The 57,671-nt window shown below is 56.2% G+C and carries 53 protein-coding genes, 4 tRNA genes, 2 other RNA genes and 1 pseudogene (1 of these 60 running past the window's edge); 32 read left to right on the top strand and 28 right to left on the bottom strand.

Annotated features, from left to right (window positions below; translation table 11 throughout):
* The 19 genes from G8764_RS06130 to grpE form a co-directional block, all read right to left on the bottom strand.
* A partial coding sequence (locus G8764_RS06130; RefSeq protein WP_166163163.1) for a GTP-binding protein occupies positions 1–619 on the bottom strand: 619 nt, incomplete at its 3' end.
* A 115-nt stretch (positions 620–734) separates the two neighbouring features.
* Positions 735–810 (bottom strand) — tRNA-Thr (locus G8764_RS06135).
* Between the two features lie 48 nt (positions 811–858).
* A tRNA-Gly gene (locus G8764_RS06140) sits at positions 859–932 on the bottom strand.
* A gap of 142 nt (positions 933–1,074) precedes the next feature.
* Positions 1,075–1,202: non-coding RNA, RtT sRNA (locus G8764_RS06145), on the bottom strand.
* 47 nt (positions 1,203–1,249) lie between these two features.
* Positions 1,250–1,333 (bottom strand) — tRNA-Tyr (locus G8764_RS06150).
* 94 nt (positions 1,334–1,427) lie between these two features.
* Positions 1,428–1,503: transfer RNA gene (locus tag G8764_RS06155), tRNA-Thr, on the bottom strand.
* Positions 1,504–1,573: 70 nt separating this feature from the next.
* Complete coding sequence (locus G8764_RS06160) at positions 1,574–2,263, bottom strand: SPOR domain-containing protein (protein WP_166163166.1); 690 nt, start codon at positions 2,261–2,263, stop codon at positions 1,574–1,576.
* Positions 2,264–2,274: 11 nt separating this feature from the next.
* The gene (locus tag G8764_RS06165) at positions 2,275–3,117 is read right to left on the bottom strand and encodes a type III pantothenate kinase (protein WP_166163169.1); all 843 of its coding nucleotides are present in this window, start codon (positions 3,115–3,117) and stop codon (positions 2,275–2,277) included.
* Positions 3,118–3,147: 30 nt separating this feature from the next.
* Positions 3,148–4,143, bottom strand: coding sequence for a bifunctional biotin--[acetyl-CoA-carboxylase] ligase/biotin operon repressor BirA (birA, locus tag G8764_RS06170; RefSeq protein WP_341806316.1), 996 nt, complete (start codon positions 4,141–4,143; stop codon positions 3,148–3,150).
* Positions 4,144–4,174: 31 nt separating this feature from the next.
* A complete protein-coding gene (locus G8764_RS22725) occupies positions 4,175–4,642 on the bottom strand; it encodes a transcriptional regulator, SarA/Rot family (RefSeq protein WP_166163172.1) in 468 nt (155 codons plus the stop codon).
* Positions 4,643–4,652: 10 nt separating this feature from the next.
* Positions 4,653–5,129: a glutathione peroxidase gene (locus G8764_RS06180; RefSeq protein WP_166163175.1), complete on the bottom strand. Its 477-nt coding sequence runs from the start codon at positions 5,127–5,129 to the stop codon at positions 4,653–4,655.
* A 592-nt stretch (positions 5,130–5,721) separates the two neighbouring features.
* On the bottom strand, positions 5,722–6,198 hold the full coding sequence (greA, locus tag G8764_RS06185) for a transcription elongation factor GreA (RefSeq protein WP_166163178.1): 477 nt from the start codon (positions 6,196–6,198) through the stop codon (positions 5,722–5,724).
* A complete protein-coding gene (gene carB / locus G8764_RS06190) occupies positions 6,195–9,434 on the bottom strand; it encodes a carbamoyl-phosphate synthase large subunit (protein WP_166163181.1) in 3,240 nt (1,079 codons plus the stop codon). The genes greA and carB overlap by 4 nt, the downstream gene beginning before the upstream one ends.
* A 74-nt stretch (positions 9,435–9,508) precedes the next feature.
* Positions 9,509–10,645 carry a glutamine-hydrolyzing carbamoyl-phosphate synthase small subunit gene (gene carA / locus G8764_RS06195; RefSeq protein WP_166163184.1) on the bottom strand — a complete coding sequence of 379 codons (1,137 nt, stop codon included), beginning with the start codon at positions 10,643–10,645 and terminating at the stop codon, positions 9,509–9,511.
* Between the two features lie 351 nt (positions 10,646–10,996).
* Positions 10,997–12,544, bottom strand: coding sequence for a methyl-accepting chemotaxis protein (locus G8764_RS06200; RefSeq protein ID WP_166163187.1), 1,548 nt, complete (start codon positions 12,542–12,544; stop codon positions 10,997–10,999).
* A 515-nt stretch (positions 12,545–13,059) separates the two neighbouring features.
* A complete protein-coding gene (gene dapB / locus G8764_RS06205; RefSeq protein ID WP_166163190.1) occupies positions 13,060–13,860 on the bottom strand; it encodes a 4-hydroxy-tetrahydrodipicolinate reductase in 801 nt (266 codons plus the stop codon).
* 164 nt (positions 13,861–14,024) lie between these two features.
* Complete coding sequence (gene dnaJ, locus G8764_RS06210; RefSeq protein WP_166163193.1) at positions 14,025–15,158, bottom strand: molecular chaperone DnaJ; 1,134 nt, start codon at positions 15,156–15,158, stop codon at positions 14,025–14,027.
* Positions 15,159–15,285: 127 nt separating this feature from the next.
* Positions 15,286–17,217, bottom strand: a complete 1,932-nt coding sequence (gene dnaK, locus G8764_RS06215; protein WP_166163196.1) for a molecular chaperone DnaK — start codon at positions 17,215–17,217, stop codon at positions 15,286–15,288.
* Between the two features lie 206 nt (positions 17,218–17,423).
* Entirely contained in the window at positions 17,424–18,005 is a 582-nt protein-coding gene (gene grpE, locus G8764_RS06220) for a nucleotide exchange factor GrpE (RefSeq protein WP_166163199.1), read from the bottom strand.
* Between the two features lie 238 nt (positions 18,006–18,243).
* On the opposite strand from grpE, the gene recN reads away from it, so the two are divergent.
* Positions 18,244–19,908: a DNA repair protein RecN gene (gene recN / locus G8764_RS06225; RefSeq protein WP_166163201.1), complete on the top strand. Its 1,665-nt coding sequence runs from the start codon at positions 18,244–18,246 to the stop codon at positions 19,906–19,908.
* 38 nt (positions 19,909–19,946) lie between these two features.
* Here recN and G8764_RS06230 read toward each other — a convergent pair whose 3' ends face one another.
* Together G8764_RS06230 and fur are read right to left on the bottom strand one after the other, a co-directional pair.
* The gene (locus tag G8764_RS06230) at positions 19,947–20,492 is read right to left on the bottom strand and encodes a hypothetical protein (protein WP_166163204.1); all 546 of its coding nucleotides are present in this window, start codon (positions 20,490–20,492) and stop codon (positions 19,947–19,949) included.
* A gap of 107 nt (positions 20,493–20,599) precedes the next feature.
* Positions 20,600–21,019, bottom strand: a complete 420-nt coding sequence (gene fur, locus G8764_RS06235; RefSeq protein ID WP_166163207.1) for a ferric iron uptake transcriptional regulator — start codon at positions 21,017–21,019, stop codon at positions 20,600–20,602.
* A 159-nt stretch (positions 21,020–21,178) separates the two neighbouring features.
* On the opposite strand from fur, the gene G8764_RS06240 reads away from it, so the two are divergent.
* Complete coding sequence (locus G8764_RS06240) at positions 21,179–21,538, top strand: outer membrane protein assembly factor BamE (protein WP_166163210.1); 360 nt, start codon at positions 21,179–21,181, stop codon at positions 21,536–21,538.
* Here G8764_RS06240 and G8764_RS06245 read toward each other — a convergent pair.
* Together G8764_RS06245 and G8764_RS06250 are read right to left on the bottom strand one after the other, a co-directional pair.
* Positions 21,535–21,858: an RnfH family protein gene (locus tag G8764_RS06245; RefSeq protein ID WP_166163213.1), complete on the bottom strand. Its 324-nt coding sequence runs from the start codon at positions 21,856–21,858 to the stop codon at positions 21,535–21,537. The genes G8764_RS06240 and G8764_RS06245 overlap by 4 nt on opposite strands.
* Before the next feature lie 19 nt (positions 21,859–21,877).
* A complete protein-coding gene (locus G8764_RS06250; protein ID WP_341806317.1) occupies positions 21,878–22,312 on the bottom strand; it encodes a type II toxin-antitoxin system RatA family toxin in 435 nt (144 codons plus the stop codon).
* Positions 22,313–22,462: 150 nt separating this feature from the next.
* Here G8764_RS06250 and G8764_RS06255 point away from each other — a divergent pair, with 150 nt between their 5' ends.
* Complete coding sequence (locus G8764_RS06255; RefSeq protein WP_166163216.1) at positions 22,463–23,881, top strand: sodium-dependent transporter; 1,419 nt, start codon at positions 22,463–22,465, stop codon at positions 23,879–23,881.
* 173 nt (positions 23,882–24,054) lie between these two features.
* The gene (gene smpB / locus G8764_RS06260; RefSeq protein ID WP_166163219.1) at positions 24,055–24,537 is read left to right on the top strand and encodes an SsrA-binding protein SmpB; all 483 of its coding nucleotides are present in this window, start codon (positions 24,055–24,057) and stop codon (positions 24,535–24,537) included.
* A gap of 133 nt (positions 24,538–24,670) precedes the next feature.
* On the opposite strand, the gene G8764_RS06265 is transcribed toward smpB, so the two are convergent.
* The gene (locus G8764_RS06265) at positions 24,671–25,282 is read right to left on the bottom strand and encodes a LysE family translocator (protein ID WP_166163222.1); all 612 of its coding nucleotides are present in this window, start codon (positions 25,280–25,282) and stop codon (positions 24,671–24,673) included.
* Between the two features lie 50 nt (positions 25,283–25,332).
* Positions 25,333–27,951: a TonB-dependent receptor plug domain-containing protein gene (locus tag G8764_RS06270; RefSeq protein ID WP_243748646.1), complete on the bottom strand. Its 2,619-nt coding sequence runs from the start codon at positions 27,949–27,951 to the stop codon at positions 25,333–25,335.
* 220 nt (positions 27,952–28,171) lie between these two features.
* Between G8764_RS06270 and G8764_RS06275 the strand changes: the two genes are divergently transcribed.
* The 28 genes and pseudogenes from G8764_RS06275 (at position 28,172) to G8764_RS06410 (ending at position 53,848) form a co-directional block, all read left to right on the top strand.
* Positions 28,172–29,518 carry a sodium-dependent transporter gene (locus G8764_RS06275; protein WP_166163225.1) on the top strand — a complete coding sequence of 449 codons (1,347 nt, stop codon included), beginning with the start codon at positions 28,172–28,174 and terminating at the stop codon, positions 29,516–29,518.
* Positions 29,519–29,595: 77 nt separating this feature from the next.
* Positions 29,596–29,985, top strand: a transfer-messenger RNA (tmRNA) gene (gene ssrA / locus G8764_RS06280).
* 164 nt (positions 29,986–30,149) lie between these two features.
* Complete coding sequence (locus G8764_RS06285; protein ID WP_166163228.1) at positions 30,150–31,394, top strand: integrase domain-containing protein; 1,245 nt, start codon at positions 30,150–30,152, stop codon at positions 31,392–31,394.
* An 83-nt stretch (positions 31,395–31,477) separates the two neighbouring features.
* Positions 31,478–32,344 (top strand): hypothetical protein, encoded by an 867-nt coding sequence (locus G8764_RS06290; RefSeq protein WP_166163230.1) that lies wholly within the window; start codon positions 31,478–31,480, stop codon positions 32,342–32,344.
* Between the two features lie 109 nt (positions 32,345–32,453).
* Positions 32,454–32,768 carry a helix-turn-helix transcriptional regulator gene (locus tag G8764_RS06295; RefSeq protein ID WP_207951734.1) on the top strand — a complete coding sequence of 105 codons (315 nt, stop codon included), beginning with the start codon at positions 32,454–32,456 and terminating at the stop codon, positions 32,766–32,768.
* A complete protein-coding gene (locus tag G8764_RS06300) occupies positions 32,765–33,418 on the top strand; it encodes a Rha family transcriptional regulator (RefSeq protein ID WP_166163233.1) in 654 nt (217 codons plus the stop codon). The genes G8764_RS06295 and G8764_RS06300 overlap by 4 nt, the downstream gene beginning before the upstream one ends.
* Complete coding sequence (locus G8764_RS06305; RefSeq protein ID WP_166163236.1) at positions 33,415–33,582, top strand: hypothetical protein; 168 nt, start codon at positions 33,415–33,417, stop codon at positions 33,580–33,582. The genes G8764_RS06300 and G8764_RS06305 overlap by 4 nt, the downstream gene beginning before the upstream one ends.
* A 3-nt stretch (positions 33,583–33,585) precedes the next feature.
* The gene (locus tag G8764_RS06310; protein WP_166163239.1) at positions 33,586–34,122 is read left to right on the top strand and encodes a hypothetical protein; all 537 of its coding nucleotides are present in this window, start codon (positions 33,586–33,588) and stop codon (positions 34,120–34,122) included.
* Positions 34,123–34,656: 534 nt separating this feature from the next.
* On the top strand, positions 34,657–34,974 hold the full coding sequence (locus tag G8764_RS06315) for a hypothetical protein (protein WP_166163242.1): 318 nt from the start codon (positions 34,657–34,659) through the stop codon (positions 34,972–34,974).
* 130 nt (positions 34,975–35,104) lie between these two features.
* Positions 35,105–37,531: an EcoAI/FtnUII family type I restriction enzme subunit R gene (gene hsdR, locus G8764_RS06320; RefSeq protein WP_166163245.1), complete on the top strand. Its 2,427-nt coding sequence runs from the start codon at positions 35,105–35,107 to the stop codon at positions 37,529–37,531.
* Positions 37,532–37,609: 78 nt separating this feature from the next.
* Positions 37,610–39,163 (top strand): N-6 DNA methylase, encoded by a 1,554-nt coding sequence (locus G8764_RS06325; RefSeq protein WP_166163248.1) that lies wholly within the window; start codon positions 37,610–37,612, stop codon positions 39,161–39,163.
* The gene (locus G8764_RS06330; RefSeq protein WP_166163251.1) at positions 39,160–40,965 is read left to right on the top strand and encodes a restriction endonuclease subunit S; all 1,806 of its coding nucleotides are present in this window, start codon (positions 39,160–39,162) and stop codon (positions 40,963–40,965) included. Before G8764_RS06325 ends, G8764_RS06330 begins: the two co-directional genes overlap by 4 nt.
* Before the next feature lie 204 nt (positions 40,966–41,169).
* Positions 41,170–41,454, top strand: coding sequence for a type II toxin-antitoxin system HigB family toxin (locus tag G8764_RS06335; RefSeq protein WP_166163254.1), 285 nt, complete (start codon positions 41,170–41,172; stop codon positions 41,452–41,454).
* A gap of 14 nt (positions 41,455–41,468) precedes the next feature.
* Entirely contained in the window at positions 41,469–42,686 is a 1,218-nt protein-coding gene (locus tag G8764_RS06340; RefSeq protein ID WP_481859743.1) for an ImmA/IrrE family metallo-endopeptidase, read from the top strand.
* Positions 42,687–42,914: 228 nt separating this feature from the next.
* Positions 42,915–44,027, top strand: a complete 1,113-nt coding sequence (locus tag G8764_RS06345; protein ID WP_166163259.1) for a PH domain-containing protein — start codon at positions 42,915–42,917, stop codon at positions 44,025–44,027.
* Between the two features lie 2 nt (positions 44,028–44,029).
* On the top strand, positions 44,030–44,545 hold the full coding sequence (locus G8764_RS06350; protein WP_166163262.1) for a hypothetical protein: 516 nt from the start codon (positions 44,030–44,032) through the stop codon (positions 44,543–44,545).
* A gap of 777 nt (positions 44,546–45,322) precedes the next feature.
* Positions 45,323–45,553 (top strand): hypothetical protein, encoded by a 231-nt coding sequence (locus G8764_RS06355; protein WP_166163265.1) that lies wholly within the window; start codon positions 45,323–45,325, stop codon positions 45,551–45,553.
* A gap of 3 nt (positions 45,554–45,556) precedes the next feature.
* A complete protein-coding gene (locus G8764_RS06360) occupies positions 45,557–45,940 on the top strand; it encodes a type II toxin-antitoxin system death-on-curing family toxin (RefSeq protein WP_166163268.1) in 384 nt (127 codons plus the stop codon).
* Between the two features lie 14 nt (positions 45,941–45,954).
* Positions 45,955–46,095, top strand: a pseudogene (gene rhuM, locus G8764_RS22460) (RhuM family protein); the annotation flags it as partial.
* A gap of 345 nt (positions 46,096–46,440) precedes the next feature.
* On the top strand, positions 46,441–48,036 hold the full coding sequence (locus tag G8764_RS06370; RefSeq protein ID WP_166163271.1) for a GMC family oxidoreductase: 1,596 nt from the start codon (positions 46,441–46,443) through the stop codon (positions 48,034–48,036).
* A gap of 115 nt (positions 48,037–48,151) precedes the next feature.
* Positions 48,152–48,538 carry an Hg(II)-responsive transcriptional regulator gene (gene merR, locus G8764_RS06375; protein ID WP_166163274.1) on the top strand — a complete coding sequence of 129 codons (387 nt, stop codon included), beginning with the start codon at positions 48,152–48,154 and terminating at the stop codon, positions 48,536–48,538.
* A gap of 78 nt (positions 48,539–48,616) precedes the next feature.
* On the top strand, positions 48,617–48,967 hold the full coding sequence (locus tag G8764_RS06380) for a mercuric transporter MerT family protein (protein ID WP_166163277.1): 351 nt from the start codon (positions 48,617–48,619) through the stop codon (positions 48,965–48,967).
* A gap of 26 nt (positions 48,968–48,993) precedes the next feature.
* A complete protein-coding gene (gene merP / locus G8764_RS06385) occupies positions 48,994–49,284 on the top strand; it encodes a mercury resistance system periplasmic binding protein MerP (RefSeq protein ID WP_166163280.1) in 291 nt (96 codons plus the stop codon).
* Positions 49,277–49,492 carry a GDCCVxC domain-containing (seleno)protein gene (locus tag G8764_RS22730; protein WP_166163283.1) on the top strand — a complete coding sequence of 72 codons (216 nt, stop codon included), beginning with the start codon at positions 49,277–49,279 and terminating at the stop codon, positions 49,490–49,492. Before merP ends, G8764_RS22730 begins: the two co-directional genes overlap by 8 nt.
* A gap of 293 nt (positions 49,493–49,785) precedes the next feature.
* Positions 49,786–50,289: a hypothetical protein gene (locus G8764_RS06395; protein WP_166163286.1), complete on the top strand. Its 504-nt coding sequence runs from the start codon at positions 49,786–49,788 to the stop codon at positions 50,287–50,289.
* A 61-nt stretch (positions 50,290–50,350) separates the two neighbouring features.
* A complete protein-coding gene (locus G8764_RS06400; RefSeq protein WP_166163289.1) occupies positions 50,351–51,058 on the top strand; it encodes a hypothetical protein in 708 nt (235 codons plus the stop codon).
* A 112-nt stretch (positions 51,059–51,170) separates the two neighbouring features.
* Complete coding sequence (locus G8764_RS06405) at positions 51,171–52,160, top strand: NAD(P)/FAD-dependent oxidoreductase (protein ID WP_166163292.1); 990 nt, start codon at positions 51,171–51,173, stop codon at positions 52,158–52,160.
* Positions 52,161–52,285: 125 nt separating this feature from the next.
* Positions 52,286–53,848: a cryptochrome/photolyase family protein gene (locus G8764_RS06410; RefSeq protein WP_166163295.1), complete on the top strand. Its 1,563-nt coding sequence runs from the start codon at positions 52,286–52,288 to the stop codon at positions 53,846–53,848.
* 42 nt (positions 53,849–53,890) lie between these two features.
* Here G8764_RS06410 and G8764_RS06415 read toward each other — a convergent pair whose 3' ends face one another.
* The 3 genes in view from G8764_RS06415 to G8764_RS06425 are tightly spaced (at most 4 nt apart) and all read right to left on the bottom strand, a layout consistent with a single transcriptional unit that may run on beyond the window.
* Positions 53,891–54,226 (bottom strand): DUF2149 domain-containing protein, encoded by a 336-nt coding sequence (locus tag G8764_RS06415; protein WP_166163298.1) that lies wholly within the window; start codon positions 54,224–54,226, stop codon positions 53,891–53,893.
* The gene (locus G8764_RS06420; RefSeq protein ID WP_166163301.1) at positions 54,213–54,680 is read right to left on the bottom strand and encodes a MotA/TolQ/ExbB proton channel family protein; all 468 of its coding nucleotides are present in this window, start codon (positions 54,678–54,680) and stop codon (positions 54,213–54,215) included. Before G8764_RS06420 ends, G8764_RS06415 begins: the two co-directional genes overlap by 14 nt.
* Before the next feature lie 4 nt (positions 54,681–54,684).
* Positions 54,685–57,671, bottom strand: the 3' portion of a protein-coding gene (locus tag G8764_RS06425) for a cobaltochelatase subunit CobN (protein WP_243748647.1). The gene runs 1,309 nt beyond the window's last position; the window shows 2,987 of its 4,296 coding nt (coding positions 1,310–4,296); its start codon lies beyond the right edge, outside the window — the gene reads right to left on this strand; the stop codon is at positions 54,685–54,687.

Consider the following 57,671-nt stretch of genomic DNA (forward strand, 5'->3'; position numbering starts at 1 on the left):
CTACCAGAGTCTTCACAGCGGTAGTACCCAGGCCGTTCTCATCTTCACCGTTGAGGGCCATCAGGGCAGAACCGGCAATGATCGGAGTGTCGTCACCCGGGAACTCGTACTGCTCCAGCAGTTCGCGCAGTTCCATTTCAACCAGTTCCAGCATCTCGGCGTATTCCTCGGAATCCACGCCGCCGCAATCTTCTGCCAGCAGGTCAGCCTTGTTCAGGAATACCACGATGTAAGGTACACCGACCTGGCGGGACAGCAGGATGTGCTCACGGGTTTGCGGCATAGGACCGTCGGTCGCGCCACACACCAGGATCGCACCGTCCATCTGGGCAGCACCGGTGATCATGTTTTTGACGTAGTCGGCGTGGCCGGGGCAGTCAACGTGGGCATAGTGACGAATCGGTGAATCGTACTCCACGTGTGAGGTGGCGATGGTAATACCACGCTCACGCTCTTCCGGCGCATTGTCGATACCGTCGAAAGCAACGGCTTCGCCGCCCCATACTTCCGCACAGACGCGCGTCAGCGCTGCAGTCAAAGTTGTTTTACCATGGTCAACGTGACCAATGGTGCCCACGTTAACGTGCGGTTTTTTACGCTCAAAAGTTGCTTTTGCCATTACGAGGGCCTCCTCAGGTTGACACTTTCCAAACTGACGACCAGATACAGCCGCCTTTACAAACACACAAAAACGCCGCTAGAACGCATACTTATGCTTTCTACGACGTGATTACTGGAGCTCTTGAGCGGATTTGAACCGCTGACCTCACCCTTACCAAGGGTGTGCTCTACCAACTGAGCTACAAGAGCTTTTTCTTGCACTTTTACTTGCACAACCCGGTTGTACAACGCAGAACCTGGAGCGGGTAGCGGGAATCGAACCCGCATCATCAGCTTGGAAGGCTGAGGTTCTACCACTGAACTATACCCGCCAAACCTATTTAGCGGCGCCAAACCACTTTACAGCTGCCAGCGATCCAACTACTCTTACTATTAATCAGAGGCTGCTACTGGCCTCTCGATTCTGGCTAACCAGCCCACCTGCCGAGCTTGCCAGCAGACTCTTAATTCTAATGGTGCAGGGGGGTGGATTATTCGGGCCCTTGGCCCTCACCCTTCGGGTCACCGCTTCGCGGTGCTCTCCTGCGCTACGCTTGTAGTCGAACCCGGGTGCTTCTCACCCACCCCGCAGGGCTTGGCTCTTTTTTCAAGCATTCTGCCGAACTTGCCAGCAGACTCTTAATTCTAATGGTGCAGGGGGGTGGATTCGAACCACCGAAGCTTGCGCGTCAGATTTACAGTCTGATCCCTTTGGCCACTCGGGAACCCCTGCGAAAAAGAGGCGCTATTTTCCGCCTCAACCTCACCACTGTCAACCGATAATTTCTCGGAATTTCACACAGTTACAATAGAAAGGTGAATAAATATGGAGCTGGCGAGAGGAGTCGAACCCCCGACCGGCTGATTACAAGTCAGCTGCTCTACCAACTGAGCTACGCCAGCTCTATTCACTTCCAAAAGCGCAGAATGGACCTGCTCTGCTCTTAGTGAGGGCGGGATTCTAGAGAAACTTTTACTCGGACGCAACAGCTGGGCAAAAATTTTGTCTCATCTCCAGCCCTTCCTCCCGATTGAGCAGCTCGAGCCACATAGCCTCGGCGACTTTTTCGGCTTCCGCCGCGGGCAGGGAGACCCAGATTTCCTCAGCGCTGCGCTCAACCTTCTTGATGGTCGCCTCGTAGCCGTATTCGATCACTTGCGCCAGGCGCTGGTGCGCGCCCTTTTCCTGGGTGAACAGGCCAAAGGAAATGCCGTTCTCCAACTCCCCTTTGGGAATAACAAAACTGTCGATGCCCTTGGCTTGCAACTCCTGCAATCGTCGTAAAGCGGCCTTGCGCGACGGCTGCGGCGACTGGTACACCCAGTAACCCGGCTCCCCGGGCACCTCCAGCTGCCTGATAGTGGCGCGAATGGCCAACGCCTGCAGATGCTCCTGGAAATACTCCGCCCGTAACAGCGCGGGAAAAGGGCCAACCAGGGTACACAACTCACTCCCGGCGGTGCGCACAACCGGCCCCTGCAGTGACGACTTGTCCGCCGCACTCTGGCCGCCAGTCACCGGTAACTCGCTCAACAGCACCAGAGACGCGCCCTCGGCCACAGCCTGTTGTTGCAGTGGCTGCGAATCGCCCGCTCCGCCCTGCCACAGATAAGCAAACAGTGCGATATTGGCCACCAGCAGTGACATAAAAATCCAGCGCATATTCGTCCTTTTTAACCACCGTCCCGCGCAGCAGGCTCACCACCTGCAACACCCTGCCACGGCCGTTTCGCCGACCACTGCAGGCCGTCGAGCACCAAATCTTCAACCAGCTCCAGGTTATAGATATCGACGTCCCCCGCCACCTGTAATTGCCGCTGCAGCAATGTGCCGTCGCCGCCCGTCAGCAGTACCCCGGCACGATAACCCGGCTGCCACCAACCCGCGGCGGCCTGGCGGGCCAGCACCTCACGTACGAACCCCGTCACCATCAACGGCAGGCCGCCGTTAACCGCAGCTTCGGTATTGCGACCCGGTGCGCCATCGGTAGGCTGCCAGGCCGCCACTTTGACCCGGGCCGTATCCTTGAACAGGGCCGCCCTCATCAACTGCAAACCGGGCACAATATAGCCCCCCTGATGAATGTTACCCTGCAGAATATCGACAGTGATGGCGCTGCCACAGTCGACCACGACCACACCATCCAGCTCCCGGCGCGCCGCGGCCAGCACCGCCAGCCAGCGATCCACCCCCAGTCGCGCCGGGTCGTCGTAGCCGACCCGGACCCCGCCAGCACTGGCGCTAACCCGGGCGAACTCGGCGCAGACTGCAAACTCCTGCTCGGCCCAGGCCGCCAGGGCAGTACTGACCTCCTCGGCCGCCACCGACGCCACCCATACCTGCTGCAGTCTCCCGCCCCGCAGCAGCGGCAGTAGCGCTGCCTGCAAGGTCGCCAGCAGCGCGGCCGGGGAGGCGTGTTGGCGACGCACCAGAGCGCCTCGCCCCAGCACCTGCCCGCCGCTGCGCAAGCGCCACTTCAGGCGCGTATTGCCAACATCGATTTCCAGCAGTGTCACATCAATGCACTCCGCCTTGGCGCAACGCGGCTATGCCGGCGCGGCACCCGACTCACCCGCGAGCGCACGCAGCGACACTTCGCCACCGTTATACTCTTCTATCTTGCCGTTAACCTCCACCCGCAGCGCACCGGCCGCGGACACCCCCCGGGCGATGCCGTCGACGCGATTATTGCCCAGCAACATCGACACCGGGCGATCGTGGTACAAATGCAACGCCTCCCACTCTTCCTGAAAGGCGCCAAAACCGCCGCCCTGGAAACGTTGCAGGGCCGGCAGCAAGTGGTTTAACAGGGCCACCACCAGCTGATTGCGGGACAGGTCCGGCAGCAGCTCTCGCAACTGCGCCCAGGGCTGGTCAATCTCCGCAGAGGCCAGCGTCGACACCGACACGTTCAAACCGACCCCGACCACCACCTGGCACATACCCGCCGGGTCGCCGGTCATCTCCAGCAGGATACCTGCCAGCTTGCGTCCATCCCAGAGCAGATCGTTGGGCCATTTCAAACCAACCCCCTCGGCCCCCAGTTCCTGCAGCGCATTGACCAGCGCCACCCCAACCGCCAGGCTGAGCCCTTCCAGCGCAGCGGCACCACCGCTGAACTCCACCACCGCAGAGAGGTAGAGGCTCTGGCCGAACGGGCTAACCCACTTGCGGCCGCGACGCCCGCGACCACTGGACTGGTGCTCAGCCAGGCAAATATAGCCATTGCCATTGCCGCGGCTGGCTCGTGCCATGGCGATACTGTTGGTGCTATCCACAGACTGCAGCACCTCCAGCTCGGTCAACAGTGCCCGCGCCTGGGCATTGAGACCGGCCTCGATCAGGGCCCGATCCAACAGCTCAAGGCCGCCGGGCACACGGTAGCCCTTGCCTCGCACCGATTCCAGCGCAATACCAAAACTCTCCAGCTTCTGCAGGTGCTTCCACACCGCTGTGCGGCTGACTCCCAGCACCTCACCGAGGGCCTCCCCTGAATGGAATTGACCATCGGCCATTCGTTCCAACAATACGTGCAGATTCACTTCGACTCCAAAGTATTAGTGGCGCACCCGCTTACCGGGCCGCCGTCAATGCCGCCAGCAACCGACTCAATTCCGTGCGCAGAGACCCGGCATCGACGCCGCCAAAAGCCTCGCGCCACTGGCACAGATAATCAATCGCCTGGGATTCCAGCCCGAGCCCCCGGGCGGTCGCCTCGATCAGCACCAGGCGCTCATCAGCGCTGCTGCGCCGGCGCGTTATCATACCGCTTTTTTCCAGCCGCTTGAGCAGCGGGGTCAGGGTACCGGAATCCAGGTACAGGCGCTCACCCAATGCCTTGACCGTCGGCTCGGCAGGTGCATGCGCCGCCCACTCCCACAATACCATCATCACCAGGTACTGCGTATAGGTCAGCCCCAGCGCTTTCAGCAGTGGCTGGTAGGCCTTGGCCAGCGACCTGGTACAGGCGTGTAACACAAAGCACAACTGGTTATCGAGACGCACCAGCGACTGGTTTTGGGAGGGTACCGAGGCAGTCACAGGCAACCGCTCAAAGCAACTGCTGGAGGGTTTTTTCAATGGCCGCGGGAGTATCCGTCGGTGCGAAACGCTTGATCACCTTGCCGTCGCGCCCCACCAGGAACTTGGTAAAGTTCCACTTTATTTTCTTCGAGCCGAGCAGGCCCGGCGCCTCATCCTTCAAGTAGTTAAACAGTGGGTGGGCATTGCTGCCGTTCACATCCACTTTGGCAAACAGCGGAAAAGTGACGCCGAAATTGCGCTCGCAAAATTCGCCGATCTCCTCGGCGTCGCCGGGCTCCTGGCCACCAAACTGGTTGCAGGGAAACCCCAGGATCACCAGCCCTTTATCCTTGTACTGTTGATACAGGCTTTCCAGCCCCTTGTACTGCGGAGTAAAGCCACACTTGCTGGCGGTATTTACCACCAGTATGACCTTGCCTGCAAATTCGTTTAACGCCACCTTTTCACCACCGAGGGCCTCGGCTGTCATTTCGTAAATACCCATTCCTGCCTCCACATAATATTTTGCAAAATTCAATTTTGCACAACTTAATATTGCCGTCGTCACCCTACTCCAGGCGCACTTGCATTACCAGTTTGATATCGTCCAGCTGGCACTAAAGCAGGCCTGGCTTCGGGGGATTGCTTTCAAGACCCTCGACAGCATGGATGCTGTCGTGGAGCCCCCACGGATGGGTATACGGCGAGTCTTGAAAGCAAGCCCCCGGAGCCAGGCCGGGGAAAGAACTGAGACCCAAGCACTAAGCTACCGGCTCCCCCTCATCCAGCTAGCGTACAAACATCATCCAGCTGGCGCGATAGTAGGTCTGGCTTCGGGGGTTTGCTTTCAAGACCCTCGACAGCATGGATGCTGTCGTGGAGCCCCCAGGGATGGGTGCACGGCGAGTCTTGAAAGCAAGCCCCCGGAGCCAGGCCGGAAAAAGAACTGACACCCCAAAAACCAGCAGGCACAGGCTCAACTAATGCCAATTACTGGCAAATTCAAAGAGGAGGAAAGAAAAACCTGCCGCGGGAACCGGCAGCAAGGAAAGTGAGAGCAGTGCAGCCCTGCGGGTCGCGCCGCCCTCACAAGACAATCAGAGATGGCGCACGTCGTCGATCTCGTACTCCACTTCGCCACCGGGAGTGCGAACCACCACCACATCCCCGATTTCCTTGCCAATCAAACCCCGGGCAATGGGCGAATTGATCGAGATCTTGTTGGACTTCACATTGGCCTCATCATCACCGACGATTTTGTAGGTGACGCGCTGGTCATTGTCCAGGTTGATGATATCCACCGTGGTGCCAAAAATAACCTTGTCGGCCGGCGGAATCTGCTTGATATCGATAATCTGGGCACTGGCGAGCTTGCCCTCGATCTCCTGGATTCGCCCCTCGCAAAAGCCCTGCTGCTCGCGCGCGGCGTGATACTCGGCATTTTCCTTCAAATCACCGTGCTCGCGCGCCTCGGCGATAGCCTGCACAATGCGCGGACGGTCGACCTTTTTGAGCTGATCCAGCTCCGCCCGGAGCGCTTCTGCACCCTCAATTGTCATCGGAACCTTGTTCATTGCTCTCCCTCCGCAGTGCGATTCACCCGTGTGTGCAACTCCTGCAAACTGCGCACCTGTTGATTCTTGCCAAATTTCAGCGCCACGCAAACCGCCTCGGCGCCCGCCAGGGTGGTGGTGTAGTACACCCGACGATTTTCGGCGCTGCGGCGAATGGAAGCGGAATCCTTGATCGCCTGTTTGCCTTCGGTGGTATTAAAGACCAGCGAGATCTCCCCGTTCTTGATCATATCGACAATATGCGGGCGCCCCTCCATAACCTTGTTGACCACCTGCACCTGCAAACCGTTATCGGTCAACAGTTTGGCGGTACCGCGGGTGGCCACCAGTTCAAAGCCGAGGCTGGCAAATTCACTGGCCACCGGCACCAGGCCGCTTTTATCAAAGTCGCGGACACTGATAAACACCTTGCCAGACGACGGAATCTCATCACCGGCGCCCAGCTGGGCCTTGAAATAGGCTTCGGCGAAAGTGTCGCCAATGCCCATTACCTCACCGGTGGATTTCATCTCCGGGCCGAGGATCGGGTCCACCGCCGGGAACTTGTTAAACGGGAACACCGCCTCCTTGACGCTGAAATACTCCGGCACCACTTCGCGGGTGAAACCCTGCTCGGCCAGGCTCTTGCCGGCCTGCACCCGGGCCGCCACCTTGGCCAGGGAAATTCCGATACACTTGGATACAAACGGCACCGTGCGCGAACCGCGCGGGTTGACCTCGATCACGTAGATCTCGCCGTCCTGGTAGGCCAGCTGCACGTTCATCAGGCCAATAACGCCCAACTCCACCGCCATCTTGCGCACCTGCTCACGCATCTCATCCTGGACACTGGCCGGCAGCGAATAGGGCGGCAGCGAGCAAGCGGAGTCACCGGAGTGAACGCCACACTGCTCGATGTGCTGCATAATGCCGCCAATCACCACATCGGTGCCATCGCAAACGGCGTCGATATCCACTTCGATAGCGGAGTTGAGGAAGCGATCCAGCAGTACCGGCGCGTCGTCGGACACCTGCACCGCCTCACGCATATAGGTGCGCAGCTCTTCTTCCTTATAGACGATCTCCATGGCCCGACCGCCGAGCACATAGGAGGGTCGCACCACCAACGGGTAGCCGACATCGGAAGCCTTGCGCACCGCCTCTTCAGTGGAGCGTACAATGGCGTTGGAGGGCTGCTTCAAATCCAGCCGCATCAACATTTGCTGGAAGCGCTCGCGATCTTCCGCCCGATCGATAGCCTCGGGGCTGGTGCCTATAATCGGCACGCCTTCGGCCTCCAGGGCGCGGGCGATTTTCAGTGGCGTCTGGCCACCGAACTGCACGATAACCCCCTTGGGCTTCTCCTTGCGCACGATTTCCAGCACATCCTCCAGGGTGACCGGCTCAAAGAACAAACGATCGGAGGTGTCGTAATCGGTGGACACAGTTTCCGGGTTGCAGTTGACCATAATGGTCTCAAAGCCGTCATCCCGGCAGGCCAGGGCCGCGTGTACACAGCAGTAATCAAACTCAATACCCTGGCCGATGCGGTTGGGGCCGCCACCGAGCACCATGATCTTGTCACGGCTGGAGGGGTTGGCCTCACACTCTTCCTCGTAGGTCGAGTACATATAGGCAGTGGAGGTGGCAAATTCTGCGGCGCAGGTATCCACCCGCTTGTAGACCGGGTGTACGTCCAGCTTGTAGCGGTGCGAGCGCAGTGTCTTCTCGCTCACTCCCAACAGGGTACCCAGGCGCTTGTCGGAAAAGCCCTTGCGCTTCATGCCGTACATCAGTTGCTGGTCAATTTCGCCCAACGGCATGGAGGCCAACCTTGCTTCACTTTTGATCAGGTCCTCGATTTGCGCGAGGAACCAGCGGTCGATGGCCGAGATTTCATACACTTCCTCGATGCTCATGCCAGCCCGGAAGGCGTCGCCCACGTACCAGATGCGCTCGGCACCGGGAGTGCCCAGCTCACGCCGGATCCGGGTCATGGCTTCATCCGAACTCAGGTCTACCTTGGGCTCAAATCCGGCCGAGCCCACTTCCAGACCGCGCAGGGCTTTCTGGACTGACTCCTGGAAGGTGCGGCCGATGGCCATCACCTCTCCCACCGACTTCATCTGGGTAGTAAGGCGAGCATCGGCGGCGCCGAACTTCTCAAAGGTGAAACGCGGTATCTTGGTCACCACATAATCGATGGAGGGCTCGAATGAGGCCGGAGTAGCCCCCCCGGTGATGTCATTTTGCAGTTCATCGAGGGTATAGCCCACCGCCAGCTTGGCTGCGACCTTGGCAATGGGGAAGCCGGTGGCCTTGGAGGCCAGCGCCGACGAGCGCGACACCCGCGGGTTCATTTCAATGACCACCAGGCGCCCGTTCTCCGGATGCATGGCAAACTGCACATTGGAACCGCCGGTTTCCACGCCGATCTCGCGCAATACCGCCAGCGAGGCGTTGCGCATAATCTGCAGCTCTTTGTCGGTCAGGGTCTGGGCCGGGGCTACGGTGATCGAGTCACCGGTGTGCACACCCATGGGGTCAAAGTTCTCAATGGAGCAGACGATAATGCAGTTGTCATTTTTATCGCGCACCACCTCCATTTCGAACTCTTTCCAGCCCAGCAGGGACTCATCGATCAGCAGCTCATTGGTGGGCGAGAGGTCCAGCCCCCGGGCGCAGATTTCTTCAAACTCTTCCCAGTTATAAGCCACCCCGCCACCGGAGCCACCCATAGTGAAAGACGGCCGGATAATCACCGGAAAGCCGAATTTCTTCGGCACTTCCCGCGCCTCATCCATGGTGTGGACGATATCAGCCCGGGCGCACTCGAGACCAATTTTCTTCATCGCCTTGTCGAAGGCGTCGCGGTCTTCGGCTTTGTAAATTGCCTCCTGGTTGGCACCAATCAGCTCTACGCCGTACTTCTCCAGTACGCCGTTATCGTGCAGGGCCAGGGCGCAATTGAGGGCCGTCTGCCCGCCCATGGTAGGCAGGACCGCGTCGGGGCGCTCTTTGTCAATAATCTGTGCCACGGTGCGCCACTCGACCGGCTCGATATAGGTCGCGTCGGCCATGGCCGGGTCGGTCATGATGGTGGCCGGATTGGAGTTCACCAGGATAACCCGATAACCCTCCTCGCGCAGCGCCTTACAGGCCTGTGCCCCGGAGTAATCAAATTCGCAAGCCTGGCCAATCACGATCGGGCCCGCACCGAGGATAAGAATGCTTTTGATGTCGGTTCTTTTCGGCATATTGTGCTCTATTAATTGGGTACTTTAAGGGTGCTTTCGCGAGGTGGCCGCGCTGCGGCCCCTCGCCCGGGGGGCTATCTGCCAGCTGCCATCAGCTCGATAAAGTGGTCGAACAGCGGGGCGCAATCGTGCGGCCCGGGGCTGGCTTCGGGATGCCCCTGGAAGCTGAAAGCGGGCTTGTCGGTGCGGTGTATGCCCTGCAGGGTGCCATCAAACAGCGACTTGTGGGTGACCCGCAGGTTAGCCGGCAGACCATCCATATCCGCAGCAAAGCCATGGTTTTGGCTGCTGATCATCACCGTGCCGGTTTCCAGGTTCTGCACCGGATGGTTGCCGCCGTGATGTCCGTGCCCCATTTTTACGGTTTTGCCGCCCGATGCCAGGGCCAGCAACTGGTGCCCCAGGCAAATACCAAAAATAGGTATCTCGGTTTCCAGCAGCTCCTGAATCGCGGTAATGGCGTAATCACAGGGCTCCGGGTCGCCTGGCCCATTGGAGAGAAAAACCCCGTCCGGCTTCAGCGCCAGCACGTCTGCGGCGGAGGTTTGCGCCGGCACTACCGTCAGGTTGCAGCCGCGATCCACCAGCATGCGCAGGATATTGCGCTTGACCCCGTAATCGTAGGCCACCACGTTGAATTTGAACTCAGTGGGCCGGGTGAAGCCTTTACCCAGCTGCCAGCTGCCTTCCTGCCAGGTGTAGGACTCTTTGGTCGACACTACCTTGGCCAGGTCCAGCCCTTTGAGGCCGCCAAAGTCACGGGCCGCCTGCAGCGCCTGCGCTTCATCCACCTCACCAGCCATGATACAGCCCCTCTGGGAGCCCTTATCCCGCAGGATTCGGGTCAGGCGGCGGGTGTCTATTTCGGCAATGCCGAGAATTTTGCGGGAGCGCAGGTAGTCATCGAGGGATTGCTGGCTGCGGAAGTTGCTCGCCAGCAGCGGCAAATCCCGTATCACCAGCCCCGTGGCCCAGATTTGGCCACACTCTTCATCCTCGTCATTGGTGCCAACGTTACCAATATGGGGGTAGGTCAGGGTGACAATTTGCTGGGCGTAGGACGGGTCCGTCAGGATTTCCTGGTAGCCCGTCATGGATGTGTTAAACACTACTTCGCCAGTGGCAATACCTTCCGCACCTATGGCTTTGCCACGGAAAACACTACCGTCCTCTAGCACGAGTATTGCGGGTCGATGGTAGTCTGTGTTCAAGTCGGCCTCCTAAACTGTGGTTGCAGTACATTCACCTGCCGTCACCCGCGGTGCGGGAGCTCTGGCCGGCGGATTCGCGCAACCTGTACTTGTATTTTCGCCAGACCGAGTGCGGCCGCGGCGCTTCAGCACTATTGGTATGAGTCATTTAATTAAAGAAAGGGCAATCAAGTTGCAAAAAAGCGAGATGAAACCACACGCTTCATCTCGCTTCTTATTTTCGCTTCCTGAATCAATCGAGCCTGCTGTATTTCGCGGCAACGGTCCAGATCAATCTAAAACGCAATTGTACTGGAATGGCTTGGCCCTTGTCCAATCACAGAGCCCCCGGTTGGCGCCGAGTCACTGGCCCTAGAGCTTGAACTGCTTGACCGTAGCCTCCATCTTGTCGGCCAGGCGAGCCAACTCGACGGTATTTGCAGCAATCTCCACCGAGCCCTCCGAAGTCCGGCGGGCAACGTCGGCGATATTATTCATATTGCGCTCCATCTCCCGGGTTGCAGCACTCTGCTCTTCCGAGGCGCTGGCCATTTGGTTGGCCTTGTCTTTAATCGAGCTGACCCCCTCGGTGATGGCGTTCAGCGAGCGGCTGGCCGCCTCCGCCTGGCTCACTGACTCCTCTGCCTGCACTGTTCCCTTACCCATCATCTGTACCGCGTCGCGGGCCCCGGACTGCAAGCGCTCGATCATCTGCTGAATCTCCTGGGTGGAACTCTGGGTGCGCGACGCCAGGGTGCGAACCTCGTCCGCCACCACTGCGAACCCGCGGCCCTGCTCCCCGGCACGAGCCGCCTCAATAGCTGCATTCAGCGCCAGTAAATTAGTCTGCTCGGCAATTCCCCGGATCACATCCAGCACCGACCCTATATTGTCCGTCTCCTGCTGCAGCCGGTCGATCACTTCCGAAGCCTTGTGGATATCCTGTGCCAGGCTCTCGATTTGCCCCATGGTAGCCTTGACCACCCGGTTGCCTTCCACCGCCTCGCCGTCCGCCACCTCGGCATTCTCCGCCGTGCGGGTAACATTGCGCGCCACATCTTCCACCACTGAGGCCATCTCCCGCACCGCGGCGACCACCTGCTGGATCTCGGTCTGCTGGCTCACCACCCCGCGCTCGGTCTCGCGCGCCGTGGCCGAGAGACGATTGGCATTTTGGTTCAATTCAGAAGCAGTCACGGAAAATTCGGAAATAATCTGGTGCACCCGGCCGATAAAGGTATTAAACCAGTGCGCCAGCATGCCCACCTCGTCGCTGGAGCCCACCTCCAGCCGGCGCGTGAGGTCGCCCTCACCCTCGGCCATATCCTTGAGGGCATGCACCACATTATTGATCGGGCCGGTGATACTGGCCTGCACCAGAAATGAAATGGCCGCCGCCAGCAAGCTGATGACCGCGCCAGTTGCTATGGCACTCCAAACCGCTTGGCTGACCGCCTCTTCCATCTCGCCGAGGCCAACGCGCATATAAATCGAGCCAGCCTCTTCGCCATCGACATAGATCGGCTCGAACAGCGACAAGCTGGTGTCACCAAACTCCACCTTGTTGCCTTCTGGCCGGTTGGGCAAGCCGGCGGGCAGGCGCCCCTTGCTGCGTCCGTCGCCTTTGACGTACCAGGCAAACGGCTCGCCAGTAGCGCGATAAATTACCGCAGCCTGCACGCGGGCACTGTTATCCAGCGTCATCAGTGTGCTGCGCGCCGATTCGGTATCATCAAAGGCGACGGCACCGGCACTGCTGCCGCCAACAATTCTCGCCAGGGTAACACTGTCCTTGCGAATAGCATCGTGCAGACGACCCACCTCACCCTGCACCAGCACCACGCTGGAAATAATCACCCCGACAATGCTGGTTATCGTCACCCCCAGCAATACTTTGTACTTCAACGACAAGCTACCCATAACACCATCTCATTTACACGACTGCCACGGACCGATGCACCATTCGGCCGGCGGCAGCCAGCGACTTTAATTAACTCTCACTATTACTATCGCGGATTTCGGAAAATTCTTTAACTGCGCTCCGAGCAATACCCATCACTTAGCTTAGACGCTATCGGCGAGTTAACAACCAATGGCAGGACAGATAGTGGCTGATACGACAGGCTGCAACTTATAAAGCAGATAATCAGCTGCGCCACCGCCTACAGGGCACACGGGCAATATCATCCGCAGAGAAAACGCAGCTGAGGGGCGCTAGCGAGAGGGCTGGTAGTAGTAGCAAAATTGGTAGTAGCAAAATGGGTAGTAGCGAGAACGATATAAGCGGAGGGGTAAAGACCGCGGGCGCGGGGCGACAGGTTGACTAAACCCTCCGCAGCGGTTAAAAAACGGCTCTCAAGGTTGCCCGGAAGGTGTTGCCCAGGAAGGCTAATCGTGGCTTGCTCGGCACCTGCGCGCAGATGCCGATGGGTCAATCAGAGACCCAGCACATCCTGCATCGAGTAGACGCCGGCATCCTGCTGCGCCAACCACACCGCAGCGCGCACCGCGCCGCGGGCAAACGCCATGCGACTGGACGCCTTGTGGGTAATTTCTACCCGCTCACCATCGGCCATAAACATCACCGTGTGGTCGCCGACCACGTCGCCACCGCGCACCGTGGCAAAGCCAATGGTCTCCCGCTTGCGCGCTCCGGTTTGCCCTTCGCGGCCATAGACCGCCACTTCGCGCAAATTGCGATTTACCCCCCGCGCCACAGCCTCGCCCATGGCCAGCGCCGTGCCCGAGGGGGCATCCACTTTGTGGCGATGATGGGCCTCGTAGATTTCGATATCGTAATCGTCACCCAGGGTGGCCGCGGCCTGCTCCAACAATTTCAGGGCGACGTTGACGCCGGTGCTGAAATTGGCCGCCTTACAGAGAGCAATTTGGTCCCCGCAAGCCAGCAGCTGCTGCTCTTGCTGCGGAGTAAACCCGGTGGTGCCAACCACCATTTTGCGACCGACTCCGGCGCAGGCCGCGGCGTTGGCCAGCGTGGCGGCTGGCGCGGTGAAATCGATCAACACATCGAACTGCTCCAGCGTTGCCTCGACTTGCGCCGCGATCACTATGCCGTTCTTGCCCAGCCCCGCCAGCTCGCCGCTGTCAGCACCGATCAACGAGCTGCCCGGGCGCTCGAAGGCCGCCGTCAACACCGCGCCTTCGGTACTGGCAATGGTCTCTATCAACATTCTGCCCATTCGACCGGCCGCACCGGTCACCGCCATTCTGACCATGACTCTTCTCTTCTATTGATCTAATCGTGTTGCGTCTAATGCCAATGCGCCTGATCCGCACGCCCGGGGGCTGCCGCGTGCGCGCCACACGCTGTGCCCGGGTTTGATGCAGGACAGCCGGGCAGCCGCCGACAGCTAAAGTCTGGCGCCAGCGGCAATGGCTGTCAAAGCTTCATATCGCCGAAAAAGTTTTTCATGCCTTCAAACCAGGAGTCCTGCTTGGGTGAATTCTTGTCGCCCTTCATGGACTCCTTGAAGTCCTTGAGCAGCTCTTTCTGCTTGTGACTCAGGTTCACCGGCGTCTCCACCACTACCCGGCACATCAGGTCGCCGGCCGCACCGCCGCGCACCGGGGTCACCCCCTTGCCACGCAGTCGGAACATCTTGCCGGTCTGGGTTTCCGCCGGCACCTTCAACTTGACCCGGCCCTCGAGGGTCGGCACGTCCAGCTCGCCACCCAGGGCCGCGTCGACGATACTCACCGGCACCTCACAGTAGAGATTCTTGCCGTCGCGCTCGAATATCTCGTGTGGCTTGACCGATACCTGTACGTACAGGTCGCCGGCAGGCCCGCCTTCCGGCCCGGCCTCGCCCTCGCCGCCGAGACGGATGCGATCGCCGGTGTCCACTCCGGGCGGCACTTTTACCGACAGGGTCTTGGTCTCTTCGACTCGGCCCTGGCCGTGACAGGTATTACAAGGATCCGTAATTACCGAGCCGCGACCACGACAGCGTGGGCAGGTCTGCTGCACCGAGAAAAAGCCCTGCTGCATGCGCACCTGGCCGGCACCACCACAGGTGGTACAGGAGGTAGGCTTGCTGCCGGACTTGGCGCCAGTACCATCGCACGGCTCACAACTGACCAGGGTCGGCACACGAATCTTGACCGTGGTTCCCTTGACCGCATCCTCGAGGTCGAGCTCGAGGGTGTAGCGCAAGTCCGAACCCCGCATTGGGCCGCGGCCGCGGCCACCGCCGCCACCGCCAAAAATATCGCCAAACACATCACCGAAGATGTCGCTGAAACTGCCGCCGCCACTAAAGCCGCCACCGCCGAAGCCACCGCCCTGGGGATCAACTCCCGCGTGCCCGAACTGATCGTAGGCCGAGCGCTTCTCCGGATTGGAAAGAATTTCGTAGGCCTCGCTGGCCTCCTTGAATTTTTCTTCCGACTCCTTGTCATCGGGGTTGCGGTCCGGGTGGTGTTTCATCGCCACCCGGCGGTAGGCTTTCTTCAGGTCTTTCTCGGTCACATCGCGACTGACGCCGAGGACTTCATAATAATCACGCTTGGACATAGGAATTCAGCTTAAATTTTCTTCATGAAACGGCAAACGCGGGCCAGGCCCGCGCAAACTTATCAACTATACGCGCCGTCCCTGGCGCGAACCTCACGAGCAACAATAAGGCTGTTGCACCGACAGATTATTTTTTGTCGTCCTTGACCTCTTCGAATTCAGCGTCGACAACACCGTCATCTGCGGCCGCATTGGCCTTGCTTTCGGCGCCCGCACCAGCGGCTGCTTCGGCCTGGGCCGCCTGTTCGGCATACATTTTCTGTGCCAGCGAACCAGAGGCTTCGGTCAACTTGGTGGTCGCTGCTTCCATCGCCGCCTTGTCGCCGCCCTTGACGGCCTCGTCCGCTTCCTTCAGGGCCGCTTCGATGGCTGACTTCTCTTCCTCAGAGGCCTTGTCGCCGGCTTCTTCCAGAGTCTTGCGGGTGGCGCTGATCAAGCCATCGAGAGTATTGCGGGCAGTGACCAGCTCTTCGAACTTCTTGTCCGCCTCGGCATTGGCCTCGGCATCCTGCACCATTTTCTCAATTTCATCGTCAGACAGGCCAGAAGCCGCCTTGATAACAATGGACTGCTCTTTGCCGGTGGCCTTGTCTTTGGCGCCGACATTGAGAATACCGTTGGCATCGATATCGAAGGTAACCTCGATTTGTGGCATGCCACGGGGTGCCGGCGGAATGTCCGCCAGATCAAAGCGACCCAGCGACTTGTTCTGGCTGGCCTGCTTGCGCTCACCCTGGACCACGTGAATAGTCACTGCAGTCTGGCTGTCTTCGGCAGTGGAGAATATTTGCGACTTCTTGGTCGGGATGGTGGTGTTCTTCTCGATCAACGGAGTCGCCACTCCACCCATGGTTTCAATACCGAGGGTCAGCGGAGTTACATCCAGCAGCAATACGTCTTTCACATCACCGGCCAGTACCGCACCCTGAATGGCAGCACCCATGGCCACGGCTTCATCGGGGTTGACGTCGCGACGCGCTTCCTTGCCGAAGAACTCAGCCACTTTCTGCTGCACCATGGGCATGCGGGTTTGTCCGCCCACCAGGATCACATCGTCAATTTCGCTGACTGACAGACCGGCGTCGGCGAGAGCGATCTTGACCGGCTCCATGGAGCGCTTGACCAGCTCTTCCACCAGCGACTCCAGCTTGGCGCGAGTCAGCTTGACCACCAGGTGCTTGGGACCAGTGGCATCGGCAGTGATGTAGGGCAGGTTGACTTCAGTCTGCTGTGAGGAAGACAGCTCGATCTTGGCTTTTTCAGCGGCTTCTTTCAGGCGCTGCAACGCCAGTGGATCATTGTGCAAATCGATACCGTTGGACTTCTTGAACTCGCCCGCAAGGTACTCGATCAGGCGCATATCAAAGTCTTCACCACCGAGGAAGGTGTCACCGTTGGTGGACAGCACTTCAAACTGGTGCTCGCCATCGACGTCGGCGATTTCAATGATGGAGATGTCGAAAGTACCACCACCCAGGTCGAATACCGCAATGGTGTGGTCGCCCTTGGCCTTGTCCATACCGTAGGCCAGAGCCGCAGCGGTGGGCTCGTTGATGATACGCTTGACTTCCAGACCGGCGATCTTGCCGGCGTCTTTGGTCGCCTGGCGCTGGGAATCGTTAAAGTAGGCCGGTACGGTAATTACCGCTTCGGTCACTTTTTCACCAAGGTAGTCCTCGGCGGTCTTTTTCATCTTTTTCAGGACTTCAGCAGAAATCTGCGGCGGCGCCTTCTTGTCGCCCTTGACTTCAACCCAGGCATCACCGTTGTCGGCCTGGATAATCTTGTAGGGGACCATGGAGATGTCTTTCTGGACCACGTCGTCCTTGAACTTGCGACCGATCAAACGCTTGACCGCAAACAGGGTGTTGTTGGGGTTGGTAACTGACTGGCGCTTGGCGCTCTGGCCTACCAGGATCTCGGCATCGTCAGTAAATGCAACGATAGACGGGGTGGTGCGATCACCCTCGGCGTTTTCGATTACCTTGGGCTTGCCGCCCTCCAATACTGCTACGCAGGAGTTGGTGGTCCCCAGGTCTATACCTATAATTTTACCCATTTCAATCCTCTCCAATTCGTCTGGAATTTCTGCTTGATCACGTTTCAAATTTGCCTGGCCAGAACCAACCGCGCCGGGCGTTGAATTTCGATAAGGTCAATATTGGACCGATTGCCCACTTTTCAACCCCGCCGACACCATTTATTGCTTAAATACTGCCTGACTTGCTGCGCAACTGCTCGCTCCAGGCAGTTTCACCCCGGCTACTACTCCGGAGCCTTGGCCACCACCACCATCGCCGGACGCACCAGGCGACCGTGCAGCGTATAGCCTTTCTGGAAAACATTGATAACCGTATTGGGCTCCACGTCGGGACTGGCGACCATGGTCATGGCCTGGTGTTTCTGCGGATCGAAAGGCTCGCCGACAGGATCCACCGCCTCCACCTTGTGCCGTGCCAGGGTGTCGTGAAATGATTTCAGGGTGAGCTGCACCCCCTCCAGCACAGGCTTCAGCGCCTCGCTGTCGACATCCATGGCCTCCAGTGCCCGCTCCAGGTTATCCACCACGGGCAACAGATCGTTGACCAGCTTCTCCTGGCCAAATTTATGGGCCTTTTCCACATCCTGCTCAGCGCGGCGGCGGATATTCTGCACATCGGCCTGGGCCCGCAGCACCTGTTCTTTGGCCTCGTGCAACTGGGCATTGAGGCTCTCGATTTCCGCCTGCACGGCATCAACCGTGGGCGGCACGTCCTGCTCCGCGCCCGCACCTGCCTGGGCTTCTTCGGCGGCCGCAGTGGCTTCCACTTTATCGTCTTCGGGCGGTGTCTGATTTTCTGCTGTCACTCTACACTCCGTAAATTCTCGCTGGCTGGTTTGATCTGCAAGGTCACTGGCGGGCAAAGCTGTTGACGCCCAACACGATTACCCAGTGGTGCCACTGCAATATGGGGCCGCAGATACGACTTTCAAGGGGCGTAAAAAGCCCGATCACAGACAGTTGCTGAAATCCAAAAAGAACTGTATAAATAACCATGTATATTCTTACACCCCTAAACCCTGAATTGCCGGCAGGAGGCGCAACATGCTGACCCATCTCAGCGTGCAAAATTTTACCCTGGTGGACTCCCTCGAACTCGAATTCAAATCCGGGATGACGGTCATCACCGGCGAAACCGGGGCGGGTAAATCCATTATGCTCGACGCCCTCGGCCTCGCTCTGGGCGACCGGGCCGATTCCGACAAGGTGAAGCGGGGTTGTGACAAGGCCGACATCTGCGCCACCTTTGACCTGCAAGCCATTCCCCAAGCCCGCCAGTGGCTGCAGGAGCGCGACCTGGAACAGGGCAAGGAATGCCTGCTGCGCCGCGTGGTCACCAGTGATGGTCGCTCCCGCGGCTACATCAACGGCCACCCGGCACCACTGGCACAGATGAGAGAGATGGGTGAGATGCTGATCGACCTGCACAGCCAGCACGCCCACCAATCACTGCTGAAAAAAGACACCCACCGCAGCCTGCTGGACGACTTTGGCGGCCAGCAGGAATTAGTTGAGCAGTGCCGGGAACTCTACCGCGCCTGGCACGGCGCCGAGCGCAAGTTCATCCAGCACCGCGACAATGCCGAAGAGATCACCGCCCGCCTGCAATTGCTGCGCTACCAGGTGCAGGAGCTGGACGCCCTCGGTCTCGAAGCCGGGGCCATAGAGCAGCTGGAGGCCGAGCAACAGGAGCTGGCCAATGCCGAGTCCAGCCTGCAGCTGAGCCAGCAACTGGCGCAGATGTGCGAGGACGACGAGGCCGGCCTGCTGAACTCCCTGAGCCGGGCGCTGAGTATTCTGGATAAATACGGCGACAAACCGGAGCGCCTCAGCAGCGCCCAGGAACTGTTTATCAACGCCCAGATCCAGCTGCAGGAAGCGCACTCGGAGCTGAGCCACTACATCGACAACTTTGAGCTCGATCCGCTGCGCTTGCGGCAAGTGGAGGAGCGCCTCTCCAGCTGCTACGACATCGCCCGCAAACACCGGGTCAAACCGGAAGCCCTGATCGAGCTACACCACGACCTGAGCGCCGAACTGGCGGGGCTGGACGGCAGTGAAGACGCCCTCGACGAGCTCGAGCAGCAGGCCCAGCGCAGCCATAAAAAGTACCTGGATTGCGCCGAAAAGCTCTCCGCCCGGCGCCAGCGCGCCGCCACCAAGCTGCAACAGGCGGTTAATGAGCAGCTGCAGGCCCTGTCCATGAAAAACGCCCGCTTTGAGATTCACCTGCAGCGGCAGGAAGAGCAGGCCAGCGCCCACGGCATCGATGAGATAGAGTTCCTGATCAGCACCAACCCGGGCCAGCCGCCCAAGGCGCTGGCCAAAGTTGCCTCCGGCGGCGAGCTCTCCCGGGTCAGCCTCGCCATTCAGGTGGTCACTGCCCAGAGCTCTACCACCCCCACACTGGTATTTGACGAGGTGGATGTGGGCATCGGCGGCGCCACCGCAGACGTGGTGGGCCGGTTGCTGCGCACCCTGGGCCAGCAGGGGCAAATCATCTGTGTCACCCACTTGCCCCAGGTGGCCAGCAAGGGCCAGCAGCACCTGCGGGTGCACAAGGAGAGCGACCACAGCTCAGCCCAGTCCGTGCTGAGCGAGCTGCAGGGTGAAGACAAGATTATGGAGATTGCCCGTATGATGGGCGGTACCGAGCTGACCCGCCAGACCATCGCTCACGCCAAGGAGATGCTGGCCATGGCTGAGTAACGGGCCTCTGGGCTTTTAGTCTTTAGACTTCAGGGCCTTTAGGCTTCAGGCGATACCTGCTCAGCATCCTTGCGCTTGTACTGGTCCGGATCGACAAACATCAAGCGAAACACCACCCCGCCTTTTTTGGTTTTCGGCGGTTCAATGGCCAGCAACAGCACATTGATTTGCTCACCCAGCTGAATCACCCCGGGCTGATGAATCAACATACCGCCGGTCTGTTGGTTGGTGAGGATGTTCAGGTCTTTCTTCGCCCGCATCGCCAGCGCGATCTTGTCCAGCATGGCATTGAGTGCAGCCCGGTACACCGGAAAGCTGAAGCCGGGGCCGCGAAATTCACTGTAATCCAGCTCCAGCGCCAGCGGCACCTTGCCCGCCTCCGGCGCATCTGCCGCCGCCCCCTTGGGCCGCAGGGTCATCTCCCCCAGCGACAGGGTACTGCCGTTCTTCAGGTCTTTGAGCGCCGCCTTGGCCCGACTCTCGGGCAACTTGAAAAACAGCTGGCGCAGAATGCCACAGCCAAGATCCAGCACCTGCACCAGGTCCAGGTTGATATTTGTCTTGCCCGAGCGGTCATCACTCATTGCGGCCTTATCCTCTGTGCTTTAGCTATTATTAGCGATTATTGTAGTCCCCGACCGGATTGACGCCGGGTTATTTGTTCATATATTTACCCGTTGAGCTGGCCAGCTCAGGACTTTTTATCCTTCAGCGGCCGCACGTACAGCACCAGGCTGTGGCCGATAATCTCGTAGCCGTGCTGCTGGGCAATCTCTTCCTGCAGGGATTCGATTTCATCGTTGTGGAACTCCACCACTTCGCCGGTCTCGGTGCACACCATATGGTCGTGGTGGTCACCGCGCTCCAGCTCGAACACCGAGTGGCCGCCATCGAAGTTATGCCGCTCCACCAGCCCGGCCGCTTCAAACTGGGTCAGCACCCGGTAGACAGTGGCCAGCCCCACATCTTCCCCGGCCTCCATCAACTGCTTGTACACTTCCTCCGCACTCAGGTGTTTCTGCTCAGAAGCTTCCAGCATTTGCAGGATTTTTACTCGCGGCAGGGTGACTTTCAGACCCGCTTTGCGCAGCTCCTGGTTTTCATCAGACATAATTTACCTCGGGTGCGGGCCCCACCTGTTCGATCAAGCCCTGAATTTCTTGCATGACGAGCATGAGGAAGCGAACAGTAAAAAAACTACAGGGCGCTTCTCACAGCCGTTAGAGATCGGGTATTATCCCTTTTCGCTTTACCTTGTGGAACCCCTGATATGCAAAAACCTGTACATCGCCTGCTTCTTATTCTGTCTCTGCTTGCCCTGTCAGGTTGCCAGTATTTTAAATTTCCCGGCGTCTACAAGATCAATATCCAGCAAGGCAATATTGTGACCCAGGAGATGGTGGACCAACTCAAGCCCGGCATGACCCAGCGCCAGGTGCGCTACATCATGGGCAATCCACTGGTGCAGGATACCTTTAACCCAAATCGCTGGGACTATATATATACCCTGATTCCCGCCAAGGGCGAACCCACCAAAGAGCGAATCACCATTTTCTTTGTAGACGACAAGCTCAGCCACTTCAGCGGCGATTTTGTGCCCGACGCCACTCGGGCCGAAAGCAGCAACTAGTCCGCCTCAGCCCGGGACTTCTGAGCCCGCTTGCGCCGCACCTCTTTGGGGTCGGAAGTAAGCGGGCGGTAAATCTCCACCCGGTCGCCCTCCTGCAAGACGTGTTCAGCCGGCTTCTTAAGGCCCTTGGTGCCCAGCGCCTGGCCAAAGATGCCCATCCTGGCGCTGTCATAGTCCAGCCCCGGAAACTCCTTCTCCAGCCCGGAACGGCGCGCCGCCTGCAAAGCGGTGGTGCCCGGCGGCACCAGCAGGGCAACAATCTTTTGCTTGTCGGGTAGCGCGTAGGCCACCTCCACGGTGATATCCTGGATATCTGACATAGTTTTCTCCCACCCCGTCCTAACTGCCATACAATTGGTTGGCGCGACGGCAGACCCCGCTCACCAATTCGTTGGCAATTGACTCAAACCACTTGCTGGCCGCTTTGGCAACCAACACATTACTGAACTCAAACTCCAGACTCAAAGAGACCTTGCAGGCATCCGGCGCCAGCGGTTCAAACAACCACAAACCGCTGAAGCTGGTAAAGGGGCCCTCCACCAACTGCATATCCATGGCCTTGCCGTACTGCAACTGGTTGCGGGTCACAAAGCTGTAGCTCATACCCAACTTGGCGAGATCCAGCCTGGCGACGATACAGTCCTGGTGCACTTCCAGCACCTCGGCGCCCACGCAGCCATTCATATACTGGGGGTAGGCCTCGATGTCGTTGACCAGATCAAACATCTGCTTATTGGAAAAAGCCACCAGGGCACTGCGCTCTATTTGTTTCACATACTCACCCAACGACCGGTTCGCTCTTGTAGAGCCGCAGGATTGTAGAGACTCCAGGTGCAGATGCCAATATTTGTGCTATTGCTAAAAGGACAAGGCCTAGTAAAGTTGCTAGTATCCCGACAACCGGTTTTGAGTATTGAGGCGACAATGACAGCTCCGCGTGAACAGTTTGGATCCCGCCTGGGTTTTATCCTCGCCGCCGCCGGCTCGGCGGTAGGCATCGGCAACCTGGTGGGCTTTCCAGTCAATGCGGCCAAGAACGGCGGTGCCGCCTTTCTGTTTATCTACGCCCTGTTTGTTTTCCTCATCTGCCTGCCGGTGATGATGGCCGAGCTCGCCGCCGGCCGCAACAGCCAGAAGAACCCCCTCGGCACCTATCGCTTTTTTGCCAACGGCCACAAGTTGTGGCCCATCGCCGGCTGGCTGGCCCTGATCACCCCCTTTATGATCGCAGTTTTCTACGGAGTCATCACCCTCTGGGTGCTGGGCTACCTGTTTGCTATTCTTGGCGGCAACCTGCAAGAGCTGGCCGACCCCGACTACTTTGGCGAGTTTATCAACAGCGGCCAGGTGTACGCCCTGCTCGCCCTGATCGCAGCCATCGTCGGCGTCATTCTCAAGTTCGGGGTCAAGGACGGCATCGAGCGGGCCGCCAAGATCATGATGCCCTCGCTGTTTGTCCTGCTGCTGGGGCTGGTGATATTTGTCCTGACCCTGGACAACGCGGTGGCCGGCCTCAGGTTCTACCTGATCCCCGACTTCAGCAAGATCGACGCCTCGGTCATCAACGGCGCCATGGGCCAGGCCTTCTTTTCCCTCTCGCTGGGCATGGGCATTCTCATCACCTACGGCTCCTACATGAACCGCGGCGCCAGCATCTCCGGCTCCGCCAAGCTGGTCGCCCTCACCGATACCGCGGTGGCGTTTACCGCCGGCCTGATGATACTGCCGGCAATCTTTGCCTTTAATCCCGACATCGATACCGAAGAGCTGTCCAGCTCATCGGTGGCCCTGATCTTCACCTTCCTGCCGAAAATCTTTCTCGCCATGGAAGGAGTGGCCGGCTACACCGGCGCTAGCGCAGTAGCCGCCATTTTCTTTTTGCTGGTGTTTTTTGCCGCCCTCACCTCGCTGGTCTCCATTATCGAAGTGCCAGTATCCGGGGTCATGGACCAGATGTGCTACTCCCGCAAAAAGGCGCTATTAATAGTCGGGCTGGGCATCGCGCTGTTCGCTCTGGTCTGTGCCTTGTCTTTCGGGATCGTGGAATTCTTTACCCACTTTCTCCATTACGGTGGCGCCGACAAATCCGTTTTTGACCTGGTAGTGGACGTGTTCTACGACACCATCCTGCCACTGAACGGCTTCCTTATTTGCATCATGGTGAGTTACCGCTGGAAGAAATCCAACTTCGACCGGGAGCTGGAGCAGGGCGCGCCGGACTACAAGGGCTCGCTGCTGGAGCGCTACACCAACCTGGCCCTCGGCACTTTTATCCCGGTGATTCTGCTGCTGGTATTTATCAATACCGTGCTGACCAAGTTTTTTGGCGTCAACCTGATTTAAGCCGCGCAGCCAATACCTCACAACCAGAGCCTCGCATCCGTTACCTGGCAACCAGGGCTCCACAACCAGGGTCCCGCCATTGAGAATGCGCCTGGCTTAAAAGGCGCTTCCCATCACCGCAACGGCGCTTAAACTGTATCTTCACCCGCGCCATACCGCTATAATCCGCCGCCATGAGCAAACAGAAATCCAAAAAATCGTCCTCCGGCGGCACCATCGCGCAAAACAAAAAGGCGCGTTTTGACTACCACCTGACGGACAAGTTCGAAGCCGGTATCGCCCTCAATGGCTGGGAAGTCAAAAGCCTGCGCGAGGGCAAGGTGCAGATTGTCGACAGCTATGTCTTCTTCAAGAATGGGGAGGCCTGGCTGCTCAACGCCCAGATCACACCGTTGTCCACTGTCTCCACCCACTTCGTAGTGGAGCCCACTCGGCAGCGCAAATTGCTGCTGCACAGCAAGGAAATTGCCAAGCTGCAGCAGGCGGTGGAGCAGAAAGACTACACCTGCGTGTGCACGGCGCTGTACTGGAAGGGCCACCTGGTAAAATGTGAAATTGCCCTAGCCAAGGGCAAGAAGATGCACGACAAGCGCGAAACTGAAAAGCAGCGCGACTGGAACCGGGAAAAACAGCGCCTGTTCCAGAAGCCGGCCTGACCGGGCGCGTACCGGTACTGGCGACTGAAACTCCGCCCCTGCAAGCCCGGGCTGGTCACACTCCCGGGCTTATCAAACTCCCCAGCTGCCAGCCAAATCCAACTGCATTACTCTTATAGCGTCCAACACCCGCTCAATTCGCCAGCACCTGCAGCGCGACCACCACCAGCAACACCGCAAAACCCAGCTGCAAGTTGCGCTGCTGCCGGCGCAGGCCGCGGATCACTCGCGGGTGCGTAACCATCAGCGCCACCACCAGGTACCAGAGTGCGTCCACCCCCGCCGACACCGCCGCCATACCCAGCTTTTGTGACAGCGGCGTCAGGGCCGAGACAAACTGGCTGTACACCGCGAGAAAGAACAGCGCCAGCTTGGGATTGAGGAACGCGGTCAGAAAGCCGGTGGCTATGGCCTTGCCGAAACCGGCCGCGGCTTTACTTTGCGGGTCGAACACACCGACCCCGGCCAGTGCCGAGCGGTAGGCCATAAATGCCAGCCACAATAAAAACACGGCCCCGGCCCAGCGCAGGCCGGTAAATACCACCGGCACATTGGCCACCAGGGCGGCCAATCCGAGCGCAGCCAGCAGAGCGTAACAGCCCACCCCGGCACCGTGGGCGAGGGCGGCAACAACGCCCTGCAAGCGACCACCGCGCAATGCCTGGGCGACGATCACCGCCACACTTGGCCCCGGGCTGGCAGCCCCCAGCAGACACAGGCCCGCCAGGGTAAGCCAGTCAAACATTGACACCGGGCCGCCTCCTTGCGTGTTTACTCATGGTGGTTAAAGCTCTCCTAGAAACTGGCTGACAATCGCAAGTACCAGAAGGCACCGTTGAAACCGAACGGCGAGGTCACCGAATATTGCTGGCCGAGAAACTGCAGCGTGCCGTCGGCCTCATCATCCGGGTACACGTCAAAGACGTTCTCTCCCCCAATAGCAACAGAGTATTTATCGTCAAAGTTAAAACGGGCTTCCAGATCCACCAGGATTTCGCCATCGTAGTTGGCGGCGTCCGACGCGTCACCGGGACCGAACAACCCGCCGGTGGACGACCAGTCGTCATAGCGGTTAAACCGCACCATGCCTTCGAAGATATCCTGGTTATAGGTGAAGGTCAGCACTGAACTGTGCTCCGGAATTTGATTTTCCAGGTCGTAGATCCGGTCCGGCCCAATGGTACTGCCCTTCACATCCGACACTTCCTGCTGGTTGTAGTTGTGGCGGAAATCCACGTCCAGCGAGCCCTTGCTCAACTCGTGAGTGGTGTGGATATTGAGGTCGATACCGGACACCTCGGACTGGAAGCCATTGACGAAGAAGTTGCCGTTGCTGCCACTCAACAAATTGGCGTTCGGCACCCCGGCGGCATTGAGCAACGCCAACTCGGCCGCGCCGATGGTGAAGCTCTGCAGGGCGATACGGTCCTTGATCTCGATGTCGTAGTAATCCATGGTCACAGTGACATTATTGGCCGGCGTGTAGACCACCCCCAGGGTAAAGCTGGTGGATTCCTCCGGGTCCAGCGGTTCGGAGCCCAGCGCCACTGCCACAGGGTGGGCCACCGGATAGGTTCCGCTGGGAATCAGGTTGCCGCTGGAGTCGGCCGTGGTGGTAGTGTTGAGGGTATTGACCTGGCCGGGTGTCGGTACGCGAAAGCCGGTATTGGCCGTGGCTCGCACCGCCACTTCCTCGGTGATTTCAAAACGCCCGGACAGCTTCCAGTCCAGGGTGGAGCCGAACTCATCAAAGTCTTCGTAGCGCAGCGCCAATGCGCCGGACAAGCGCTCGGTCAAGTCGACCTCCACATCCACGTAGGCGGCATAGCTTTCACTCTCGAAGGAGCCTGACGATTCCACCGGGAAGCCCTGAAAGCCGTCGGAACCAACGCCAAATTGGGCAAAGGTGGGGCCCACGGCGATAGAAGCCTCATCCCCGGCGCCGATCTTGTAGGTCTCGTCCCGCCACTCAAAGCCAAAGCCCAGGTTCCAGCCCCTCGCCTCCCAGCTTTTCACAAAGTCGGCATTAAAACTGGTCTCTTCCTGGGTCAGTGTACCGGGGTTAAAGGTGGTCGGTGACAAGCCGCCAAGGCTGGGGTTGATGCTGTCCTCCAGCACATACACCACTTCGTTCTCGGCTACCCGCGCCCGCACATCCCAACTGAAGCCCTCATTGTTGTCACCGCGCAGGCCGACGATAACCGCGTAATCGGTGATATCCGCGCCGAACAGTGGGCTGTAACCACCGGGGAACAACGTGTGAATCGGGTTCAGCAGGGAGTAACCACTGGGACTGGTGCCATCGGCAGTCAAATAATCAGCCGGGTCGAGCCCTTGCATCTGGATGTCGTTCACCAACGCGATATCGGCAGGATCGGCAATACCGTCCTCATTGGCATCGGTCATCAAGGTGGTGCGCGGCGGATTGGCGATATTGTCCGCCGCGGTGGGCAGCACCGGGCCGCGATAGAAAAAGCCCGACAGGGTTTCGTTATCCATATAGCTGGCATTGCCGTACACCTCGAGCTTGTCACTCAAGTCATACCCGACGTTGACAAAGTACTTGGTCGCCTCCACGTCCGGATCGCCCCAGCGCTGGCCAAAACCATTGTAGGGAACCTGGTCAGCACCGACGATATCGGCAACTGCGGCGGCGTCCGGGCGGGCATTGCCGCGGGACGTGATATCGGAGGTGGAATGCTCGATGGTCAAATTGACAAAGCCGTTATCCCCCAGCGGCAGGCCGCCGTTGGCACTGATGGTAAAGCGATCGCCGTCTCCTTCGGAATACTCGCCGTACTGGGTGGAGAGATTAAAGCCCTCTTTGGCGTCATTGAGAATGACATTGACCACCCCGGCGATGGCATCGGAGCCGTACTGGGCCGAAGCGCCATCACGCAGCACTTCGACGCGCTTGATCGCGGCGGAGGGGAAGGCGGAGAAGTCTACCCCCTGGGAGCCTTGATTCACCGTACCCAGCGGTGCCAGCTGCAAATTCACCAACGCGGAGCGATGGCGGCGGGTGCCATTCACCAGCACCAGGGTATGGTCCGGCGACAGGTTCCTGAGAGTCACCGGGCGCACAAAGGCAGTGCCGTCGGCGATGGGAAAACGCTGGGTATTCAGTGACGGGGATATCTTGCTGAGGGAATCAGTGAGATTAAAAGACGCTTGATTGCTGATCGAGCCGCCGCCAATCACATCAATGGGCGACAGGGTTTCCTCCGGAGACAGGCCAGCCTTGCGGGTACCGGTGACCACCACCTCCTCCATAACCTTACCGCCATCTTTGGCGCCGTCCTTACCGTTTGCCGCATTCGCCAGCGCACCGCTGAGCGCCAGTACGCTGGCACAGACGGGTAGCAAGCCGCGCATGACACAAGATGTTATCTCTCTATGGGAATTATTAGACATAGCTTAAGCCCTTATTATGATTTACCCGATGAATTCAGGTGTTATTGTTATTTTAAAAAATCAAATCCAGCTGCTTCGAACGCACGTGGCGCCATGCTGGATGACGTTCACTCCTTTTTGATTATTCCACAATTTTTCCAACAATACTTGAACAACAAACCACCCGCAACGCACAATGCGGCAACAACAATATTAGCCACCCGCAGCAAAGGCGCAACCCATGGCATCCAGAGAACAATTCTCCTCCCGACTCGGCTTTGTCATGGCGGCGGCCGGCTCTGCGGTCGGGCTCGGCAATATCTGGGGCTTTCCCACCCAAACCGCCAGCAACGGCGGCGCCGCCTTTGTGCTGGTCTACTTCATCATGGCGTTCTGCCTGGCCTACCCCGCCCTTATGGCCGAACTGATAATCGGCCGCCACGCGCGCGCCAATATCGTCACCGCCCTGCGCGGCATCGCCCCCAACAAACCCCTGCGCCTGGCCGGCACCGCGGTGGGCCTCTACGGCACCCTGGTGGCCAGCCTGATTCTCAGCTTCTACGGCATAGTGGCCGGCTGGATGCTGGCCTACCTGCTGGAGTCCATCACTGCCATGTTCGGCTGGACCGGCTTCAGCGAATGGCTATTAAGCTTTGGCCTGACCCGCAACCTGCTCTTTATGGGCCTGTTTATGCTGCTCACCATGGGCATTATTGCCAGCGGTATTGCCGCCGGTATCGAGCGCTGGTCGACCCGGTTAATGCCCCTGCTGCTGGTCATTATGGTCTCCCTGATTGTCTATGTGATGACGCAAAAAGGCGCGCTGGAAGGCCTCAAGGTCTACCTGCTGCCGGACCTCGAACAAATTCACCCGCAGCTGATCCTCGACGCCATGGGCCAGGCCTTTTTCTCCCTCTCCCTGGGCGTCGGCACCATGCTGGTCTACGGCTCCTACCTCAGTAACGAGGCCAGCCTGCCGCGACTGGGCGCCGCCGTCACCCTGGTGGACGCCGGCATCGCCTTTATCGCCGGCCTGCTGATCATCCCCGCCATCTACGTGGCCAAGGAACACGGGGCCAATATCTTCGACGCCAGCGGCGAATTGATCGCCGGGCCGGACCTGATTTTCCAGGTGCTGCCCGCCCTGTTTGATTCCATGGGCCAGGTGGGCCTGCTGGTGGCCTTCGCCTTCTTTACCCTGATGTCCATCGCCGCTCTCACCTCCTCCATCTCCATGCTGGAAGTGCCAGTAGCCCTGGCCACCGAGGAAACCCCGGCCAGCCGTCGCCAGGCCACCCTGGTCATCGGCGGCCTGGTGTTTGCCTGCTCCAGCCTGATCCTGCTCAACTTCGACACCCTGTTCGGCTTCATCATCACCCTCACCACCGTCTACAGCCAACCGCTGCTGGGCCTGATGCTGTGCGTCTTCGCCGGCTGGGTCTGGCACCGCAACAGCCTGCTGCAGGCGATACAGGCCGGCCATCCGAATATCGAGAACACTTTATTTTGGAAAATATGGCCCCATTATGTGAAGTATCTCTGCCCGGTTTTGATTTTGACCACACTCGTGCGGAGCCTCACCAGCTAGTGCCGCTCGCACGAACATACGTACAAACATAGTTGTGCAGAGCGACCCGCTTCTGGTGTACAATAGCGACTGTTTACGGGGCCGATTTGGATTCGACGCCGGTAACAAAACCTTGGGTGCATGTCGTGATGTCAGCGAATCACGTAAAATCAAAGCTGAACTTTATTAGTTGCCAACGATGACAACTATGGTGCACAACTGGCTGCGTAAGTAGTCTTTTGTTACACCTCTAGCGATACGTTCGCTAGCGGTCCTTAGCAAGGTGCCAGTACCGCGCTACTGACTGTCATACAGAACTGGATCGCCGTGAAGCCTGCCTGGGGTGGATCAGCTAAAACCTTATCAGGATCGTGTCTTACGTCTTGGCCGCTGGGCTGTAGGGCATTAAATCAAATAGCGGAACTAAGCATGTAGAGCCTCAGGCGGAGTGCTGACGGACGGGGGTTCAAATCCCCCCGGCTCCACCAAACACACCATCACCAACCTTCGTTAAAGTCCACTAAGCCCGCGCCAGTCGCGGGTTTAGCTTTATATATAGGCCATTAAAGCTCGTTTAGGGTTTTTAACATTCGCATTTTTTAGTACCCTAGTAGCACCCCAGCAATCTGGAACCCCTACTTGGGGTACTAAAATGCCCAGAACCACCAAACCCTTGACCAACACCGAGGTCAAACAAGCCAAACCTAAAGGCAAGGAGTACAGCCTCCATGATGGCGGCGGCCTACACCTGCGCATCAGACCCAGCGGCGCAAAACAGTGGGCGTTCAGCTATTACACCCCCTACACCAGGAAGCGCGTCAAAATTCAACTGGGCGTCTACCCCGCCAAAACCCTAGCCCAAGCCCGGGAAGACGCCGAAACGGCCCGCAAACTGCTCGCTCAGGATATCGACCCCAAAGAGCGTCAGGCGGAGCTGCGCACAGAACAGGAAGAAGCCCACACCAACACTTTCGAGCACGTGGCAGGTAAGTGGTTTGAGGTCAAGAAATCCAAGATCACTGTCGACTACGCCGACGACATTTGGCGATCATTCAATCTTCACCTATTCCCCGACCTGAGAAAGGTCCCTATTCACAAAATCAAAGCGCCGCAAACCATCAGAATCCTGGAACCGATTGCCGCCAAAGGCTCACTGGAAACTGTGAAGCGCCTTTGCCAACGAATCAACGAAGTTATGACCTACGCCGTCAACACCGGCATTATCGACAGCAACCCTCTAGCAGGTATCGGCAAAGCCTTTCAGGCACCCCAAAAGCGGCACATGCCCACTCTCAAGCCCGAGCAACTGCCGGAGCTTATGAAGGCTCTCACAACCGCCAGCATCAAGTTAACCACGCGATGCCTGATCGAATGGCAACTACATACCATGACACGGCCCTCTGAAGCCGCTGGTGCGCGCTGGGACGAAATCGACACACAAACTATGACCTGGAACATTCCAGCCACCAGAATGAAAAAAAAACGCCCTCACAGCGTCCCCTTATCGCCCCAAGCCATGGCCCTCTTACAAGTCATTAAGCCCCTCAGCGGTAAGAGTGAATATATATTCCCTGCGGATAGAAACTGGCGCAATCACACCCACCCCCAAACCGCGAACATGGCATTAAAGCGCATGGGGTATGGGGGTGAACTTGTTTCGCATGGTTTACGCGCATTGGCCAGCACCACGCTCAACGAACAAGGTTTTGATCCGGATATTACTGAAGCAGCCCTTGCTCACGTTGACAGCAACGAAGTCAGGGCCGCATACAACCGCGCCGATTACTTACGGCGCCGTCGCGTAATGATGGAATGGTGGAGTAATCACATTGACGAAGCAGCCATCGGCAACATGAGCCTGAGCACAAGTAGGGCGGGGCTCAGAACTGCAGTTTAACCATTAATTAGCCTGGTCGACGAAAAAGCAGCTATGTACTGCTTTGACTTGAGGCCTATTAGATATGAGAAAGCTACTGCCCCATGAATGACAATAATATTACAGACAAACCAATTGATACTAAAGCTACCTTAATAGTACAGAAGAAAAAAAACTCAGAAGATATCGAGAGATTAGATTTTGAATGGGTGGCAAAAGTTAACCAAACCCGAGTCGCCGCTCAAAAAAGAGCTGCCCGCAGTGGAGCGAGACACCACCTCAAAAAGGAAGATAATGAACCACTTTCCATCATGGCAGTACCGCTTCCTCCAGAACCACATATTGACGAAAGTGATTGGGAACAAACACAAAAAGAGCTAAATCACTACTTTATCAGGCTATTTACACGCCTTGAATGCCTGAGGAGTAGCAAGGGTAGCCTGGGCGAAGGACAGTGGAGTGACCTCCAAGAGTGCTCACCAATAGAAATCCACAGAGCAATCAAACTTATTGAGGCAGCTATCGAAAGCCCAACAACGAGGCATGAACTTTTAAAGGCACGAGTTGATGGCCGCCCCCCTCAGCAGCTTAGCTCCAACACTCACAGTCAGCATACTCAAATCGACCTTTCGGGCCAAAATGAAGTAACTGCAAACATTAATATCACCTCAAAGCCCAATCGAGAAAAACTTGCGAGCCAAAACGAGAAAGCGCAGAAACTCAACGTCTTTCATACTGTAGTAGACAAATTTATAAAATCCTATCTCATCAAAAATTCAAACCTGCCACATATGACATCCGCCCTCAAGCACCTGAGGAGCATATCAAAAGCAGAATATGGTGAATCGGACGTCATACACGAAGTTACTGACAATCACATCATCTGGATATCGCATACAGGGGAAACTCACATAGTAAAGATATCCAGCTTCAAATCGCTGTTCAGCAAATTGAAAAGGCCATACAAATAGCGATTAATTATCTGTATCGTTATCTGGGGATAAAATAATTATATAAATAACGATACAGATAATTTGACATGATCTCCTAAGCGCTCATTCCGGCAATGAGACACAGAAAATGACGCGTTTTCCCGACAATACCACTTCCATTAGTGACTTCGCCCTTCCACCAAAGCCATACATTCTTGACCGAGAGCCAGAAGTGCTCGGTCAGACAGCATGGGGAAGTACAACTCACCACGAAAAAATCAAAAATGGATTGTTTCCGCCCGGGCTACATATTGGCCCGAGAGCCAAAGCATGGCCTCGCCATGAGACCCAGGCAATCATCGCCGCGATCATCGCCGGGAAGTCAGACGATCAAATCCGCACGCTGGTCCGCTATCTGGTCGACCAACGCAAGAAATTGGCACTTATGGGGGTGATTGCATGAACAATGCCATAGAAGTCACCATAAAAAACAGTGAGCCGCGAGTAAGCAGTCGCTTAATTGCTAACGGATTAGGTATTCAGCACAAAAACTTATTGGAGCTACTAGAAACCTACCAGACAGATTTTAAAGAATTCGGAACTTTCGCGTTTGAAACGCGGAAGTCAAAAGGTAGACCACAACGCTTTGCCTGCCTCAATGAGGACCAAGCGTATCTACTGTTAACGTACTCAAAAAATACTCCTCGCGCCAGAGCCATCAAAAAAAGTTTGATTAAAGCTTTTAGAGAAGCTCGCGAAACGCTAGTTAGCAAAACTGATTACCTACCTTGTTATCACGAGTGTCATGATGCTATATCAACTCTGGTTAGAAAAAGTGGCAGCTCAACACCAGAACCAATTCACCACATGAATGTTGAAAAGATGATCAACAAAGCTTTCGGCATTCCCGTTGGAATACGGAGCAAGTTGCCGCCTTCGCTTCGCGCCGCTATCTCAATGGCTGAACGCATAGCTGGAGTTCACTATCAAAGAGCTATGGATACCGGGGACGATCACAAAACAGCTTATAAAGCAGCCAAGGCCGCTATAGAGCGGTGCGCCAATACTGTTCGTGACTCACTGCCGCTATTGAATGGCGAGGCGGCAGAATGAATAGCTACCAAGTAGAAGTTCGCCAGGAAATCATAACCCCGCCCTTAATCGAGGCTAAAGGCCCACAGGAGGCCAGCGAAGCCGCCAGAGTGAATCAAGGTGTCGCTGGTAACTCTTACCCCGGAGGCGTTGAAATCATTTCTGAAAAGCTACTAAGAGGGTAATTCATGGCCAAGTCGCATGGCAAAAACAAGGGGCGTACCGACGCCCCTGGAGGCTTCGCGGGCATACCCCGTATAGTATTGAAGCACCCTGACTACCAGGGTCTATCAGGCGGCGCGGTAAAGCTGCTGATCGAGCTGGCGAGCCAATTCAAAGGCAACAATAACGGTAATTTGACGGTAGCATTTTCGATATTGAAAAAGCGTGGCTTCAATTCCAAAAGTACCATTGCCCGGTCTGTGAAAGAGCTGCTATCTGCAAACATTATCATTCAAACCCGAGAAGGCAGGTTCACTAATCCCGGAGGTGTGTGCAACCTGTATGCTCTTAGCTGGCTTGCGATTGATGAGTGCCCAGGTAAATCTCTCACGGCATCACCGACCGTAACACCCCCACGCAAATTCAGCCTAGAATTTAACAAAACGCCCGGACCAGAAACTGGTCCAGGCTCGGTCCAGAAACAGGGGCGATGTCAAAGAAGAGATGGTAGAGGACAATACTCATCGGTCCAAAAACAGGGCCGATTAACCGTAGTCACCTAGTCCAGAACATGGACACCTTTATATATACCATAGGGGTTCGCTTATTCATGACTTACAACAACGCAGTGATTCAATGTATAGGCACAATGCAAATGCGGCGCCGCCCATAAAATCATAAATCAAGACCTGGTATTTACAAGGAAGACGAGCCCTCATTGCAGACCTGCTAAAAACCCTGAAAACTAGACAATAGTACAGTTATCGCAGCCTTATACGCAAAATGAGCACATTTGAAACAAAAACACACTTATTCTGAATATGGGGGGGGCACGCACACACTGGCACCGCAAGAAAGAGATGCTCATCATGTAAGTGAGCATATTGAATATCAACGTTATTAGGCCTTCTCACGGCCATGCTTTGCCGGCGTGGGCCAATAAGCGATATTTCTCAATACCGATTACTGCCCCGCCTCAACCGCACCACCAATAGACCCACAGATAGCTTGTTATTACTGGCCTCCATTTATTCCTTGGTCTATGCTCGAAGTTTTCGCCAAAGCCATCACTTTCAGGAAAATTCAGGCGCGACGCCATGGAAAACAAAGCCACTTTTATAGATGCCGTCAAACACCAGCTGGTTGATTTTTATACAACCCTGTCTGAGACCAAAAAAATCGACAATGTCCGCAAGGCCTACATTGAAGGCTTTATGTTTGCTGGGGTGGTCCTGCAATTGGTCGACAATGATAAGCTAAAGCAGGTTATGGAAGAAGCCCATTGCGCTGTCTTTAACATGACACAGGCCGAGCGCCGCATGGGCACTGCCTTTAACACCAATACTGAGAAAGCCTGGGCAGTTTATGACGACCCCGCTTGGAAACGTAACGCGCGCGGTAAAAGTCCAGAATAACCAAGGCCGGCGCAGCCATGAGGCCAATCTGCCATCTGATCATACTGGGTGCTATAGTACTCCAACGGTGAGTTGCATCTAATTGCCGCGATGACACAGTCAGCAGGGATACAGGGGATACTTGGCAGGCATGGACAAGAAACAACTGTCAGAAACGGACATCATCAGCAAGTTTATCCTCCCCTCCGTGGAGAAAGCCGGCTGGGATAACATGACCCAGATTCGCCAGGAGGTGAAACTGCGCGATGGCAAGGTGATTGTGCGCGGCCAGATCGGTATGCGCAAAACGGTGAAGTCAGCGGATATCGTGCTCTATCACAAGTTCAACATGCCACTGGCGGTGATCGAAGCCAAGGCCAACAAGCACGAGATTGGCAAGGGTATGCAGCAAGGTCTGGACTACGCCCGGCTGCTGGACGTGCCCTTTGCGTTTGCCAGCAATGGCGACGGATTTGTCTTTCATGATAAAACCGCTCCCGCTCACGGCGGCCTGCTGGAAAGCGAGATAAGCCTGGATAGTTTCCCCAGCCCCGCTGAGCTCTGGCAAAGGTACTGCGCCTGGAAGGGCTACACCGCCGCCCAGCTGCCCATCATCACCCAGGATTACCACGATGACGGCAGTGGCAAGGCCCCGCGCTACTACCAGCTGCAAGCCATCAACAAAACCATCGAAGCGGTATCCAACAGCCAGGATCGCGTGCTGCTGGTGATGGCCACCGGCACCGGCAAAACCTACACTGCCTTCCAAATCATCTGGCGCTTGTGGAAGGCCCAACAGAAAAAGCGGATCCTGTTTTTGGCCGATCGTAATATTCTGGTGGACCAGGCTCGTATTAATGATTTTCAGCCTTTTGGCCAGGCCATGACCAAGATCACCGGCCGCACCGTCGACCCCGCCTACGAGATCCACCTGGCGCTCTATCAGGCCCTTACCGGCCCGGAAGAGCACCAAAAGGCGTACAAGCAGGTCGACCCGGACTTCTTTGACCTGATCGTAATCGATGAATGCCATCGTGGCTCTGCTGCAGAAGACAGCGCTTGGCGCGAAATCCTGGAGTATTTCAACTCCGCTACCCAAATCGGCTTAACCGCCACCCCCAAAGAAACTGACACCGTCTCCAACACCGACTACTTCGGCGACCCGGTCTATACTTACTCCCTCAAAGAAGGTATCGAAGACGGCTTTCTCGCCCCCTACAAAGTGGTGCGCGTGGATCTGGATGTAGATGCGCTGGGCTGGCGGCCGGAGAAAGGTCAGCGCGACAAACACGGGCAGGAGATCAAAGATCGTATCTACAACCCCAAAGACTTCGATCGCGTCCTGGTCATTGATGAGCGCACCCAATTAGTGGCGGAAACCATTACCGCCTATCTCAAACGTACCGACCCCATGGCCAAAACTATCGTTTTCTGCAACGACATCGACCATGCCGAGCGTATGCGCCGCGCGCTCGTTAATCTCAACCCCGAGCAGATGACCAAAAACGAGAAGTACGTGATGAAGATCACCGGTGATGACGACGCCGGCAAAGCCCAGCTGGATAACTTCATCAACCCGAAAAAGCCCTACCCGGTAATCACCACCACATCAGAACTGATGACCACCGGCGTAGATGCCAAAACCTGCAAACTGGTGGTGCTGGACCAGAACATCCAGTCCATGACCAAGTTCAAGCAGATCATCGGCCGCGGCACCCGCATTGACGATCGCTACAATAAGCTCTGGTTTACCATCCTCGACTTCCGCAAGGCCACCGAGCTGTTTGCCGACCCCCACTTCGATGGCATCCCGGAGAAGGTGCTGGTCTCCAAACCCGGCGACATTACCGACCTAGAAAACCCGGAATTCGATGATAACCTCAACGGCACCGGCGACTCAGACGACCTGAATCCCGGCTATAATGACACTCCTGTGAAAAATGAATGGCCCGACTACGGCGACGACACGAACACTGGCGGTGAGGACGAACGTGAGCCCTGGGTGAAATACCACGTCAACGGCGTCACCGTGAAAAAGCTGGCCGAGCGTATTCAGTATTACGACAGCGACGGCAAGCTGGTGACCGAATCTTTTAAAGACTACACCCGCAACACCGTACTTAAGCAGTTCGCCTCGCTGGACGCCTTCACTAGCCGCTGGAACGGCAGTCAGCGCAAGCAAGCCGTCATCGACGAACTGGAAGCGGAGGGAGTCATCTGGGCCGCGCTGGAAGAAGAGGTAGGCAAAGAGATGGACCCGTTCGATATGATTTGCCATATCGTATTTGATCAGCCCCCGCTAACCCGACTAGAGCGCGCCAACAACGTCAAAAAGCGCAACTACTTCACCCGCTACGAGGGCACCGCCAAATCGGTGCTGGAAGCCCTGGTGGACAAATACGCCGATGCCGGCGTGCAGGAGATCGAGAGCGTCAATGTGCTGAAGGTACACCCAATCAAACAACTGGGCTCGCCGCTGGAGATCGTGAAAAAAGGCTTTGGCGGTAAACCCCAATACCAGCAAGCTATCCGTGACTTGGAGACCGAGCTCTACAGCAACGACCCCAAATCCGCCTAAACTTCCCATTTGCAACAATTCCCGCAAAAGCGGGACTCCGGGGCTTTATTGGGCCCGGAATTCAACCAAGAGAGATCTATGTCAGTCAGTACAGTTATCAAATCCATCCAGGACATCATGCGCAAAGACGCCGGAGTCGATGGCGATGCCCAGCGCCTCGGCCAACTATCCTGGTTGCTGTTCCTAAAAATATTCGATGCCCAGGAAGAGCAGTTGGAATTCGAACAGGACAACTACCGGGCCCCCATCCCCAGCCAATACTTGTGGCGTAACTGGGCCGCCGATGACGAGGGCATTACCGGCGATAGTCTGCTGGAGTTCATCAACAACGATCTGTTCCCGGCGCTCAAGGGCCTGACCGCGCCCATCGACAAAAACCCCCGCGGCTTTGTGGTCAAGGAAGCCTTCAGTGACGCCTTTAACTACATGAAGAACGGCACCCTGTTACGCCAGGTAATCAACAAGCTCAACGAGATTGACTTTACCGACTCCAGCGAGCGTCACCTGTTTGGCGACATCTACGAGCAGATCCTCAAGGACCTGCAAAGCGCCGGTAACGCCGGCGAGTTCTACACCCCCCGCGCCGTCACCCGCTTTATCGTGCAGATGATCGACCCGCAACTGGGCGAAACCGTCTTCGACCCCGCCTGTGGCACCGGTGGCTTTTTGGCCTGCGCCTTCGATCATATAGGCGGCAAGTACGTTAAAACCGCCACCGACCACCAGACCCTGCAGGGCCAGATTCGCGGTGTCGAGAAAAAGCAGTTACCGCACCTGCTGTGCACCACCAATATGCTGCTGCATGGCATCGAAATACCGGTACAGATCCAGCACGACAACACCCTCAGCAAGCCACTGTCCAGCTGGGAGTCGGACGTCGATGTGATCGTCACCAATCCGCCCTTTGGTGGCACTGAAGAAGACGGCATCGAGAAGAACTTCCCCAGCGAACTGCAAACCCGCGAAACCGCCGACCTGTTTCTGCAACTGATTGTCGAGGTGCTCAAGCCCGGTGGTCGCGCTGCCGTGGTCCTGCCCGATGGCACCCTGTTTGGCGAAGGCGTTAAAACCAAGCTCAAAAAAATGCTGCTGGAAGAATGCAATCTGCACACCATTGTGCGCCTGCCAAACTCGGTGTTTGCACCCTACACCAGCATCAAGACCAATATCCTGTTTTTTGAAAAGAGCAAAGCGGCCAACAAGGGCACCAAGGAAATCTGGTACTACGAAGTGCCCCTGCCAGATGGGGTCAAAGCCTTTAACAAGACCAAGCCCATGAAATTGGAGCACTTTGACGATTGCGCCGACTGGTGGGGCGAAGGCAAGAGTCAGAAGAGCAAACTCAAGCGCAAGGACCGCCAGGAAAACCAATTCGCCTGGAAGGTGTCCATCGACGATATCGTTGCCCGCAATTACAACCTGGACATAAAAAACCCCCACGTCGAGGAGCAAATCAGCCACGACCCGGATGTACTGCTGGCCGACTACAGCCGGCAACAGAATGAGATTCAACAATTGCGCGATCAGCTCAAAGGGATTCTTGCCGAGGCAATGACCTCCAAAGACGTTGGTGTTGCCCAAGGAGAGATTCGCAAGGTAAAAGCCGCATCCCGCAAGGGGGGCAACCCATGACTGCCACGCATCGACCCGCCAGTCCGGGTGCCACCCTTCAGGTGGGCTCAGCCGGCCCTCAGGGCCTGATCACGGACCATATCGACCTTTGGACCTCTGCCATCAAAACCAGGTCCACCACCGGTCGAGGCAGCAGCAACAAGCGCGAACTCTATGGCATCAAAAAGCTGCGCGAGCTGATACTGGAACTGGCGGTGCGCGGCAAGCTGGTGCCGCAGGATCCCAGTGACGAACCTGCTAGCGTGCTGTTGGAGCAGATTGGTGCCAAAAAGGCGGCACTAATTAAACAGGGTAAGATTAAGAAGCAAAAGCCGTTGCCGCCAGTTAGTCGTGAAGAAAAGCCATTTGATTTGCCAGAAGGGTGGGAGTGGATAAAGCTTGGTGAAATAGTCGAAATGCACAATGGGAGAGCCTTCAAATCCACGGAGTGGGGGGACGAAGGGTTACCGATCGTTAGAATCCAAAACCTTAATAATGAGCTAGCCGAATTTAATTATTTTGCTGGTGAGTTGGCTGAAAAAAACCGCATAGACAATGGATCATTTTTAATTAGCTGGTCGGGTACTCCAGGGACATCTTTTGGCGCATTCATATGGAATCGTGGCCCCGCAGCATTAAATCAACACATTAATAACTGCATATTTCATTCGGACGAAATTTATTTGGAGTTTATGCAGCTAGCGGTAAGCGGTTGCATGAACCATTTTATTTCAATGGCTCAGGGAGCTGTCGGGCTTAAACATGTAACTAAGGGCACTCTAAATAACGCCGTCATTGCCTTCCCTCCATTAATTGAACAACACCGCATCGTCGCCAAAGTCGATGAACTTATGGCCCTCTGCGACCAGCTGGAGCAGCAAACCGAAACCAGCCTCGACGCCCACCAACAACTCGTCGACACCCTGCTGGCAACTTTGACAGACGCCCGCGACGCCGAAGAGCTCAACGACAACTGGACCCGGCTCGCCGCACACTTCGACACCCTGATCACCACCGACTACGCCGTCGAACAGCTCAAACAAACCATCCTCCAGCTCGCCGTCATGGGCAAACTCGTCCCCCAGGATACCAACAATGAGCCGGCCAGCAAGCTGCTAGAACGCATTGCGGCTGAAAAAGCGCAGTTGGTTAAGCAGGGTAAGATTAAAAAGCAAAAGCCGTTGCCGCCGATTGGGGAAGAAGAAAAGCCGTTTAAGCTAATGATTGGGTGGGAGTGGGCGCGGCTAGGTGAAATTTCCAGATTAATGTCAGGAAAAGGCTTTAAAAAATCAGAGTATAGCGAATCTGGCGCAAAGTTATTTCAAATTGCAAATGTCAGCATTGGTTACACAAAGTGGGATGTCAGAAATTATATGCCTCTCAGTTACTTAGACGAGTATCCTGAGCTTGAGCTATCACCTGGAGATGTACTTATCGCTCTAAATAGACCACTGCTGAACAAAAGAATGAAAGTATGCATTCTTACTGACGACGATATGCCTTCAATACTTTACCAGCGCGTAGGCAAGTTTGATTTCTACAAAAAAACACTGAATACAAAATACTTTTTTTACTTTATGCAGAGCGCTCTCTTTATTGAACACCTCAATGAAAATCTTCAAGGTTCCGATCAGCCGTTTATAAACCAATCTCAATTGGTTAACTTTATTTTCCCCTGCCCACCCTTGATTGAACAAAACCGCATCGTCAGTATGGTCGATGAACTCATGGCCTTGTGCGACAAACTCAAAGCCTGCCTAAGTGACGCCCAAGCAGTCCAACTGCAACTAACCAATGCCCTTGCCGATCAAGCCATTATGTAAAGGATGACAACATGGCATATAACCATCCGCGAAAATCGTTCGACCGACGCCCAAACCACCCTGTTCCAACTCGCAGATACGGTGGTAGAGCAGGCACTGGACTCGACACACAAATATTACCAAAATGGTAACTTGTGAACTTCCTGTGAATAACATGTTTACCATATTGGTAATATTGGGTAGAATACTACCAAAGGCAATTTGATGAAGGTCGTAGCGAGTAACTTGCTAAGCGAGTTTGCCAATAAGCATGCCAATGCAAAGAAAGCCCTGTCGTGCTGGCTGCAGGAGGCCAAAAGAGCGAATTGGACAACACCTCAGGATATCAAGAACCACTACCGCAGTGCCGATTTTCTGTCCGGCAACCGGGTCATTTTTAATATTAAAGGCAATAACTATCGCCTGGTGGTCAAGGTTCGCTACCAGAACGGCATTGTTCGTATCGAATGGGTGGGCACCCACGCTGAATACGACAAGCAGCGGTTTTAGGGGGAAATATGCATTTGAAAGTCATCAAAAGTGAGCAGGATCACAATCAGGCTTTGGCACGCCTAGACACCTTGATGGACATGGACCCTGCCGAAGGCACAGCCGAAAATGATGAGCTGGAGGTTCTGGCGCTGCTGCTCCAAAGCTACGAAGAGCAGCACTTCCCCATGGATATACCGTCACCAGTGGATGCCATTGTATTTCGTATGGAGCAGCAGGGCCTGAAAAATAAAGACCTGATCCCCTATATAGGCTCTGCCCCCAAGGTCTCAAACGTTCTAAATGGCAAGCGCTCGCTGAGCCTGGCTATGATCCGCCGTCTCAGCAAGGGGCTGGGCATCCCTGCCGAAGTATTGATCCAGGACTCAACCAAGCAGGAACAGTTTGATCAAGATACCGACTGGCAGGCATTCCCACTGGCGGAAATGCGTAAACGCGGCTACTTTGCCGATTTTAAGGGCACACTGCATGAACTAAAAGAGTACGCCGCAGAGATTGTCGGTTGCTTTTTGAGGGAGGCCAATCTGGAGACAAGCCCTCAACCCATCATGATGCGCACAACCGCGCACCTGCGCACGAACGACAAGGAAGTGGACCCATTCGCCATGCTTGCCTGGCAGGCTCGCATTTTGCACCTAGCGCGCAGCCAAAAGCGGCTGCCGGATTATGTTAGCGGTACAGTTTGCCAGTCGTGGATGCGTGACCTGGCCAAGATCTCATGGTCACAACAAGGGCCGGCTTTGGCCGTGGAATATCTGAACCGATATGGCATTTATGTCGTGTTTGAACCTCATTTACCCAAAACCTATTTAGACGGAGCGGTCTGCCTTGCTGAGACGAAACACCCAGTTGTGGCGCTTACGCTTCGCCACGATCGACTGGATAATTTCTGGTTTTCTCTGATGCACGAGCTGGCACATATCGCCCTACATTTTGATGGTTCAGAAAGCTGGTACCTGGATGACCTGGATGCGGAATCAAGTGACCCAAGAGAAAGCGAGGCTGACGCTCTGGCGCAAGAGGCCCTGATTCCGTCAGCCGCCACTCCCAACGGGCTGCCCACGGATGCAGCAGGCGTGGAAGCTCTGGCGCGCTCATTGAGTATATCCCCCTGCATTGTCGCCGGACGAGCAAGGCGACAAGAAGAAAACTATCAACTGTTCGGCACGTCTTTCCGCAGTGAGAAACAGGTAAGTAAAATCCTGCAGACTGCAGGGCATATTTGCTCATAACAGCTTTGTTTTATTTCTTATGCTGTAAAAGGGAGTAACGTCGCCACCCCTGGGAAGCCAATGACATTTGGCTTTATTTAGCTGAATAATTACCCATTATCGACAAACATAAATTGCCTTTGGGAGCTATTGAGGACTGGGAAACCTGATGATAATAACCGGAGAGCGAAACACCAGAAATATAGAACATAATAAGTTTTGGAGATTAACACTGTCAGGGAGCGGTATATGTGTCGATTCGTTATCATTATAAACATATTAGTGATTGCACTTTCAGGCTGCGCAGGAGCTCCGGTTGGATGGGGCGGATCACACAGTATTGACACCAAATCTAGCAACTCGATCACGATCAGCTACGACGGATTACTAGAGTCTTTTGAGGATGTACAAAATCTAGCAAAGAATCATTGCGCCGAGTACGGAAAACACGCTATCGCCGACTCGGTACACAAAGACAAGGATACCTGGGGAATAGTTAAGACTTTTACATTTTTATGCGTTGACTCAACCAGCACTCAAAATAAAACACGTGAAGCATGGTATTCACACCCTAATTCTCTTAGCTTTTCTAAGGTTAAACGTCTAGAAATATACTCTGAACCCTCTGGCGCGAAAATATATACAAAATCAACAGAGGGAGATAAATATTTATGCGCCTCTCCCTGTTACGTAGAATTTGAAGATTTCCAGTTCGATAACAGGCCTGAGATAATTACTGTAATTGGCGCAAAATGGAAAAGTGGGGTTTTCTTGTGGCAGTCTTTGAATATAGTACGGGGAGCTAATGAGCACTATACATTCAAAAGGCCCAACATTGGCCCAAATTCAGATCTGGCAAAAGATATAGCTTTTTCTAAAAAATCTACCCGCAGTAAAGAAACAGGATCGACAAGTAATAGTGACATAACGGCTGCCGTGCTCATCGGAGCTTACTTTTGGGCAGCACACATGGGCTATTTTAATCCCGCCCCTGCACCTCTTATTGAGGAAAATGCACGCAACCCACCCGACCCCATCATTAAGAAAGGAAGAACTGACGTATTACTACAAACTGAGAGTGGCGCCACTAAAAAAAATAGCCACGAAGTTTATGCAAATGACACCAGCAAAGAATGCAGTTCAGACTATTCCTGTAGAAGCCATAGTGAAAAGTGCGTAAAGAGACCATTCAGTACTAGCGGCGTATGTATGCAAAACGTAAATAAATACGGCACAAAGATTTATAGTCGCCCTCAGCCATCTAGCATTCGCATTGAGACCAAAGGGGCTTGTAGGTTCAACTCTGATTGCCCGCTGGGCTTTGAATGCGATACTTATTATAAAGTCTGTCTAAAAAGGTGAAGATGAATCCTCTTGAACTGACAAAGGAAATTGCCAACTTCATCATTGCTGGCAAGAAGGCCAGATCGGAGAAGGCCGGTGAATATTTGCAAGCGGTATGTTCAGCCTGCCGCGAACTCACGGAAACGGAGAATGTTGACAGCGATTTGGCTACTCTAGCCCACGAACGGCTGAAACGCATCTACAACGATGCATCCAAGTCGTTTCCCAACGACTACGACGCTTATGGAAGTTTCGTCCTCTTTAACGCGTTGTCCTCGGCGCGGGTGTACTACTGGATTCGAAGGTGGGAATCTGCATCTGATGCCAACTTGGAACTAGCAGCTGCCGCTTGTTTCAGGGAAGATCTTTACGAGAGCTCATCACCCGACACCCTGGCGGCAGAAGTTCAACGCTTTCTCGGCGGCCAGTCGGCCGATGCCAAACGCTATCGTGAGACCCTAAAAGTAATCAAGCGGCACTGCCTTGGCGATATCGGCCAACTTGAGAGCTTCATTCTTGAGTTCAACGCCAGATAACACAGATTAGGAAAAGCCAGCGAGAAAGCTTGCAAAGGATTGAACTATATCAGGTAGCCGAGCACTCTGACCAAAGCCCCCCACAACACCCTGCTTACTGACCAGCATAGGCGCACAAACGGAGGGTTACATCCGACAGGGGCGGGCGAAACAAGTCCTAATCTGCCAGCTTTCGAGGTAGTATGACTTTAGCTTTTAGCACCCCATTTAGCCCCCCTTACAGTAAATAAAAAGATATATGTTTATATTTATCAACAACTTAGTCATTAAATTCAAATCCCCCCGGCTCCACCAAATACCCATCTAAGAAAATCCAGAACCATCCTAAAAGCCCCGCACTGCGGGGCTTTTTTCGCGAAAAGGGGACGGATTATTTTTTTAACCAACTTATCCTGCATTTCCTGCACTCCTCGACCGGAACCTTATTTAGGTACCGCTTTACACCGAACAATTGCCATACACACCCACGCCAGCTCTATAGCTTCATAAATCAGATCTCCAGGTTATTACGCTGCGGCGACAAGCGAGAGGTCATAGCCACCAAGCAGTTGAGCACCCACCTCTGCAATCGCCACCTGCCGTTAAGCCCTCATACCGCCCCCTTCAATCTGGCAGATCAAAGCTGATCAGAATTTAATCCCTCCGTCCCTTTTTAACACTCCGCCCCACTTTACCTTTTACCGCTTTTACAGGCATCGACCGTGGTCTAACTGCTGGAAAAGCTAAGCTTCATGATTTATCATGAAATATCAAGACAAATCATGATGGAGCTTGACCATGTCTACTACTGCCCGTGAAAAGTTTTCCTCCCAAGCCGCCCCAGAGGTGTTGGCCGCACTGCGTCAAATTGCAGAAAGCCAGGGCCGGCAGTTTCAGGCGGTACTGGATGAAGCCTTGCGTGACTATATCGATCGCCAGCAAAAAGAGCGGCCACGTCGCCATGTAATGGGGGCCTTTGCCTCAAGCCTGGATGAATTCGACAACTTGTACCGTGAACTGGCGAAGTAGCCCATGGAACGCGATTACCTGACCGTCGCCGATGTGCTCGGCATGCACACGGTTCTAATGCAACGATACGGTGGCGCAATGGGCGTGCGTGACCCGGGGGCATTGGAAGCGGCATTGTTCCGCCCGCAAACGGGGTATTACGAAGATATCGTGGCCGAAGCGGCAGCATTGCTGGAAAGCCTTGCCATTAACCATCCCTTTGTCGATGGAAACAAGCGTATTGCGTTTGCGGCCGCTGATGTATTCTTGCGTATAAATGGCTGGCGTTTACAGCGTGATCCGATGCTGATACATACCGAGGTGATGCATATGTTTGAAACGGGTACGTTTGACATTGCCCATCTCGAACCGTGGTTACGAGCGTTCGCCAGCTCCGATGAAATTTAAGTTTCGCACTAGCAACCAATTATTCACCCTCGCTAATAGAGACCACTCAGCTCTTCAGGTTCATTCAGAACAAACTGCACTACGCGGCAACGGGTAAAACCGCCGCAGAACTGATCGCTGAACTCGCGGATCGCAATCGCCCAACATGGACCTGACCAACTGGAGGCCGGGCCATGCGCAAAAGGCTGATATAACCGTAAACAAGAACTATCTGCACGGGCCGGGGCATTTTCTTTGCGGATCAAGCTGCGACAGAGTATCCAGCTCAATTCGAGCCTCAGTGCGTCGTGCTTTTGCGAAGTGAGGCAGAACTGGCGCACCAGGTAGCTCAAGTTCTGACCACACACTGAATCCGTCCGCCATTGGCCAGGTTTTTTTATTTGAGACTCCGGGGGAGCTTCACCCCGCCCCCTTTTACAGCGATAAATCCCGCCCAGCCATTGGCTACATTACCCGCGATAGGATTACAATCGGCGTAAACTTGGCGACCGATAACCCTAATGCCCTCCCTCACGACAACTCAATTCGACACTATCATCGTCGGCGCCGGCAGCGCCGGCTGCGTACTCGCCAACCGGCTCTCCGCCGATCCCGCGCGGCAAGTACTACTGCTGGAAGCCGGTGGCAGCGACAACTGGCACTGGCTCCACATCCCGGTGGGCTACTTGTTTGCCATGGGCAATCCCCGTGCTGACTGGTGTTACTCCCTGACACCCCAAGCGGGCTTGAACGGCCGCACCCTGCCCTACCCCAGAGGCAGGGTGCTCGGTGGCTGCAGCGCCATTAACGGCATGATATACATGCGCGGCCAAAGCCAGGATTACGACAATTGGCAGCTACCCGGCTGGAGCTGGCAGGAGGTGTTGCCGCGCTTTCGCCGCTCGGAAAACTATTTTGCCGGCGCCAATGAGTTTCACGGCGCTAAGGGCGAGCTGCGGGTCGAAGAGCAACGGCTCAAGTGGGACATTCTCGACGCCTGGCAACAGGCCTGCACCGACTACGGCATTCCCCCCTGCCAGGATTTCAATACTGGCAACAACGAAGGCGTCGGGCTATTTCATGTCAACCAAATCAACGGCGTACGCTGCTCTGCCAATCGGGCGTTTTTAAAACCCGTCAGGCAGCGTAAAAACCTCACCGTTGCCACCGGCGTAATGGTCGACAAACTGGTTTGGGAGGGCAGCCGCGTGGTCGGCGTCGACACTATCGCAAATGACAAACCACAGCGCATCCGCAGCGCAGGCCAGGTAATACTTTCGGCCGGTGCTGTGTCATCGCCTTGCATCTTGCAACGCAGTGGTGTGGGTGGCGAAACTCAATTGCAGCAGGCCGGCATCGTCTGCAAACGCAAACTGGAGGGAGTGGGGGGCAACCTGCAAGACCATTTGCAAATTCGCGTTCAGTTCCGGGTCGACAATGCCGTCACCCTCAACTGTCTCAATCGCAGCTGGCTGGGCAAAGCCAAAATGGGCCTGGAGTATCTACTGAAACGCTCCGGACCACTGTCCATGGCGCCGAGTCAACTGGGCGCCTTTTTCAAGTCCGATGAGTCATTGCAAACACCGAACCTCGAGTACCACGTGCAACCCATGAGCGCCGACCAACTGGGCATCAAGTTACACCAGTTTCCTGGCATTACCGCCAGCGTCTGCAACCTGCGCCCCAGTAGTCGCGGCCGAGTGGACATCACTTCTGCGGACCCGGCCCAGCCGCCGCGGATTGACCCCAACTATTTAAGTACTGCGGATGATCAAAAAGTTGCCGCCCGCAGCATCGAAATCACCCGGGAAATCTCCCGCCAGCACAGCGCCCGGCAATTTAACCCGGTGGAAATCAAGCCCGGCCCACAGCTGCGCACGGAAGCCGAATTGGCGCGCGCCGCCGGCGATATTGCCACCACCATTTTTCATCCCGTGGGCACTTGTAAAATGGGAACAGACAATGACCAACTGGCCGTCACCGATGCCCAACTGCGGGTCCGTGGCTTTGACAACTTATACATCGCCGATGCCTCGGTCATGCCAACCATCACCAGCGGCAATACCCATGCCCCCTTGGTAATGATTGCCGAAACACTGGCGGAGATCCTTGCCTGACCATTGCCGCCGGAGGTCTAATTTACTTTTGCACCCGCAAAACACCAATGAACTGACCTGACCGATTCAAAATAGTTAATTATTATAATGCCATCAGCATTATCGGGAGCAACACATGACCAGAACAATCAGCAAAGTCGCAAAAGAGCTGCTTATCAACATAGAAACTATCCGTTTCTACGAGCGCAAGGGGCTGATTGAGCAACCAGTTAAGCCCGAGACAGGTTTTCGCCACTATCCCGATAAAACCGTTGACAGAATACGTTTTATTAAACGATCTCAGGAGCTGGGTTTTACCCTTGATGAAATAGCGCTATTGCTTAGCCTTGAAGAATCCCCCTGCCACAAAGTACAGGCGCTCGCCGAACACAAGTTAGAAACTGTTCAAGCCAAAATTAAAGACCTTAAACGCCTGCAGCAAGCACTCGTCAACATGCTGGAACAATGCGCCAAAAACGATGACAAGACGCACTGCCCCATTATCGACTCATTGCAGCCCTAATCTTCCACCTGTTTTTCTTGACACCGTACCAAGGTACGGAATCTATACTGCACGCCACAGGTATAGGCGAGAACTGCAATGCTTAAAAACAAAACACTCTGGTCGATCTTTGGCGGCTTTACCGCTGCGATAGGTGCAGGCTTGTGCTGCGCGGGACCTCTAATACTTCTTTCGATCGGCGTTAGCGGAGCGTGGATTGCCAACCTGAGCACACTCGAGCCTTACCGCCCAGTATTTATTTTATTGGCTATTGCGCTCTTTGTTTGGGCAGGCTGGCAAATATTCCAGCCTGTATCACACTGTGCTCCGGCAATGGATTGTGCCTCGCCCGCTGTACGAAGAAAGCGAATTATCTTGTTTCTGGTTACGCTGCTTATTTCGCTGGGTTTTATTAGCAGCCCGTACTGGCTGCTTTTAATCGTTGAATAATCACCAGAAAACTCAAGGGATAAACAATGAATCCAGCTTTACTGGCAACACTAACACTACTTTTCAGTGCTGCAGCTCTCGCTGCTGACAAGATCGTCGTTCTTGAAGTACCGTCCATGAACTGCGCCATCTGTCCAATTACAGTAAAGAAGGCTTTGCACAATGTCGAAGGGTTATCGGATGTGCAGGTTAGCTACGCAAAGAAACTGGTGAAGGTTACTTTTGATGATTCAGCAACCAATACAGATGCATTGATCAGAGCAACCACCAATGCTGGCTACCCTGCAAAAGTTAAAAAGGGCAACAGCGATGAGTAAGCCGATAATCCATGTATCTGAATTAACTTGTCCGGAATGTGGGCATAAGAAGCACGAAACCATGCCCACGAATGTCTGCCAGTGGTACTACGAATGTGAAAATTGCCACAACCTGCTTAAACCACGGCAAGGTGATTGCTGTGTATACTGCTCCTACGGGTCGGTACCTTGCCCGCCAGTTCAGCAAGACAAGTCATGCTGCCCATGACCGCACTGCCTGTTAGGCGCGCCGACTGAGACAAGGCTCCTCAGAGGCTTCACTATCCAGTTAATCAGACCACCCCGGTTTAACGGACAGGTTATCGCCATCTCCATCCGTTGAGCCGCGTCTTTGGCCAAAAACCAGCACACCTCCTCGGTAATTTTTCACACCTTACTAGCGCAAAACCTCACCGCCTTGCGCCCCCGTCTCTATTAAGGTTGTCATCGAGGCCAGGCGATCGGCGCGTCGCCATCGCCCACCTCGGCAACCTACACAACCAATCCTCCAGGGGGTGCAACATGATTACGACAATGCAAAAAGTTGGTGCGGGGCTGGTATTGATCCCGTCGCTGCTGATCGCGGGGTTGACGCCCGCTGAGGCCGGAGACCGCAAGGTTTACCCGGGATCCATGGGCGTAAAGTATTCCGGGCCCAACCCGGTTTATGCCTGGAGCGCCATCGGCAATCCGTCATCCAGTTCCTGGATGTACGTGGACCTGCCGGTGATCAACGACGACACTACCAGTGGCATCGACTACACCCGCGTCGACGTGCTCGATCGGCACTACAGCAGCAATGTGCGCTGTTCCATTAATACCGCTTACTGGAACAACACCTACGACACCATGTACGGCTATTGGGGCCCCAATAAATACAGCACCGGCAGCAGCAACAACGCCCAGTACCTGTACACCGGCTCGGCCAGTCACGGTTCCACCCGGCACGAGTACTTCAGCTGCGCCATTCCGCCCACTTATTCGGGTAACCGCTCCTATATCGTTTCTTACACAGTGAGTGAATAAACCCGCCAACCGGGGGCGGCGGGGTTCCTTTATCGCCCCGCCCCCCTATACGGAGACCAACATGAAACACATCAACCCGCGCCGCATCGCACTGGTCGCCATTCCAGCCAGCGCCCTGGCACTAGGGCTGCTATGGGCACACTCCAACACCGTTCTGAACACGACGGTGGCGCCAGTAAAGAATTTGACGCCCGCAACCCTCGTAAAGCAACCTCCCAAGACCGCGGCTATCCCGCCCGTTGCTGCCCACGACGAACAGGCAGCAGCTCAATTATCCAGCCTGCAAGCTGAAGTGCGTGAACTGCGCGACATCGTCGCCGAGCTGGTTGATTACCAGGGCGAAGCGCAGCACGACCTTGCCCGCCTGCAGGCCGAAGCGGATATTGCTCCGCCGGCAAAAGGCGTCGACGACGATACAGCCGATCCCTCGGCGGAGGCCGTTGAAGCCGAGCTTTACAGTCGCCAAATACTGATGGAAGAACTCCTGAACAACCAGGCGGTAGACGTACCCTGGGCAGAAACCACCCTCAGCCGCGTCAAATCCGGGTTCGAGCACGAACAACTGACAGGCTTTAACCTCAAGGAAAGCCGCTGCGGATCAAGCCTTTGCAAGCTGGAAGTGAGCATAGACCCCAAGCTGACTCCGGAGGAGGGGCTGCAGCGCCTGTCTACCCACCGCAGCTGGGACGGCGCCACCTTTGTCAAAGCCAACGCCAGCGGCCAAACGGAGTTATACTTTGCCCGCGAGGGTCACCCGTTGCCGCAATAGTGTCGGCACCAGCCGTATAAAACACGCTCAGCGCCGCTATTGAAAAGTTTAAATGATCTGCCGGGCAGTCTCGCACGTACCACTGTGATCGAATCAATGGGAAGGCTCAGCAATGAAAGTCGCCATTATCGGTGCCGGTATCAGCGGCCTCACCGCCGCACAGGGATTAATGGCGCGTGGCGTCGACGTCAAGGTATTTGAAAAGTCGCGCGGTGTCGGCGGGCGCCTGGCCACAAAGCGCCTCGAATGGGGTAACGTCGATATTGGCGCCCAGTATTTCACTGCCCGGGACCAGCGATTTCAAACGCGGGTTGCGCAATGGCAAGAGGACAAGGTTGCCGCTCGCTGGCATTTCCAGCCACACTCCCTATCAGCCGCCGGGCTTATCCCCTCCCCGGACTCAACCCTGCGCTACGTCGGCACGCCAAATATGAACAGCCTGGCCCAGGCGCTGGCCCGCGGGGTGGAGATCGACTTCAACACCCGCATCGACGCTTTGCACGCCAGTGCCAACGGCTGGACTCTTGTCACCGCTGACGGTCGGGCAGGCAAGCAACATTTTGACTGGGTGGTGCTGACTTTACCTGCCGAGCAAAGCGCAGCACTGTTGGCTGGCACAGCCATAGAGCAGCAAATCCCCACACAAGTTCATGAACCCTGCTGGGCCTTGGCCGTGGCAACTCGAGGCGATGTCCCTGCTGACATCCAGGGCATTTTCGGCGACGACGTGGTCTCCTGGGTCTCGCGCTTGTCCGCCCGTCCACAGCGACAGGCCAGCGAGCACTATGACGACCTGTGGCTGCTGCACTTCTCCGGCGACTGGTCAACGATCAACGGCAAGGATACCGGCGTCGATATCGCGCAAGCCGGACTGGGCTGGCTGGCACAAGCCCTGCAGATGCCTGCGGCCAAACCACTGCAAGCTGTTTACCACTACAAGCACTACTGGCGCTACGCCAGACTGAAGGACGACACCACAACGGCCTCCATCATCGCTGACAGATCCGCCGGCATTGCCGCCATCGGTGCCTGGTCGGCAGGTGGCAGGGTCGAGGGCGCTTACCTGTCCGGGCTGGATTTTGTCGATTATTTCTTTGCCTAAATCCGACTCAGGTTGCAGCGGTCATTATTGCCTCATGACACCCTCAAGTTAGTAACCAAACCCGTTGCAGCGGCCAGCGCAACTATAACGGCAAAGCTTTAACCGGAACGAGCGGTAGTAAAACCATGACACTAAAAAAAAGTTATCCCACAGTCCGCCTGCTTCTGGGCGACCAGCTCAATACCCGGCACAGCTGGTTTGGGTCTGCCGATGACAGCGTGCTTTATCTTATTGCCGAAATCAAACAGGAAGCCAGCTACGTCAAGCACCATATCCAGAAGCTGTGCGCATTTTTCGCCGCTATGGAGACCTGCGCCAGGGAGCTGCACGATGCCGGCCACCACGTATTGCACCTGACTCTCGATGACACCCACCATTTCGAAACCCTGGACGACCTGATTACGGCAATCTGCCAGCGTTTCTCAGCGCAAAAATTTCAATACCAGCGACCCGATGAATACCGCTTGCGCCAGCAACTGGAGACGTTAAAGCTGGCAGGCACCATCGAAGTCGCAGAAGTCGACAGCGAACATTTTCTGCTTCCTTTTGACGACATGGCAGCGTATATAAAGCCGGGCCAGCACAACCGCATGGAAGTGTTCTATCGCAAAATGCGCAACCGATTCGGCATCCTGATGAATGGCGATGAACCGCTGGGAGGAAAATGGAATTACGACGACGAAAATCGGGCCAAGCTAAAACCGGCTGATCTTCAACACATTCCCCAGCCGCTGGTTTTTAGCAATGATATTTCCGCCTATCTGGCGCGCATAAAAAAACACGACATTCCCAACTTCGGCTACTGTGACGACTCCCTGCTTTGGCCCGTTTCACGCTCCCAGGCCTTGCAGCTGCTCCGTCATTTTTGCCGCCACTGCCTGCCCATGTTTGGTCGTTTCCAGGACGCCATGACCTGCCAACACCCCGATCAATGGACGCTTTATCACTCGCGCTTGTCGTTCGCACTCAACAGCAAGATGCTGACACCAAAAGAGACCATTGCAGCTGCCCTCGAGGCCTACGAGCAGTCCAACGGTGCTATTACACTGCCGCAAATCGAAGGCTTTGTCCGCCAAATACTGGGCTGGCGTGAATACGTACGCTGTGTGTACTGGGTCAATATGCCGGACTACCGCCAGCGCAACGGGCTGTCTGCCCAGCGTGACCTGCCGCGGTATTTTTGGGATGGCAATACCAACATGGAATGCATGAAGCAAGCCATCGACCAATCGCTGACCTATGCTTACGCCCACCACATTCAACGCCTGATGATTACCGGAAATTTTTGTCTGCTGACCGGCATTCACCCGGATCAAGTGGACGCCTGGTATCTGGGCATCTACATCGATGCCATCGAGTGGGTTGAACTGCCCAATACGCGCGGCATGAGCCAGTTCGCTGATGGCGGTCTGGTGGCCACCAAGCCGTACTCAGCCGGGGGCAATTACGTCAATAAAATGAGTGATTATTGCAAGCACTGCCACTACAAGATCAAGGAAAAATCATCCGCCGACGCCTGCCCACTGAACAGCCTCTACTGGAATTTTATGCATACCCATCGCGACAAACTGGCTGGCAATCCTCGCATCGGCATGGTCTATCGCAGTTGGGACAAGCAGAGCAGTGAAAAGCAGCGTGCCACGCTGGCGCGGGCCAAATGGTGTCTGCAGCACCTGGAGGACCTTTAGAGGACCTTTAAGTTAGCCCGCAACCCACACCTGATCCAACCGCTATTGCTGCCCACCCACCAGGATCAGCTTGCCGGATTTTGGATCCCGATAGACCTGGCCCAACGCCTCCATGCCATTGGCCTGACCGCTGATCATATCTTTAATTGCCTCGGGTGCCTCGACCAGCTCACGCCCTTCCGCCACCTCCGTCTTGCGCTCGAGGTTAAAGTGCTGGCGCAGCTCCTGGCTTTGCGCGATCAAGGCCAGCATCAACCCCAGGGCAAATACCAGCATCACATCCATGATATTGGCAAAACCGGTCAGAGGATCGTTGTCACCTTCACTAAAATGGCCGCTCTGCCAGGGCGGCGGAGTTGGCTGTTCAGGTTGCCGCATGATGGTCACTCGCAGTAGTCATAGTGGTCATTTGGGCCCAGACCTGTTCGTACCAGCGCCGCCGGATACGGCTGATGCAGTAGCTAAGCAGCCCTACCAGCAGGCCCACGACGGTGGTATCAAAGGCGACCGTCAAGGCGGTGGCGAGAATATCCATCTGCCCCGAGCCCAGAGCCGTGAGACCCGGCCCCAAAGGAATCAAGGTACCCATCAGGCCGAGAATGGGACCGCCACGGGCGAGCAGGTCAGAGCGCTCAAGGCGACGGTTGGCATAGCGGCCAAAGCGCTGCTGGCAGCCCGTTGTGTAGACCCGCAGCGAGACAAACCTTTCTGCCAGCAGCAAGCCAAGCTCCCACAGGGTCAATAGAACCGCCAGCGCCAGCGCCGCCAGCACCGGGTACAAAAGCAGGCCGACAAACTGGTGCAGGGCACCGAGCACAACTCCATGAAACATCTGCTTACCCTCTATTTGCGTGGCGAATTCCACGGTAAAAGCCGGCCCCAACCACCAGCACCAAGAGCGCCAACGCCAGCCACTGCCATTGATAAAAGTCGTCCGTGTGCGGCTGCTCGCTGGTATTTGGTGGCGCCTGTTGATCTACCGCCTGCTGCTCGCTCTCAACCGCGGCCAGACGTGAGGCTCTACCCTCTTGTTCGGCTTGCAGCTGAACCTCCGTTAGGCGGTGGATTTCCTGCAGCTGCCGGGTAGGCTGTTCCGGTTCGGCCCGGGCGGCGTCGATAATTTTTGCCAGCGCCTGCCACTGCTCGGCACTGAGGTGTTGCTGCAACCAGGGCAGCATCGGGTGGTCGGGATCGGTATGGCCGCTACCGGGCAAGCCGTTGACGGAGACCAGTTCAGCGAAGCCGGAGGCCAGTTCGGCAACCGTCTGCCCATCGGCCTGCCAGAAGCCCTTGTGCACCGCCACCAGCATGACCGCCAGCATATTGCTTTTGACGTGCACGTTATGACCCTGTTCGAGGAACTGGTCGAGCTGCAGCCCATAGCGGTCGTCCAGGTATACCGCCTTGACCTCTTCCCAGGCCCAATCGCCCACCAGCGCCGGATTGGTCACCTGCCAACCCCACAGGTATTCGAGGAACTCACTGCCCATGGTGCGGGCACCGGCATAGCCGTGTTGCATCAGGCCTTGCAACCACTCCGGGTTAAGAAAGCGGCCCCGCAGCTCCTGCCGCAACGAGACACTGAGCGGCTGGGCACGGACCTGCTGTGGATTGGAGTGATCCAGCACAAAGTTGTTGGGCGCAGTACCGCTCAGGGTTTCCACCGCCAGGCTCAAGCCGCCGAGATAATCGAAGGCGTCGTTGTTATCAATCAACCCGTAGAGATTGCTGGAGCGGCCGAAATAGGTATTCTCCACCTCGGACAGCAAAGTGCGGAACGCAGCCGCGGCGGGCTGGCCATAGTCCTCGCTGCCATAGCTGTGACCGAGCCGGCGCAGATAGACCTCGGCCAGTTCAGAGCGCTGCTCCCAGGCTCCCGAGCGCTCCACCAAGCGGTTGATCCCGGCACCATAGCTGCCCGGTGCGTCACCGAATACCCGCAGGCTCGCCACCACACCGGCATCCTCTGCCCCATGCCCCTCGGCCAGCAGGGCCCGCGCCTGTTTTACCCAGTGCCGGGCGAGCTGGTTTTGCTGCAGGCTTTCGGCACCGCCAGTGGCCTGGGCCCCCAGCGGCAAAAGCGCCTGCTGCAGCGCCAGGGTCAGCGCCGGGTAGTCTCTGATGATGGTATCAGCACTGGCATCCAGGGCCATCAGGGTGGCGTGATTGAGCAGTTGCAGCTGCTGGCCGTACAGGTCGCGAAACAGCCCTGAGGTGGTGAAAACGGTATCCCGCCGCACCCGGTCATCGCCGAGCACCTGGCGCTGCAGCCCCTTGACCAGCCCGCGGCTGTTCCACACCGGCTCCAGCCCCAGCATATCCAGCCCAAAGGCGATCATAACCCCTTCGTCGCGCACCACATCCGATGCCCACAGCACCAGTGCCTCGCGCTTGTCGGGGTTTTGCTGGCCGCTGTCCCGATTGCGCTGGCGCGCTTCCGCTGCCATCTGCCGGCCCAACTCCCAAGCGACCCGACTGGGAATAAGACTGCTGTCGAGGGCATAGAAATTGCGACCGGTGGGCAGGCTGTCCGGGCTGCGAATCGGGTCGTTGCCCTGCCCCGGGGCTACAAACCCGCCACTCAGGCCGTTGAGCAGAGCGCTGAGCTCCGCCGCTGGCGACCGGCGCAATTGCTGCTGCCACTGCAAGCGTTGCGGTTTATCGGCCGGGGCCATCGACTCCAGCATCATGTCCACCGCCTCTTCCGACCAATCTTTGCCGTAGATATGCAGCCCCAGCGGCATAAACTTTTCCTGCAGCGTCGTCAGGTAGTGCCCCACCTCGTGCACCAGCATATCGTCGTCCACCTCGTCAAAACTGATACCCATAATCGCGAGCTCCGCTGACATGGATTCGGCCAGCTCTTCCTTGAGTTCCAGCTGGTCCAGCTTGGCGCGAATCTGCTCCACCAGGCGCTTGGCGACCGCCTGGTTGCCGCCGCCGTGACTGGTCTCGAAACTTTCAATCAGCTGTCGCAACTGCAGTAATTCATCGTACAGGTCGGTACTCTTTAACGGTGGTGTCAGGTGGTCCACCATCACAGCGAGCCCACGGCGCTTGGCCTGAATGCCCTCGCCGACACCGTCGACGATGTAGGGGTAGATGCCGGGAATATCCGCGGCCACGATACGCGAGTAGTCGTCAGAGGCCAGGCCCACAGCACGGCGGGGCAAAAATTCATAGGTTGAGTGACGTCCCAGATGCACCAGTGCGTCGGCTTTGAAGTCGTCACGCAGATACTGATAGAAAGCCAGGTATTGGTGCGATGGCGGGAAGACGAGGTTGGCGTGCAACAATTCTTCGTTTATCTCCCAACCACGCGGCGGCTGGGGCCCGATAAATACATTACCGAAAGTGAGGCCCGGCAGCAGCAGTTGATTGTTCAAGGTCATCACCTTGCCCGGCGCCTCACCCCAGCCGCCCAGGCCCTCGATCCCGGTCTGCTGCAGGGCGCTGATAATGGCCAGGGCATCATTCATGCAAGGCGTGTCATTGCGAGACTGTTGCTTGGGGTCAAGCAATTGTTGATAACAGGCCTGCAATTGATCCAACAGGGCCAGCGCCCGCTGGCGAGCCTTGTGGTCAACCCCCTCCAGCAAGTGCAGTAACTCTTCCATAGTGTGCTCCAGCGCCGTTGTCGCCAGCTCCGGCTTGCCGGCCTCGATGGCCGCGCCGAGCTGTTCATGCAACAGGCCCAAAGGGCCGAACTCCATTTCCCGCTGCACGGCGGCCGGAAGCTGCTCAAACCAGCGCCGGTAACTCGCCGCCGCAACCCGGGTAATTTTCGGGTCCATGGTGCTGAGCGCTTTGGCGTCGCGCGGCA

The organism is Pseudomaricurvus alcaniphilus (genome assembly GCF_011440395.1).
In the GTDB taxonomy this organism is placed as follows: Bacteria; Pseudomonadota; Gammaproteobacteria; order Pseudomonadales; family Cellvibrionaceae; genus Pseudomaricurvus; species Pseudomaricurvus alcaniphilus.

What these genes read in the sequence shown, in the direction of transcription:
- G8764_RS06160 (WP_166163166.1), bottom strand. Translation starts at nt 2,263, where the DNA reads ATGCGCTGGATTTTTATGTCACTGCTGGTGGCCAATATCGCACTGTTT.
- G8764_RS06180 (WP_166163175.1), bottom strand. Translation starts at nt 5,129, where the DNA reads ATGGGTATTTACGAAATGACAGCCGAGGCCCTCGGTGGTGAAAAGGTG.
- greA (WP_166163178.1), bottom strand. Translation starts at nt 6,198, where the DNA reads ATGAACAAGGTTCCGATGACAATTGAGGGTGCAGAAGCGCTCCGGGCG.
- carB (WP_166163181.1), bottom strand. Translation starts at nt 9,434, where the DNA reads ATGCCGAAAAGAACCGACATCAAAAGCATTCTTATCCTCGGTGCGGGC.
- G8764_RS06200 (WP_166163187.1), bottom strand. Translation starts at nt 12,544, where the DNA reads ATGGGTAGCTTGTCGTTGAAGTACAAAGTATTGCTGGGGGTGACGATA.
- dapB (WP_166163190.1), bottom strand. Translation starts at nt 13,860, where the DNA reads ATGGTCAGAATGGCGGTGACCGGTGCGGCCGGTCGAATGGGCAGAATG.
- dnaJ (WP_166163193.1), bottom strand. Translation starts at nt 15,158, where the DNA reads ATGTCCAAGCGTGATTATTATGAAGTCCTCGGCGTCAGTCGCGATGTG.
- dnaK (WP_166163196.1), bottom strand. Translation starts at nt 17,217, where the DNA reads ATGGGTAAAATTATAGGTATAGACCTGGGGACCACCAACTCCTGCGTA.
- recN (WP_166163201.1), top strand. Translation starts at nt 18,244, where the DNA reads ATGCTGACCCATCTCAGCGTGCAAAATTTTACCCTGGTGGACTCCCTC.
- G8764_RS06230 (WP_166163204.1), bottom strand. Translation starts at nt 20,492, where the DNA reads ATGAGTGATGACCGCTCGGGCAAGACAAATATCAACCTGGACCTGGTG.
- fur (WP_166163207.1), bottom strand. Translation starts at nt 21,019, where the DNA reads ATGTCTGATGAAAACCAGGAGCTGCGCAAAGCGGGTCTGAAAGTCACC.
- G8764_RS06240 (WP_166163210.1), top strand. Translation starts at nt 21,179, where the DNA reads ATGCAAAAACCTGTACATCGCCTGCTTCTTATTCTGTCTCTGCTTGCC.
- G8764_RS06245 (WP_166163213.1), bottom strand. Translation starts at nt 21,858, where the DNA reads ATGTCAGATATCCAGGATATCACCGTGGAGGTGGCCTACGCGCTACCC.
- G8764_RS06255 (WP_166163216.1), top strand. Translation starts at nt 22,463, where the DNA reads ATGACAGCTCCGCGTGAACAGTTTGGATCCCGCCTGGGTTTTATCCTC.
- smpB (WP_166163219.1), top strand. Translation starts at nt 24,055, where the DNA reads ATGAGCAAACAGAAATCCAAAAAATCGTCCTCCGGCGGCACCATCGCG.
- G8764_RS06265 (WP_166163222.1), bottom strand. Translation starts at nt 25,282, where the DNA reads ATGTTTGACTGGCTTACCCTGGCGGGCCTGTGTCTGCTGGGGGCTGCC.
- G8764_RS06270 (WP_243748646.1), bottom strand. Translation starts at nt 27,951, where the DNA reads ATGTCTAATAATTCCCATAGAGAGATAACATCTTGTGTCATGCGCGGC.
- G8764_RS06275 (WP_166163225.1), top strand. Translation starts at nt 28,172, where the DNA reads ATGGCATCCAGAGAACAATTCTCCTCCCGACTCGGCTTTGTCATGGCG.
- G8764_RS06285 (WP_166163228.1), top strand. Translation starts at nt 30,150, where the DNA reads ATGCCCAGAACCACCAAACCCTTGACCAACACCGAGGTCAAACAAGCC.
- G8764_RS06290 (WP_166163230.1), top strand. Translation starts at nt 31,478, where the DNA reads ATGAATGACAATAATATTACAGACAAACCAATTGATACTAAAGCTACC.
- G8764_RS06295 (WP_207951734.1), top strand. Translation starts at nt 32,454, where the DNA reads ATGACGCGTTTTCCCGACAATACCACTTCCATTAGTGACTTCGCCCTT.
- G8764_RS06300 (WP_166163233.1), top strand. Translation starts at nt 32,765, where the DNA reads ATGAACAATGCCATAGAAGTCACCATAAAAAACAGTGAGCCGCGAGTA.
- G8764_RS06305 (WP_166163236.1), top strand. Translation starts at nt 33,415, where the DNA reads ATGAATAGCTACCAAGTAGAAGTTCGCCAGGAAATCATAACCCCGCCC.
- G8764_RS06310 (WP_166163239.1), top strand. Translation starts at nt 33,586, where the DNA reads ATGGCCAAGTCGCATGGCAAAAACAAGGGGCGTACCGACGCCCCTGGA.
- G8764_RS06315 (WP_166163242.1), top strand. Translation starts at nt 34,657, where the DNA reads ATGGAAAACAAAGCCACTTTTATAGATGCCGTCAAACACCAGCTGGTT.
- hsdR (WP_166163245.1), top strand. Translation starts at nt 35,105, where the DNA reads ATGGACAAGAAACAACTGTCAGAAACGGACATCATCAGCAAGTTTATC.
- G8764_RS06325 (WP_166163248.1), top strand. Translation starts at nt 37,610, where the DNA reads ATGTCAGTCAGTACAGTTATCAAATCCATCCAGGACATCATGCGCAAA.
- G8764_RS06330 (WP_166163251.1), top strand. Translation starts at nt 39,160, where the DNA reads ATGACTGCCACGCATCGACCCGCCAGTCCGGGTGCCACCCTTCAGGTG.
- G8764_RS06335 (WP_166163254.1), top strand. Translation starts at nt 41,170, where the DNA reads ATGAAGGTCGTAGCGAGTAACTTGCTAAGCGAGTTTGCCAATAAGCAT.
- G8764_RS06345 (WP_166163259.1), top strand. Translation starts at nt 42,915, where the DNA reads ATGTGTCGATTCGTTATCATTATAAACATATTAGTGATTGCACTTTCA.
- G8764_RS06350 (WP_166163262.1), top strand. Translation starts at nt 44,030, where the DNA reads ATGAATCCTCTTGAACTGACAAAGGAAATTGCCAACTTCATCATTGCT.
- G8764_RS06355 (WP_166163265.1), top strand. Translation starts at nt 45,323, where the DNA reads ATGTCTACTACTGCCCGTGAAAAGTTTTCCTCCCAAGCCGCCCCAGAG.
- G8764_RS06360 (WP_166163268.1), top strand. Translation starts at nt 45,557, where the DNA reads ATGGAACGCGATTACCTGACCGTCGCCGATGTGCTCGGCATGCACACG.
- G8764_RS06370 (WP_166163271.1), top strand. Translation starts at nt 46,441, where the DNA reads ATGCCCTCCCTCACGACAACTCAATTCGACACTATCATCGTCGGCGCC.
- merR (WP_166163274.1), top strand. Translation starts at nt 48,152, where the DNA reads ATGACCAGAACAATCAGCAAAGTCGCAAAAGAGCTGCTTATCAACATA.
- G8764_RS06380 (WP_166163277.1), top strand. Translation starts at nt 48,617, where the DNA reads ATGCTTAAAAACAAAACACTCTGGTCGATCTTTGGCGGCTTTACCGCT.
- merP (WP_166163280.1), top strand. Translation starts at nt 48,994, where the DNA reads ATGAATCCAGCTTTACTGGCAACACTAACACTACTTTTCAGTGCTGCA.
- G8764_RS22730 (WP_166163283.1), top strand. Translation starts at nt 49,277, where the DNA reads ATGAGTAAGCCGATAATCCATGTATCTGAATTAACTTGTCCGGAATGT.
- G8764_RS06395 (WP_166163286.1), top strand. Translation starts at nt 49,786, where the DNA reads ATGATTACGACAATGCAAAAAGTTGGTGCGGGGCTGGTATTGATCCCG.
- G8764_RS06400 (WP_166163289.1), top strand. Translation starts at nt 50,351, where the DNA reads ATGAAACACATCAACCCGCGCCGCATCGCACTGGTCGCCATTCCAGCC.
- G8764_RS06405 (WP_166163292.1), top strand. Translation starts at nt 51,171, where the DNA reads ATGAAAGTCGCCATTATCGGTGCCGGTATCAGCGGCCTCACCGCCGCA.
- G8764_RS06410 (WP_166163295.1), top strand. Translation starts at nt 52,286, where the DNA reads ATGACACTAAAAAAAAGTTATCCCACAGTCCGCCTGCTTCTGGGCGAC.
- G8764_RS06415 (WP_166163298.1), bottom strand. Translation starts at nt 54,226, where the DNA reads ATGCGGCAACCTGAACAGCCAACTCCGCCGCCCTGGCAGAGCGGCCAT.
- G8764_RS06420 (WP_166163301.1), bottom strand. Translation starts at nt 54,680, where the DNA reads ATGTTTCATGGAGTTGTGCTCGGTGCCCTGCACCAGTTTGTCGGCCTG.